Origin of the sequence: Kitasatospora sp. NPDC048296 (assembly GCF_043201815.1) — a bacterium.
Taxonomy (GTDB): Bacteria; Actinomycetota; Actinomycetes; order Streptomycetales; family Streptomycetaceae; genus Kitasatospora.
The window spans coordinates 37,340-93,387 of the sequence record NZ_JBICZB010000024.1 but is presented as its reverse complement, the minus strand read 5'-3'; the positions used below and the strand labels follow the sequence as shown (position 1 = coordinate 93,387).

Here is a 56,048-nt window from a genome sequence, read left to right as displayed (position 1 = left end):
TGGCCGCCGTCCTGCTGTACACGGAGGGCCAGTGGGAGAGCCGCTCGGGCGGGCTGATGCTGGTCGCCGACCTGCTCAACCGGCCGGAGCTGCTGCTCGGCGCGGCGCTGGCCGCGCTGATGGCGGCCGCCTGGCTGGGCGACCGGCGCACCGCCGTCCGGACGGCCACCCGCGCGGTCACGGTGACCGCCGCGGTGGTGTTCGTGCTCGGGGTGGTGGCCGCGCACAAGTCGTCGGCGGCCGAGACCCGCAGCCGGGAGGACGCCCCGGCCGGGGCGGAGCGGGCCCTGGTGGTGGTGCACCGCTCGTACGGCTCCGGGCCGCAGACCGGTGACCACTGGCAGGTGCTGCTGGAGAGCGGCGACGGCTGGTCGGCCCGGCGCTGGCTGCTCGCGGACGTCGGCGGCGGCCCGGACGACGCCCGGCTGGTGGACGCGAGCTGGACCGGGCGGGCGCAGGTGACTGTGGTGACCGACTCCTACCGACGGGTGTTCAACCTCGACCAGGACAGCGGCGAGCCGGTCGAGGCGCGTTGATCGGCGCTACGGCGGCCCGAGGGCGTGGGCGGCGAGGGCCGGAGGACGGCGGGGACGCCGAGGAAACCGTGCGGCACGGCGCCATCGTCCGCCGAACGGCCGCGGCCCCGCATGAGTACGGGTACTCGTGCGGGGCCGACGGCTCACCGGTGGCTCACTGGTCCCCGTCGTCCGGCGGGGTGGACGGGGCGGAGCGCCCGGTCGGGTTGGTGCTCGACGGTTTGGTGCCGCGCGGCCGGCCCGTCGCCGTGCCCGTCGAGCCCGGGTTGGGGGCGCCGGTGCAGGTGGCCGAGCCCGGCGTGGCGGTGGCGGTGCCGCAGCCCGGGTCGCGCTTGACCGGGTCCGGGATGTAGACGGTGGTGAACTCCTTGTCCGGCATGTTCCGGACGGCGTCGCTCATCGCCTGTTGCCAGATCGGCCCCGGGCCGGTCGCGCCGAACACCTCCGCCTGGTACTGGCCGCCGATCCGGATGTTGCGCATCGGCACCTTGGTGCCCGGGCTGCCCAGCCAGACCGAGGCGGCCAGGTTGCCGGTGTAGCCGGTGAACCAGGCCGACTTCTTCTCGTCGGTGGTACCGGTCTTGCCCGCGATCTGGCGGTCGTCGTCCAGCCGGAGGTCGCGCGCGGTGCCGCCCTTCTCGGTCACCCCGAGCAGCACGCTGTTGATCACGTCGGCGGTGTCGGTGGACATCACCTGGTCGCAGTGGACCGGGTTCACCGGGACGTCCTTGCCGTCCACCGTGGTGATCCGGTTGATCGCCAGCGGCGCGCAGTAGCTGCCCCGGGCGGCGAAGGTCGCGTAGACGTTCGCCATGGTCAGTGGGCTGACCTCCTGGGTGCCCAGGCCGAGCGCGGGCACCTCCTGCAGCGGATCGCCGCTCGCCTTGGCCGTCACACCCAGCTTGTTGGCCATCTGCTTGACGGCGCAGAGCCCGATCTCCTGCTCCATCTGCACGAAGTAGGTGTTGACCGAGAGGGCCATCGCCTCCTTGAGCTCGTACGGGCCGACCTCGCGCGTGCTCTCGTTGGGGATGGTGCCTTCCTTCTTGCCCTTGCTCAGGTTCTTCCAGGTGCCGTCGCAGGTCTTCATCGTCGGCCAGTCCATCCGGTTCGGCGAGTCGTACTGCTGGGTGGGCGGCAGTCCGGCCTCCAGGGCGGCGGCGGCCACGATCGGCTTGAAGTTGGATCCGGGCTGGAAGCCGATGCCGCCGCCCATCGCCGAGTCCACGTTGAGGTTGACGACGGTCTGGTTCTGCTCCTTCGCCAGGCCGTACGGGCGGGTCTGGGCCATCGCCAGGATCTTGCCGGTGCCGGGCTCGACCATGGTCATCGCCGCCGAGACCGGGTCGGTGACGTACACCTTGGTGGAGACGGCGTTCTGCGAGGCGGCCTGCTTGTCCGGGTCCAGCGTGGTGTAGATGTTCAGGCCGCCGGTGTCCCAGAGCTTCTTGCGCTCGGCGGCGCTCTTGCCGTACACCGGGTCCTGCTTGACCACGTGACGCACGTAGTCGCAGAAGAAGCCCATCCCCGCCCGGGCGGTGATGCAACCGTTCTGCGGGTCCTTGTAGTTGAGGCCGAGCGGGGCCGCCTTGGCTTCCTTCGCCTGGTCCGCGGTGATGTGCTTGTTCTCCACCATCTTGTCGATGACGGTGTCCCGACGCTTCTGGGCGGCCACCGGGTGCAGCTTCGGGTCGTACAGGGAGGGGTTCTGCACCAGCCCGGCGAGCATCGCCGCCTCGGGCAGGGTGAGCTCCTTGGCGGACTTGCTGAAGTAGCGCTGGGAGGCGGCCTCGATGCCGTACGCCTGGTGGCCGTAGAAGGTGATGTTCAGGTAGTTGGTGAGGATCTGCTCCTTGGTGAGGTCCTCCTCCAGCTTGATGGCGTACCGGAGTTCCTGGATCTTGCGGCCGAGCGTCTTGCGCTGCGCCTCGCGGACCGCCACCGGGTCGTCGCCGGCCATCTCGACGTTGACGTTCTTCACGTACTGCTGGGTCAGGGTGGAGGCGCCCTGGACGGCGGCGCCGCTCTCGGCGTTCTTGGTGACCGCCCGCAGGACGCCCTTGAGGTCCACCGCGCCGTGCTCGTAGAAGCGGGCGTCCTCGATGTCCACCTGGGCCTGGCGGACCAGCGGGGACATCTGCTCGGCCGTCAGCACCGTGCGGTCGCGCTCGTAGACCTTGGCGATCAGACCGCCCTTGGCGTCGAAGATCTGGGTCGCCTGGGTCAACGGCGGGGCCTTGAAGTCGTCGGGGATGCTCTCGAAGCTCTCGGCACCGCTCTTCGCACCCAGTCCGACCGCGCCGGCCGCCGGGAGGATCAGGCCCGCCAGCAGCACACCGCCGAGCACACAGGAGCCGAGGTAGGTGGCCGCATGGCGCAGGATTCCGAGCGGGGTCTGACGGCGCCTCGGGCGCGGCACCCAGGTGTCGCCCGGGTCCGGGGAAGGTATGCGGCTCTTCGGTGACATAGTTCGAACATTAAGGCCGTGAAACCCCCTCGTGGGCAGCCTGTTGGCGAACTATTGTCACAAAATCGCGACAGCTTCGACTCATTTTCGGGGGTCGTACGGGGGTTCACGCGGGAGCAAGGGCCGTTCGTTCACAGCCGGTTGCCCCCGCGGACGGTGTCGTCGAACCTCAGCTCGCCGGGCAGAACACGTCGTCGGCCGGACGGCGGCCGGTCACCAGGTAGTCCGTCACCACCGTGTCGCCGCAGGCGTTTCCGTTCGCCAGGTAGACGTCGTGGCCGCCGGAGTCCACGGTGACCATCCGGGCGCGGTCACCGAAGGCCTCCCGCAGCTTGAGCGCGCCCCGGTACGGGGTGTTGGGGTCGCGCAGGTTCTGCGCCAGCAGGACGTTCGCCGGGCCGCGGCCGGTCACCCGGACCGGCGGCTCGGCCGGGGCGAACGGCCAGAACGCGCAGGGCATCACGTTCACCGGCATGCCTGCGGTGAGCGGCCGGGCGGCGCGGTCGGCGGCGACGTCCTTGGTGTAGGCGGCCGGATCGGTGGGCCAGCTGACGTCGTTGCACAGGGTGCCGGCCGAAGCGGCGATGTGGTTCTGCAGCACCTCGTCGGGCGCCGTCACCGGGGCGGGCAGCGGGCGGCGGCCCTGGGCGGCCAGCATCAGCCGGGCGAGGTCGGGGAACCTGGCGTCCGCGGCCAGGCTCTGCAGCATGGCCGCGCGCAGCCCGTTGCCGTCCAGCTCGGCCGGGTTGGCGCCGGGCCAGGGCAGCGGGGTGCGGTCCAGGCGGGTGGCGAGGTCCAGGAACAGCGGGCGGACCTGCTCCGGGGTGTCCGCGACGCGGTCCGGATTGCCGGGCGCCGAGGCCCACTTGGCGAAGTCCGGGAAGCGGTCCTCGGCGCCCTGGCCGTAGGCGGCGAGCCAGCCGCGGCCGACCCGCGACGGGTCCGGGTCGTCGTTGCTGTCGAGCACGATCCGGTCGGTGTGCGAGGCGAACATGGTGGCGTAGACGGCGCCCGCGTAGGTGCCGTACGAGGTGCCCCAGGCGGAGAGGCGGCGCTCCCCCAGGGCACGTCGGATGCTGTCGATGTCGCGGGCCTCGTTGGCGGTGGAGATGCTGCGCAGCACCGGGCCGCCGTTGCGGGCGCAGGCCTCGGCGAAGTGGCGGGCGCCGGCGAGGTTGCCGTCGATCGAGCCGTCGGCGGCGGGCCAGGGGCGGAGTTTGACCATCGCCAGGTCGGAGTGGTCCAGGCCGCAGCTGACCGGGGTGGAGCGGCCGACACCGCGCGGGTCGAAACTCACCAGGTCGAAGCGGTCCAGCACGGACTGCGGCAGCCGCTGGACCACGCTGCCGGGGCGGTCCAGGCCGTTTTCGCCGGGGCCGCCGGGGATGATCATCAGCACACCGTGGCGCAGGCCGGGTTTGGCGGTGGCGATCCGGGAGACGGCGACCGTGATCTGTTGGCCGCCCGGGTCGTTGTAGTCCAGGGGGACGTGAGGTCGGCGCACTGCTGGCGGGGGTCGCTCTGGCCCCCGCAGGCGGACCAGGCGAGGCGGACCAGGCCGGTGCGCTCCGGATCGGCGGCGGCGGGCAGGGCGGTGAGCGCGGTGACGGCGATGGCTGCGGCGGCGGTGGCGGCGGCGGTGCGTCGGATGGTGTTCGTCATGACCAAGAGTCTGCTGGGGCAGGTGACTTGGGCCCATGCGGGCAGCTGGCCGGTCGGGGGTGGGGTAATCCCCCGGCGTCGGGTGGACCCCGCGCCCGGCCGCGCCCGCTCGCGGCGTGCCCGCGGCCTGCCGACGGCGCGCCCACGGTTCGCGCCCTGCGGGGCGACGGCGGGCAGGACCCCGATGATTCGGAGGTCGCGGCGGATTCGACGCGGCGGCCGGAGAACTGAGGAGGCGTGAGGTGGCGGCAGGGACACTGGAGGACGAACGCGCGGGCGGCGAAGGCGCGTCGGTGGGGCACTCGCACGCCCACGGGCCGGCCGTGCCGGTCTCCGCGCACCTGCGCAAGGTGATCGCGGCGGTGCTGATCCCGTTCGCGGTGGCCGTGCTGGTCGGGCTGGTGGTGCTCTGGCCGGGCGGGGTCCCGGCCCACCCGCACACCGGGGCGGGCCTCGACCAGCACCTGCGCTCCAGCCCGCTGGACGCCGAGCGACACCTGCCGATGGGCGTGCTGGCCGGGCTGTTCGCGGCGATCGTGGTGCTGGTCGGGCGCTGGCGCGGGGTGGCCGCGCTGGTCGCACTGGTGATCAGCTTCGCGGTGCTGTCGCTGTTCATCCTGCCCGCCGTCCTGCGCGGCGAGGACCCGCTGCTGGTGGCGATCGTCGGCGCCGGCGCCATCATGCTGATCGCGCTCTACCTGTGCCACGGGCTCTCCGCCCGAACCTCGGTGGCGGTGCTCGGAACCCTGGTGTCACTGGTGCTGATCGGGGTGCTGAGCCTGATGTTCGCCTCCTGGGCGCACCTGACCGGGAACACCTCGGCGGAGACCGGGCTGGTCCACGAGCTCTACCCCGGGATCGAGATCCGCGGCCTGCTGCTGGCCGGCTTCGTGATCGGCTCTTTGGGCGTGCTCTTCGACGTGACGGTCACCCAGACCTCGGCGGTCTGGGAACTGCACCAGGCCGACCCGACGATGGGCGCCGGCAAGCTCTACCGGACGGGCATGCGGATCGGTCGCGACCACATCGCCTCGACCGTCAACACCCTGGTGCTCGCCTACGCGGGCGCCGCGCTGCCCTTGCTGCTGCTGTTCTCGATCGCGCACCGGGACGTGGTGTCGGTGGCCACCAGCGAGCTGGTGGCGGAGGAGGTCGCGCGCGCCCTGGTCGGCAGCATCGGGCTGGTCGCCTCGGTGCCGGTCACCACCGGGCTGGCCGCCCTGATCGCCGCCGCCGACCATCCTCGGGCGGCGGCGGGTCTCGCCGGGCGGCACGGGCACGCTCGGTAGGTCCTGACGGGTGGACGGAGGCGGTGCTCAGAGGCCGAGCAGGCCCGGGTCGGAGGCCAGGACGCGCAGCGGCTCGCGCGGGTCCGGGACCAGGCGGCGCTCCGCCAGGTCGAGGATGCCGCCGACGCCGGTGATCTCGGCGGCGAGCACACCGTCCTCGCGGACCAGCCTCTGCACCACGTGGAAGGTCTTGCCGTCCCGCCAGGAGAAGGCGCAGCTGATGTCCACCGAGTCGCCGGCGCGCAGCTCGCGCAGGTACTTGATCGTGGTCTCCAGGACGACCGGGCCGGCGCCCTTGCCCACCAGATCGGCCTGTCGGATGCCGGCGGCCCGGAGGTACTCCCAGCGGGCGTGCTCGGCGTACTGGAGGTACACGGACTGGTTCAAGTGGCCCTGGGTGTCGGTCTCATAGCCGCGGACGGTGACCCGCGTGGTGAAGTCCTGGTCTGTCATGCCCCGCACAGTACTCCGGGCGGTCGGGCGGCACCGCGTGTCGTCCGTCACCTGCCGGTTTCACGGGAGGGTGAGGATGCGCGGTCCGTCCTCGGTGACGGCGACGGTGTGCTCGATGTGGGCGGCCCGGCTGCCGTCGTTCGTGCGCAGGGTCCAGCCGTCCGGGTCGGTGGCGTAGTCGTCCCGGCCGCCCGCGGTGAGCATCGGCTCGATGGCCAGCACCAGGCCCGGACGCAGCGGGTAACCCCGGCCCGGACGGCCCTCGTTGGGCACGTGCGGGTCCTCGTGCATCCGGCGGCCGATGCCGTGCCCGCCGTAGCCGTCGGGCATCCCGTAGCGCCCGGCGCGGGCCACCTTGCCGACGGCGTGGGCGATGTCGCCGATCCGGTTGCCGACCACGGCGGCGGCGATCCCGGCCTCCAGGGCGCGCCGGGTGGCCGCGATCAGCTCGGTGTCCTCGGGGCGGGCGGCACCGACGGTGAAGCTGATGGCGGAGTCGCCGCACCAGCCGTCCAGCACGGCGCCGCAGTCGATGCTCACCAGGTCGCCGTCGCGCAGCCGGTAGCCGTCGGGGATGCCGTGCACGACGGCGTCGTTCACGGAGGCGCAGATGACGGCGGGGAACGGGACGGGCGCGAAGGACGGCCGGTAGCCGAGGAACGGCGAGGTCGCCCCGGCGGCACCCAGCACGCCCCGCGCCACCTCGTCCAGTTCCAGCAGGCTGACGCCGACCGCCGCATCGTTGCGCACGGCCGCCAGCGCGTTGGCGACGACCCGCCCGGCCTCGCGCATCGCGGCGAGGGCGGCGTCCGACTTGAGTTCGACCATGGTGAACCACTCCCCTGGATCCAATTCTTATACCGGTATTTGTATCACGGTCGAGAGATGGCACGCCTCCTCCCGAACGGATCGCGCCGGCGGGTACCGGGGGCGGTGGGCTTGATCGGGCGGTCGGACGTCGCGGACCCGGCGAAGATCCGCCGGACAGGGCCTAGACTCGGCGCCATGGTGAGGACTCCGCTGACCCCGTGGGAGCGCGAGCGTGGGGAGCGCTTCGGGGCGCTGCTGCGTGAGGCGCGTGGTGAGCGCAGCATGGTCGAGGTGGCGGCGGTGGCCGGTGTCTCGGCGGAGACGCTGCGGAAGATCGAGACGGGTCGGGCGCCGACACCGTCCTTCTTCACCATCGCGGCGCTGGCCTACGCGCTGGACCTCTCACTGGACGAGCTGGCGGGCGCCTGCGCGCCGCCCGAGGACGGCGAGGCGATCTCCGCCTAGCGACTACGACGGCGGCGGCCCGCCGGGCGGGCCGCCGCCGAGAGGCCGGACCGGTCAGCCGACCGAGCTGTTGTAGCTCTCGATCGCGGGCTGGAGCTCCTTGGCCGCGTCCGCGAGCGCCTGCTGGGCGGTCTTGCCGCCGGCGATGGTCTGCTCGATGGCGGTCTCCACGCCCTTGCGGGCCTGCGGCATCACGCCGAGCAGGCAGCCGGCCGTGGCCGGGGTGGGCTTGGTGGCCTTGAGCTGGTCGACGGCGGTCTGGAACTGCGGGTACTTGGCCACCCACTCCTTGTCCTTGGGGTCGTCCAGGGACTTCGTGTTGACCGGGAAGTAGCCGGTGCCGGTGTGCCAGGCGGCCTGCTGCTCGGGGGCGGTCAGGAACTTCTCGAACTCCCAGGCGGCGCGCTTCTCGGCGTCCGAGTGGCCGGGTCCGCTGATCCACAGCGAGGCGCCGCCGATCACCGGACCGCCCTGGTCGGCGGCGGTGACCTTGGGGAAGGCCGCGGTGCCGACGCCGAACTTGGCGGCCTCGGTGTAGCCGCGCAGCACGCCGGTGGACTCCAGGTGCATCGCGACCGTACCGGCCTTGAAGGCGGCCTGGGCGTCGTCGGTGACCCGGCCGGTGTTGGCCGCGTAACCGCCCTTGACCAGGTCGGCCCACCACTGGACGATCTGCGCGCCCTGGGCGGAGTCGAACACGACCTTGCCCGCCTTGTCGCTGCGGCCGTTGTCGTGGTCGCAGTACATCGTGCCGGACTCGGCGAGCAGCTCCTCGACGAACCAGCCGTAGATCGCGGCGCCGAAGCCGTAGCGGACGGTCTTTCCGTCGGCGTCCTTCTTGGTCAGCTTCTTGGCCATGTCGGCCAGCTCGCCCAGGTCCTTGGGCGGCTGCGCCGGGTCGAGGCCGGCCTCCTTGAAGGCGTCGGTGTTCAGGTAGAGCAGCGGCATCGAGGAGTTGAACGGCATCGAGACCAGCTTGCCACCGGCCGAGTAGTAGTTGCGGATGTTGGGGTCGAGGTCGGCCAGCGAGTAGCCGTCCTTGTCCACGAAGGCCTGGGCGGGGACGGTCTGCTTGGAGTCGATCATGAAGCGGGTGCCGATGTCGTAGACCTGCACGAGGGCGGGGGTGCCCTTCTGCTGCACCGAGGCCTTGTACTTGGCGACCAGCTCGTCGTACTTGCCCTGGAACTCGGCCTTGACCTCGATCTTGCCCTGGTGGGCCGCGTTGAACTGGCTGACCAGCCCGTTCAGCACGTCGGCGTTCTTGCCGGTCATGGAGTGCCAGAACTCGACGGTGGTGACGCCCGAGGCCTGGTCGAGCGCCTGGGCGCCGGGGGCGGCGGCGTCGGAGGAGCCGCCCAATCCGGAGCCGGAGCCGGAGGAACTGCAGGCGGTCAGGGACAGGCCGGCCACCAGCAGGGCCGCGAGCGCGCGCGCACTCTTCTTCACGAGGGTTCTCTTTCTTTCCGGAAGCGGGACAAACGATCCAGCGGGCGGCGGGTCAGCGGACGGCGCCCGCGGTGAGGCCGCGGACGATGAAGCGCTGGCCGAAGACCACCAGGGCGAGGGTGGGCAGCAGGGAGAGCACGACACCGGCCAGGATCAGGCCCGGGTCGGCCATCTCGGAGTCGCGCAGCGAGGTGAGGCCGATCTGCAGGGTCTGCATGTTCGCCGTGCGGGTGATGATGAGCGGCCAGAAGTACTGGTTCCAGGCGGACAGGAAGACGTAGATCGACAGCGCCGCCAGGGCCGGCTTGTTGAGCGGGACGACGATCCGCCACAGGAAGCGCCAGTGCCCGGCGCCGTCGATCCGGGCTGCGTCGCGCAGTTCGCCGGGCAGCTGCCGGAAGGCCTGGCGCAGCATGAAGGTGCCGAAGCCGGAGGCGAGGAAGGGCAGCACCAGGCCGAAGTAGGTGTTGCCGAGGCCCCAGTCCGACAGCGTCAGGTAGTTGGGGATGATGATGGCCTCCCACGGGACCATCAGCGTGGCCAGGAACACCCCGAACACCGCGGCCCGTGCCTTGAGCGGCAGGAAGACGAAGGCGTACGCGGCCAGGATCGAGGTGAACAGCTGGGCGAGGGTGATGGCGGTGGCGACGATCGCCGAGTTGGCGTACTGGCGGGCCAGCGGGATCGTGTCCACGGCGCCGGAGAAGTTCCGCCCGGTGATCGAGTGCGGCACCAGCGCCGGCGGATAGGAGGAGAGTTCGGACGGGTCCATGAAGGCGCCGACGATCGCGTAGTACACCGGGAAGGCCACGGTGACCACGGCGACGGCGAGCAGCAGGTAGACGGCGGCCCGGCCGAGCAGGTCGCGCGGGGAGCGCCCGGCGAGCACCCGGGTGCGCGGGCGGGGCGCTTCGGTCTCACTGACGATGGTGGTCATGCGTAGTGCACCTTCCGCTCCAGGACGCCGAACTGGACGGCCGTGCAGGCGAGGACGACCACGAGCAGCACCACGGCCTGGGCGCTGGCCGTGCCGAAGTCGCTGGAGTTGTAGGCGAAGGCCTTCTCGTAGACGGAGTAGACGAGGGTCCGGGTCGCGCCGTCCGGCCCGCCCTTGGTGAGGATGTGGATCTGGCCGAAACTCTGCAGTGCGTGGACGGTGGAGACCACGGTCAGGAAGAACAGGTTCGGGCCGAGCATCGGGACGGTGATCGAGCGGGCCAGCCGCAGGCCGGAGGCGCCGTCGATGCGGGCCGCCTCGACGACCTCCCCGGGGATCGAGCCGATGCCGGCGGACAGCACCAGCACGTTGTAGCCGAGGTTCATCCAGATCGTGGTGACGGCCACCGAGACCAGCGCGTACCGGGAGTCGGTGAGCCAGCCGACCGGGCCGAGGCCGACGTGCGAGAGCAGGCCGTTGAGCACCCCGCTGGCGGGGTTGAAGAACACCGCGAAGACCACCGAGGCGCTGGCCACCGAGAAGGCGAAGGGCAACGCGAAGGCGGAGCGGAGCAGCCGTACACCGCGGATCCGGTTCTCCAGCAGCAGCACCAGCACCAGCGCGCCGAGCACTCCGGGCACCACGGTGAGCAGGGTGAACAGCGCCGTGGTGACCAGCGTCCGGCCGAAGTCGGCCGAGCCGAGCAGGTCGGTGTAGTGCTTCGTCCCGACGTAGCGGGAGGGCGCGCCGAAGAGGTCGTTGGCGTGCCCGCTCAGGTAGACGGTCCGGCCCAGCGGGTAGCCGATGAAGAGGATGAACACCACCAGGGAGGGCAGCAGGAAGGCCCAGGCGAGCCCGTGTTCGCCCCAGTGCCCTCCCCGATGTGGTCGTGGGCGGCGTCCCGGCAGGGGCGCGGTGTGCGGTGCGGTCGGCATCGGTTGCGCGTCCGCCTTTCGTGTGTCGGTTCCGGCCGAAACCGTGTCTTGCCCGAACGACGGCGCGGAAACCCCGCGGTGATCAGCGGGTGTCCCCGGACTTACGCGTTCGCGTCAAATTCGGCCGGTCGTGCGCTGACGAGGGTTCGGCCCCGGGGCGCTGTCAGCGGGATGTCGTACCGTGCGCGGGTGAACGACACGGATTTCGACATGCGGGCCGCGATGGCCGAAACCCTGCGCGGCCGCGAGGGCGCCTGGGCACTCGTCAGGGGCTTCGCCGCGCACTGGGGCGAGCCGCTGGCGGCGGCCGACGGTTACACCGACGCCGAACTCGACGCGGCCGAGCGGCGGCTCGGGGTGCGGCTGCCGGCGGCGCTGCGCGAGGCGTACCGGCTGTTCGGCCGCCGGGCCGATCTCACCAGCAGCCAGGACGTGCTGCTGACGCCGGACGAGCTGTACGTGCTGGACGGCGCGCTGGTGTACCGGGCGGAGAACCAGGGCTGCGCGCACTGGGGCGTGCTGCTGGGCGACCTGGAGCGGGAGGACCCGCCGACGGTGGTCCGGCCGGACCTGGCGGACAAGTCGCAGGAGAGGTGGGAGCCCTGGGAGGAGCGCTTCTCGACGGCGGCGGCGGTGATGGCGATGACGGAGAAGCTGCTGGAGGACCACGAGCTGACCGACTTCGTCGAGTCCGACAGTGAACTTCCCGACGATTTCCGGGAGTTGCCCGCACTCGGCCGGGGCTGCCGCTGGCACGAGGGGCCGGACGTGCTGATCGGGGTGGTCGAGGAGGCCTGGATGATGGCCCGGGCACGGACCCCGGAGGCGCTGGAAGCGCTCTACGAGGCCGTGCCCGGGGACTGGCGGAACAGCTGAGCCCGGCCGATCAGGCGCTGATGCCCCCGTCCAGCACCAGGTCGGCGCCGACGGTGTAGCCGGCCTCCGGCGAGGCGAGGTGCAGCACCGCGGCGGCGATCTCCGCCACCGAGCCGGAGCGGCCGACCGGCACCTCGGCCTTCATCCGCTCGGTCTTGTCGTCGGCGCTCTCGCCGGGCCGGCTGGACATCGGGGTGTCCACCGGGCCGGGGCTGACGGTGTTGATTCGCACGCCCTCGCCGATGTGGTCGCGGGCGGCGGCCCGGGTGAGCGCGGTGACGGCGGCCTTGCTGGCCGCGTAGGCCCCGACGCCCTCGATCCGCTTGTGGGCGCCCAGGTTGGAGGAGACGTTGACGATCGCGCCGCCGCCGTGGGCCCGCATGTGGCCGATCTGGTGCTTCATCGCGAGCAGGGTGCCGGTCACGTTGATCTCGAACACCCGCCGGAAGTCGGCCTCGTCGATCTCGGCGACCGGACCGGGCGCGCCGAACACCCCGGCGTTGTTGACGGCGACGTCCAGCCCGCCGAACTGCTCGACGGTCTCCCGGACCAGCCGGGCGGCGTCCTGACTGTCCGTCACATCGCCGGTCAGCGCGACGGCCTTGCCGCCGGCCCGCTCGATCAGCTCGACGGTCTCGGCCAGCGGCCCGGCGCTGCGCCCGGCGACGGCGACCCGGGCGCCCTCCTGGGCGAAGGCGAGCGCGATGCCCCGCCCGATACCGCTGCCGCCGCCGGTGATCAGGACGGACTTGTCGGCGAAACGCGTGGTCATGGTGTGAACTCCTTGATCCGAGTGGTGCGTTCTGATGCGGTGATGGTGGTTCGGGGCAGGCCGGCGACCGCCAGGGCGGTGAGTGCCAGCCCGGCGGCAGCGGCCGCGAAGGCCGCGGCGTAGCCGCCGACGACGCTCGGGCGGGTGGCGGCGAGGGCCATCAGGACGGCCAGGCCTGCGGTGGGGCCGAGTTCCATGGCGGTGTTGAAGACGCCCGCGGCCAGGCCGGTCCGTTCGGGGGCCACCCCGCCGGTGGCCAGGACGGCCGCTCCGGCGAAGGAGGCGGCGGCTCCGGCGGGCAGCAGGAGCAGTCCGGGCAACAGGGCGGTGGCGTAGTGGCTGCCGGGGGCCAGTCCGGCCAGCAGGCCGAGTCCGCCGGCCGCGGCGGCGAGGCCGCCGGCGGTCACCGGCACCGGTCCGTACCGCAGGACCAGCGGCCCGGCCAGGCGGCCGGCCAGCAGCAGGGCGGCCGCGTACGGCAGGAAGGCCGCGGAGGTGGCGGCGGCGCTCCAGCCGCGCAGCTGCTGGAGGTAGAGGGAGAGCAGGACGAAGGTCAGCGCGGTGCCGGCGGCGGTCGCCATGACGGCTGCCAGCGCGGTGGCGCGGCGCCGGTCGGCCAGGAAGCCGGGCGGCAGCAGCGGGTCGGCGGTGCGGCGTTCGACTCCGGTGAAGGCGAGCAGCAGGGCGAGTGCGGCGGCCAGCGGCGCGAGTACCTCGGGGGCCCGCCAGCCGTGCTCGGTGGACGCCACCAGGGCGTAACTGCCCGTGCAGACACCGGCGGTGGCGAGGACCGCGCCGCGCAGGTCCAGGGCCGGCCGGCGTCCGAGGGGTGCGGCGGCGGGCAGCGCGGCGGAGCGCACGAGGCCGAGGAGGGCGGCCAGGACGGGGACCGTGAACAGCCACCGCCAGGAGACCGCGGCGGCGACCGCCCCCGACACCACACTGCCGACCGTCGCGCCGAGCACCGAGAGGCCGCCCCAGGTGGCCATCGCCCGTCGGTAGGCGGCGGGTTCGGGGTGGAGCACCCGGACCAGCGCGACCGCCGCCGGGGCGGTGAGGGCGGCGCCGGCGCCCTGGACGAAGCGGCTCGCCAGCAGGACGGGGTAGTCGGGTGCGAGGGCGCAGGCGATCGAGGCGCCGCCGAACAGCAGCAGGCCGGTGCGGAGCGTCCGGCGGCCGCCGTGCCGGTCGGTCAGCCGTCCGCCGAGCAGCAGCAGGGAGCTGAAGGAGAGTCCGTAGGCGGCGCTCAGCAGCAGCAGGCCGGACGGGCCGAGCCCGAACTCCCGGGCCACCAGTGGCAGCGGCACGGTGAGGATCATGATCGTGAAGATCAGGACCGCCTGGACGACGCCGAGCAGCGCGAAGCCGGACCGGCCGACCGTGGCGACACTCATGAAACCCCCCGACAAATCTATAGAGACCGCTCGGTCCAGAATGAGGACAGCAGAAGACACCGAGGCCTGATGGGCCCGGCGTCAGTCCAGCAGCACCAGCGCCTGCTCGGCGGCGTCCCGCGCGCGGGTCCCGCCGTCGGCGGCCTTGCCGACGACCCGGATCCCCTGCATGAGCACCACCAGCATCCGGGCCAGCGCCCGCGGCTCCCGGTCGGCGGGCAGTTCGCCCTGCGCCCGGGCCCGCAGCAGGGCCGAGGTCAGCGCGGTCTCCAGGTGGTCGAGGCTGGCCTCGACCCTGCGGGCGGCCGCCGGGTCGTGCGGGGCGAGTTCGACCGCGGTGTTGGTGACGAAGCAGCCGCGTTTGCGGTCCTCCTCCCCCGCCTCCGCGTACCGGCGCACCAGGGCCCGTACGGCCGGCAGCACCGGGCCGGGCTGGGACAGGTCGTTCAGCCGGTCCGGGTCCTGCTGCTCGCTGTAGCGCTCCAGCGCGCGCAGGTACAGCTCGCGCTTGCTGCCGAAGGTGGCGTAGATGCTGGCCCGGGCGATGCCGAGCCCCTCGACCAGGTCAGCCATCGAGGTGGCCTCGTAGCCGCGCCGCCAGAACAGCTCCAGGGCCGCCTGCAGCGCCGCGTCCGGGTCGAATTCCTTGGTTCGCGCCATGGGAGGAACGCTAGACCTTTCCGGACCGAACGGTCAAGAAAGGCCACTGGCCGCTTCCTGCCGGGTACAGCCGGAGGCCCGGACGGCCGAACCGGCCGCCTGGTCGACCTCGACGGTCTGACGGTCAGCCCTCGGCGAGGTGCCGCTCGACCGAGGCGACCTTGGCGGTGAGGCCGTCGGTGACCCCGGCCCGGTCGTCGATCTTGATGACCGTACTCACCCGGTTGCTGTAGGGCTTCACCGCCTCGATCGCCGCCCTGATCACCGGCATCACCTCGTCCCACTCCCCCTCGATGCTGGTGAACATCGCGTCCGTGCGGTTCGGCAGCCCGCTCGCCCGGACCACCCGGACGGCGGCGGCCACCGCTTCCCCCACGTCCTCGCCCATCCCCAGCGGGGTCACCGAAAAGGCTGCGATCACGGCTCTGCGCTCCTTTGCACACCCGACTTGACGTCCGAACGTCCGACTTGACGCCCGACGGCACTGGTCGCGGCCCGGACCGGATCCGGGCCGCGACCAGGCTATCCGGGGCGCTGATCAGGCGACCGTCGGCAGCGGCGGTTCGACGGCCAGCGGCTCGCTGGAGCGGGCGCGGTGCTGGGCCGCCCAAGAGGCGAGGGCCAGCGTGCAGGCGTGGTCCAGGTGGCGCAGCCCGGACCAGTCCAGTTCCACCGGCCGGTCGTCCGGCAGCCGTTCCAGGGTGTCCAGCAGCCGGGGCAGCCGCAGGAAGGTGGCGTTGCCGCTGAGCCGCACCCGGTGCAGCGGCCGGCCGGTCGGCAGCACCAGTTCCTCCACGGCGATCTGCAGGTGCGAGGTCTGCCAGGCGGACTTGGCCACCGCCAGCCCGATGCCGATCAGCACCCCCTCGAACAGGTCGGTGGCGATGATCGCCGCCGCCGTCACCCCGAGCACCAGCGCCTCGCCCCAATGCCCGCGGCACAGCCCGGCGATCCGGCGCAGCGGCACCAGCTTGGCGCCCGCGTGGACGAGGACGGCGGCCAGCGCGGTGAGCGGGACCAGCCCGAGCACGCCGGGCAGCAGCGCGGTGAACAGCAGCAGCCAGAGCCCGTGCAGGAAGCGCGAGGCCTTGGTGCGGGCGCCCGCCTGGACGTTGGCCGCGCTGCGCACGATCACCGCGGTCATCGGCAGCGCGCCGAGCAGCCCGCAGACGGTGTTGCCGAGGCCCTGGGCGGTGAGCTCGCGGTCGTAGTCGGTGCGCGGGCCGTGGTGCATCCGGTCGACGGCGGCGGCGCTGAACAACGTCTCCGCGGAGGCGATCAGCGTGAAGGCGACGACGGTGCCGAGCCCGGCGGTGCCGGCCAGCGCGCCCAGCGAGTCGCGTTCGGGCAGGTGGACGACGTCGAGCAGGCCGGCGACCCGGACCCGGGCCACCGGCAGGTCGGCCGCGGCGGTGACGGCGGCGGCCAGGCCGACCGCGGCCAGCGGCGCGGGGACGGTACGGGCCGGCCGCCCGGGCAGGTGCTTCCAGGCGACGAGCACCAGCAGGGTGCCCAGGCCCAGGGCGACGGCGCTCGGATTGGCCGCGGCGGTGGCCGCGTCCGTCAGCAGGGCGGGCACCCCGGTGATCTTCTCCGGGCCGGTGGCGGGGGCACGGCGGTCGGCGAGCGCGTAGAGCTGGCCGAACAGCAGGGTCAGCCCGATGCCGGCCAGCATGCCGTGCACCACGGAGGCGGACATCGCCCGGAACCAGCGGCCGAGTCGCAGAGCGCCCATGGCCAGCTGGAGCAGGCCGGTGCCGAGTACCAGCAGGCCGAGCGCCCCGGCGCCGAAGCGCTGGACGGCGTCGGCGACCAGCACGGTCAGCCCGGCGGCGGGCCCGCTGACCTGGAGGCTGCTGCCGGGCAGCGCGCCGACGACCAGGCCGCCGACGATGCCGGTGACCAGGCCCAGTTCGGCCGGGACCCCGGAGGCGACGGCCACCCCGACGCAGAGCGGGAGGGCGACCAGGAACACCACCAGCGAGGCGGGCAGGTCCTGCCGCCAGGGGACGGCGCGCAGCGCGACGAGCGGGGGCCGGCGGCGGCCCGGCGGGGCGTTCTTCCGGGGGCGGCCCGGCGGGCTCTTGGGCCGGCGCGGCGGTCGGTTCACCCGGTCACCGCCGGGGGTCGGGCAGGGGTGCAGCGCATGGGGACGTTCCTTCCGCGCGCCCGCCGCTGCGGGCACGCCGTGACAGGGCCAGAAGTGGCAAGGGCCGGAAGTGGCAAGGCCGAGAGCAGAAGGGCAGGGAGCGGCACGGCCGGAACCGGCGAGGAGCGGCAAGGAGGAGACGGGGCGAAGAGACGGTGAGGACCGCACGGTGGGGGGCGACAGCGGTACGGCCGCGCGTCCGGACGGACCGGAGGGCGGCAGCGGGTGTCGGGTCGGTGCGGCCAGGGGGTGCGGTGCGTCCTCCGCTCGGGTGCGGCGGACCGGGCGCGCTGGTCCAGGAGGGGACCGCCGGCGGGTTCCCCTGCTCCCCGGCGCTCCCAAACCCCCCCCGCCGCGGCCTCAGTTGGACGTCACGGGCCCGGCGTGCCACCGACGGTACCCAGGTCGGCGGGACGGGCCGACCTCGGGCACCGTCCCTTCACCCGCCTTGCACACCGGGTGCGCTTTCCGGGCCGGAACGTCCGCCTCCCCGGGCACACCAGCGCGAACACAGCTCAGACGTACGAGCCCTCGCCGCTCGGCCACCCCCGCCCGGCACCCCACCCCACCCCACTTCCACATTCTGTTGAAATCCCCCTTGACGCTCCGACGGCCCGACCCTACCTTGTTTCCACATACAGAAACCGTTCTTCCGTATGGTGGAATTCAGGAGATGAGCCCTCCGAGCCACTGCGGGCCGACGCAGGAGAGACCCGATGCCTCGTATGACAGCCGCCCGCGCGGCCGTGGAGATCCTCAAGCTCGAAGGCGTTGAGGTCGCCTTCGGCGTGCCGGGCGCCGCCATCAACCCCTTCTACGCCGCCCTCAAGGCCTCGGGCGGGATCAAGCACACCCTGGCCCGGCACGTCGAGGGCGCCTCCCACATGGCCGAGGGCTACACCCGCGCCAAGGCCGGCAACATCGGCGTGTGCATCGGCACCTCGGGCCCGGCCGGCACCGACATGATCACCGGCCTGTACTCGGCGATCGCCGACTCCGTCCCGATCCTGTGCATCACCGGCCAGGCGCCCGTCGCCCGGCTGCACAAGGAGGACTTCCAGGCCGTCGACATCGCCTCGATCGCCAAGCCCGTCACCAAGGCCGCGACCACCGTCCTGGAGGCCGCCCAGGTCCCCGGCGTGTTCCAGCAGGCCTTCCACCTGATGCGCTCCGGCCGCCCGGGCCCGGTCCTGATCGACCTGCCGATCGACGTCCAGCTGACCGAGATCGACTTCGACCCGGAGGCCTACCAGCCGCTGCCGGTCTACCGGCCGACCGCCAACCGGATCCAGATCGAGAAGGCCATCGCGCTGCTCCAGGAGTCCGAGCGCCCGCTGATCGTGGCCGGCGGCGGCGTCATCAACGCCGACGCCTCCGAGCTGCTGCTGGAGTTCGCCGAGCTGACCGGCGTCCCGGTCGTCCCGACCCTGATGGGCTGGGGCATCGTCCCGGACGACCACGAGCTGAACGCCGGCATGGTCGGCCTGCAGACCTCGCACCGCTACGGCAACGAGAACTTCCTCGCCTCCGACTTCGTCCTCGGCATCGGCAACCGCTGGGCCAACCGCCACACCGGCGGCCTGGACGTCTACACCGCGGGCCGCAAGTTCGTCCACGTGGACGTCGAGCCGACCCAGATCGGCAAGATCTTCGCCCCCGAGCTCGGCATCGCCTCCGACGCCAAGGCCGCCCTGGAGCTGTTCGTCCAGGTCGCCGAGGAGCTCAAGGCCGCCGGCCGGCTCAAGGACCGCAGCGAGTGGGCCGCCTCCACCCAGGAGCGCAAGGCCAAGCTGCAGCGCCGCACCCACTTCGACAACGTGCCGCTCAAGCCGCAGCGCGTGTACGAGGAGATGAACAAGGCCTTCGGCCCGGAGACGCGCTACGTCACCACCATCGGCCTGTCGCAGATCGCCGGCGCCCAGATGCTGCACGTCTACAAGCCGCGCCACTGGATCAACTGCGGCCAGGCCGGCCCGCTCGGCTGGACCATCCCGGCCGCGCTCGGCGTCGCCACCGCCGACCCCGAGGGCCAGATCGTCGCGCTCTCCGGCGACTACGACTTCCAGTTCATGATCGAGGAGCTGGCGGTCGGCGCCCAGCACCGGATCCCGTACGTCCACGTCCTGGTGAACAACTCCTACCTGGGCCTGATCCGTCAGGCACAGCGCAACTTCGACATCGACTTCCAGGTCAAGCTGGAGTTCGAGAACATCAACGCCCCCGAGCTGGGCGTCTACGGCGTGGACCACGTCAAGGTCGCCGAGGGCCTGGGCTGCAAGGCGATCCGGGTCACCGAGCCCGAGGGTCTGCTGCCCGCGTTCGAGGAGGCCAAGAAGCTGGCCGCCGAGTTCCGCGTCCCGGTCGTGGTCGAGGCCATCCTGGAGCGGGTCACCAACATCTCGATGGCCGCCGCCGACATCGACAAGGTCAACGAGTTCGAGGAGCTCGCCACCCTCCCCGAGCACGCGCCGACCGCGATCAAGCCGCTGGCCCTCTGACCGGTCGGCACTCCGACCCCGTCGGGATGCGGGGGCGTACGAGCCGCTCCGTACGCCCCCGCGCAGGCGGAACACCGGCGGGGCCGCAACGGTTGAGCCGTCCGGGGCCGCTACCGTGTGCCCGGGCGACACCCCCTGCCAACCTGCCGAAAGGACCACCACCGTGAGCCTGTACGACATCCCGCTGCGCACCCTCGCCGGCGAGGCCGCATCCCTGGCCGACTACAAGGGCAAGGCGCTGCTGATCGTCAACGTCGCCTCCAAATGCGGCCTGACCCCGCAGTACACCGGCCTGGAGAACCTCCAGAAGCGCTACGCCGGGCGCGGGTTCACCGTGCTGGGCTTCCCGTGCAACCAGTTCGCCGGGCAGGAGCCGGGCAGCGCCGAGGAGATCCAGAGCTTCTGCTCCACCACCTACGGCGTGACCTTCCCGCTGTTCGAGAAGATCGACGTCAACGGTGCCGACCGGCACCCGCTGTACCAGCGGCTGACCGAGGTGGCCGACGCCGAGGGCCAGGCCGGGGACGTCGGCTGGAACTTCGAGAAGTTCCTGATCTCGCCGGACGGCACCGTCGTCGCGCGTCTGCGTCCGCGCGTCGAGCCGGAGTCGGACGAGCTGATCGCCGCGATCGAGGCCGTGCTGCCGGCCTGAGCACACGCGCGACGAAGGCCCGGGGCTCTCAGCTCCGGGCCTTCGCGCTCGCGCACGCTCGGAAACCCAGCCCGGGATCTCCTCGGGGCGGGGCTCCGCACCTAACCGAGCGCCGGAGGGTGCTCGGCCGGACGGCGTCCCCAGGCCGAGATCAGCGGCGCGAGTGTCAGGTCGAGTTCGCCCGCGTGGATGGCGGCCAGGTGCGCGTCGATCTCGGCGTCGTCGGTCAGGCCGGCCGCGAGCAGCTCGCCGCGCACGTGCCGGATGGTCGCCGCCTCCAGCCGGTCGCAGGCCGGCCCGCCGACCGGGAAAGTGCCCGCCGCGGCGACATCGACCAAGCCGGCCTCACGCAGTGCCCGCGGCAGGGTCCGGCCGTAGCGCAGGTCCGCGCCGCGTCGCTTCAGCAGCTCCCGGACCGCGTCGCGCAGCCGGTTGGCCCGCCGCTGCGCGGGGCCGCTGTCGTCCAGGCACGCCAGTGGCTGCAGAGCGGTGTCGGCGTCCTCGACCAGCAGCCAGCCGCCGGGCCGCAGCGCTGCCGCCATCGTGGCCAACGCGCGGGCCCGGTCGGGTACATGGACCAGCACGAGCCGGGCGTGCACCAGATCGAACGTCCCCGGCTCCGGGGGCGGATCAGCGGCGACGTCGTGCTGGCGCACCTCGTACCCGTCACCCGCCTTCAGCCACGACGGGTCGATGTCCGTGGCCAGCACGTACCCGGTCGGACCGACGGCCGCCGCGAGCGCCTCCGGGATACCGGGGCCACCGGCCCCCACTTCCCAGCAGCGCGAGCCGGCCCCGACCCCCAGTCGATCGACGTGCCCGCGCGTCACACCGTCGAACAGCTCGGCCAGCCAAACGAATCGCTCGCCCGCCTCGGCGCGCGCGTTGTCCAGCAGGTACCCGCGGGCGGGAGCGGACTCTCCGCCGAGCGCGGTGGTCCCGTCTGTCGGATCCGGTCGGCCACCGACGTGCGGCGGGCGGGGCGTGGAAGTCATGACTACATGGTCAACCTTCCCGGGTCACCAGCGCCACGACGACGGGAGAGGGATGTCTCACACAGCCGGCGAACCCCGCACGTCCTACAGGCTTCCCACCCGACAGACCGTCATGAACGCGACACCATCCGACTGCACCGAAGCTCTGGAAGGCCCACACAGGGAAGACGGTTTCCAGCGGTCGTTGCAGATCGAGGGCCCGGACCGCTCAGCGGTCCGGGCCCTCGTCGTCTCCTGGCCGCCGTTTTCCGTCAGCTGGACCGGCTCCACGTCGCCATCTGCTCCCGGAAGGTCGGGCAGCTGACGATGTCCGTCTTGCCGCACTGGAGGGCATGGGTCAGGAGCTGGTGGGCGTGGTCGAGGTCGACCATGCGCTGCTCGATCTCGGCGACCTTGGCGCGGATCACCGCCTGCCTGCGCGGCTGGTCCTGCTGGAACTCCCTGACCTCGGCCAGACTCAGCCCGGCTTGCTGGAACTTGCGTAGCAGCACGATCCGCTCTGCGGCCTGCGGCGGATAGCGTCGCTGCCCACTCTGACGTTCGGGCGCGGGCAGCAGACCGTGGCGTTCCCAGAACCGGATGGCCGACGCGGGAACGTTGGTGATCTCGGAAAGCTGGCCGATCGTCATGCGCATGCTCCGCCAATCCTCTTTCTCTCGTCGTTCGTCGTCTCTTCGCGCCAGCCTGACGCTTGACTTGAACCTTAGTTCAAGTCGCAGAGTGGCTGGCACGTGCAGCAGCGGCGAACCGGCCGCCGCTGACAGGGAATTGGGAGATGAAGAGATGACAGACGCACCAGAAGTGAAGAACCGGGCCCACCAGCTCGTCGAGGCTGCCCGGCAGCTCTTCGCAGCCGGGGTGATGTCACACTCCGGGCACGCCAACCTGAGCGTCCGGCTCGACGCCGACCGCTTCCTGTTGACCCCGGGGTTCGTCCGCGACCTGGAGCCCCACCACCTGGCGACCGTCGGTCTCGACGGGCAGGTCCTCGAAGGAGAACTGCGCTCCGTCAGCGCCGAGATCATCACCATGCACAGCGTCGTCTACCGCGCCCGCCCGCACGTGGGCGCGATCATCCACACCCACTCACCCGCCGCGACGGCCTTCGCGGTGGCCCACCGGCCGCTGCCGTGCCGCACCGAACCGATGCTCCGCTTCGGACAGCCCGAGGAGGTACCGGTGGTGCCCTGGGGCCCGCGTGGGTCGGACGTGTCGGTCCGGGGCGTCGCCGACGTCCTGGAACGACGCCCGACGACGTCCGCGGTCCTCCTGGCCAACCACGGGCTGCTGGTGTTCGGCCCGGACGCGTCGGCCGCCGCCCACCTCGTCGTGGCGATCGAGGAAAGCGCCGAGGCCGAGATCGCCGCTGCGGCCATCGGCGGGGCCGTGGACTTCCCCGATGGCGCCCTGGAGGCCGTCCGGGCCTCGATCGCACGGGTCTCGTCGTGACCGACCACACCTTCACCGAGCGTTCCGAAGTCCTGCGGGCTCGCTACCGCACGACGCTCGGAGCCGTCCCTCGCGCAGTGGAGGACCGTCTGCGGGTGGCCCAGGCCTTCGACCGGCTCCCCACGGAGGAGGCGTTCACGGCCCTGCGCCACATCGTGCTGGCCGACAGCCCACTCGGCGGCCGAGTGCAACAGCTTGTCCACTTCGGGCAGTTGCTGGCTCTCGGCCGGGCAGAACCGGCCCGGATCCACGCCCGGGGAGCACTCCACGCGGGCGCCGGCATCGCCGACCTCATCGGAGTCGCCGAGACCGCGCTCATCACCTCGGGCACGCCGGCCTACGCGCTCGGCATCGAGATCATCGTCGAACTCCTGCAGGACGACGACGGCCAGGTCGGCTGACCACCGAAACACGGGTGGCGCTTACGGGCATCGATCCGCCGACCCCGCCGGAACGAGCACGGACGCCGGCGGACAAGGTTCGGGAGAATTGGAAAGCGCGCTGGGGGCAACCCCTCGCGAGTTCGAATCTCGTGTCCGCCGCCATGGCTGACCAGCCATAACGACGGCCCGGACCGCTCAGCGGTCCGGGTCTTCGTCGTCTCCTGGTTGCGGTTGAACCCCGACCGATTCTCGGACTGCGGGACTGTCCTGAGTCAGGCAGCTACAGCCTGAAGGAGGTCCCGAACATCGCCACTGTCGGGACGAACGGGAGGGGGCCGCTCGTCCTGACCCCGAAGGCCCAGGCGACACTGCGTGACCTCGAGAGTGGAGCGTGACGGCGGACCCGGAAACCGCCCGGGCAACAACGCTCCGGAAGAGACCCGACGTCACGCGCGAAGCTCAGCCCCTGGATGCCGCTCGCCGGGCCGCCGTCGTGCCCCGCCACCGGGCGCGGTACGCGGTGGGGGTGAGCTGGACCCGGCGCAGCAGGTGCTGGCGCAGCGAGTCCGGGCTGCCCAGGCCGCTGCGTTCGGCGACCTGGTCGACGGGAAGAGCCGTGGTTTCCAGAAGCTCGCAGGCCCGGTCGACGCGCTGCTGCAACAGCCACTGCAGCGCGGTGAGGCCGGTTTCGGCCTGGAACCGGCGAGTCAGGGTCCGCACACTGGTGTGGGCGTGTTCGGCCAGCTCGGCAAGCGTGAGGGGCTCATCGAGGCGGTCCATCGCCCAGGCCCTCGTTTCGGCCAAGGAGAACGTGCGGGTCGAGGGAACCGGCGAGGTCACCGTCTGGGTCTGGTCTCCGATGCGGGTCGGGGCCAGCAGCGTCAGCCGGGCTGCGGCGTTGGCCACTGCAGCGCCGTAGTCCGAGCGGATCAGATGCAGGCAGAGGTCCATGCCCGCAGCCAGGCCCGCAGCGGTGAACACGTGCCCGTCCTCGACGAAGAGGACGTCGCCGACAACGTCCACCTCGGGAAAGCGGGCGGCGAGTTCCCCGGAGAACGGCCAGAAGGTCGTGGCTCGGCGACCGTCCAGCAGGCCGGCCTGCGCCAGCACGAAGGCGCCGGTGCAGATCGACGCGATCCGGCTGCCGGTCGCCGCTGCGCGGCGCACGGCGTCGAGCACGCGCGGATCGGCGTCGCCGCGCGCCCCCGTGCCGGTGACGATCACCGTGTCGGCCGTGTCCACGATGTCCAGCCCGTGGGGGATCGAGACCTGGAGGCTGCCCAGGGTTTCCACCAGGCCGGGCTCCGACGTGCCGACACGTACCTCGTAGCCCGGTGCATCGTCCACCTGCACCGCCCCGAAGACCAGTTCCGGGATGGACAGGTCGAAGGCCGCGGCCGGGGGGACGACCAGGACGGCGACTCGGTGCATGGTGGCCAGAACCTCCGGTTCGTTGTCCTCTTCCCTGGTGGCCGCGCCGCCACCGATGGCGGAGGCTGGACGGGCACGGCCGCTTGAGCTGCAACTCTTCACCGCGGCCTGGGCATTCCCTTGTCACTCACCAAGCCTTCCGGGGGTTTTCATGTCCCGCTATGTCGTCATGGGAGCCGGCGCCACCGGCCGCGCCGTCGCCGCGCTGCTCGTGGAGCGCGGTGTGCCGGTTCGTCAGATCACGCGTCGAGGCACCGGCTTGGAACACCCGTTGGTCGAGCGGGTCGCCGCCGACGCCCGTGATGTCGACCGCCTGGTCGGGCTCGTCGCGGGGGCCGAGGTGTTGATCAACTGCGCGATGCCTCCGTACGACCGTTGGATCACCGATGCGCCGCCTCTCGCGGCCGCGCTGCTGACCGCTGCGGAGCGTACGGGCGCACGCTACGTGATGCTCGGGAATCTCTACGGGTACGGGCACGTGGACGGGCCCATCACCGAGGACCTGCCGATGGCGCCCGTCTCGGCCAAGGGCCGGGTGCGCGCCCGGATGTGGCTGGACGCTCTGGCCGCCTACGAGGCGGGGCGCGTGGAGGTCACCGAGGTGCGCGCGGCAGCGTTCCTGGGCGAGGGGGTGCTGAGTACCTTCACGCTGTCGATCGCCCCACAGGTTCTGGCGGGCGAGGTGGCGTGCTATCCCGGACGTCTCGATGTACCGCAGTCCTGGTCGCACGTCGGGGACGTGGCCTCGACACTGGTGGCTGCCGCCCAGGACACCCGCTCCTGGGGACGGGCTTGGCACGTGCCGGCGACGAACATCCTCGTGCGTGAACTGACGGAACGCTTCGCGAAGCTGACAACCTCCCCCGATCCGCGCCTGGAGCGTCTCGACCGTGATGCGCTCCTCACCCTCGCGGAGCGGAACCCCCTCTTCGGCGAACTCGTCGAGATGCTGTACGCCACCGAGAACCCGCACGTCCTCGACTCGACCGACACGGAGCGCGCGCTCGGCGTCACCGCGACCGCCCTGGACGAGGTGTTGCTTGCCACAGCGCGAGGTCTGGCGAGGTAGGGGAAGCGAAGCGGCCTGGCCGAACCCGCACCCTCCTCCCGCGCCCCGCGCAGGCTCGGGAGGGGGATCACGGCAGCAGCAGCCGTGTGCCCGGCGGGAGTTCGCCGCTGCGGGCGGCGTCGTGCAGGTGGGCCAGCAGGGTGGTGTGCAGCGCCTCGGCGGCGCGGGTGAGCGGCACCTCGTGGCCGTGCGCGACCGCGATGGTGCGGCCCAGGCCCGGCCCGGCGAACGGGGTGACGGTCAGGCCCGAGCGGGCCGCCACCATGCCGGGCACCACGGCCGGTCCGAGCCCGGCCCGGACGAAGCCCAGCACCGCGTCCATCTCGCCGCCCTCCACCGCGAACTCCGGCTCGAACCCGGCCGCCCGGCAGGCCGCCAGGGTCGCCTCGCGCAGGTCGTAGCCCTCCCGGAACATCACCAGCGGCCGTCCCTTGAGCTCGGCCACCCGCACGGCGCTCCGGGAGCGCCCCGCGGCGGCGACCAACACCAGTTCCTCGTGCAGCAGTTCGGTGACCGCGAGGGCGGGGGCCGCCTCCCCGCTCGGCGGGGTGATGATCAGCGCGAGGTCCAGCTCCCCCGCCGCCAGCCAGCGCACCAGGTCGCGCGATCCGCCCTCGCGCACCCCCAGCGCCACGCCCGGGTAGCGGTCCCGGAACACGCGCAGCACGTCCGGCACCAGGCTGGTGCACAGGCTCGGGGGCGCCCCCAGCCGGACCCGGCCGCGGCGCAGCTGCACCGTCTCCTGGACGGCGAGGCGGGCGCTCTCGGCGTCCGCGACGATGCGCCGGGCCAGCGGCAGCAGGGCGTCGCCCGCGTCGGTGAGGGCGATGTTGCCCCGGGTCCGGTGGAACAGCTCGGCACCCAACTCCCGTTCCAGTGCCCGGATCTGCTGCGAAAGGGATGGTTGGGCCACGCGCACGGCCTCGGCCGCCCGGGTGAAATGGCAGGTATCTGCCACGGCCAGGAAGTAACGGAGCTGCTGGAGCTGCATCCACCCAGCGTACGGCGTCTCGATAGACACTGCCTATCGTCGCGAGCCACATCATGTCTTGGACACACCGTCCCACCGCTCCCTACGGTGGCCGACATGACAACCGCGACTCGGACGGCCAGGCATCCGTCCACCCTGCTGACCCTGTGGCGGTCGACCGTCGGCAAGAAGGCGGTCATGGCCGTCAGCGGACTGGTCATGCTGCTGTACCTGGTCGCGCACATGCTGGGGAACCTCAAGGTGTTCTTCGGCCCGGACGAGATCAACGGCTACGCGCACTGGCTGCGCACGCTCGGCGAGCCCTTCCTGCGCTACGAGTGGTTCCTGTGGATCGCCCGGGCCGGCCTGCTGGCCGCCGTCGTGCTGCACGGCGTGTCCGCGTACCAGCTCAGCCGCCGCGACCTGGCCGCCCGCCCGAACAAGTACGTGCACCAGCGCCGGCGCGCCAGCTACGCGACCCGGACCATGCGCTGGGGCGGGGTGATCCTGGGGCTGTTCATCGTCTGGCACATCCTCGACCTCACCACGCTCACGGTGAACCCGGTCGCCGAGCACGGGCACGTGTACCAGAACGTGGTGGGCACCTTCGGCCGCTGGTACAGCGACGTGATCTACATCGTCGCGATGCTGGCCCTGGGCTTCCACATCCGGCACGGGTTCTGGAGCGCCGCGCAGACCCTCGGCGCCAACAACGCCCGCCGCGACAAGGCGCTGAAGCTGGCCGCCAACGGCCTGGCGCTGGTGCTGACGGCCGGCTTCCTGTCCGTCCCCGTGGCCGTGATGTTCGGAGTGGTGAAATGAGCTACCTGGAGTACACCCTCGGCGAGCCGGTCGCCGACACCAAGGCCCCCGCCGGACCGATCGACCAGCGCTGGGACCAGCGGCGGTTCGACGCCAAGCTGGTCAACCCGGCCAACCGGCGCAAGCACACCGTGATCGTGGTCGGCACCGGCCTGGCCGGCGGCGCGGCCGGCGCCACCCTCGCCGAACAGGGCTACCACGTCGTCCAGTTCTGCTTCCAGGACTCCCCGCGGCGCGCCCACTCGATCGCCGCCCAGGGCGGCATCAACGCGGCCAAGAACTACCGCAACGACGGCGACTCGATCCGCCGGCTGTTCTACGACACCGTCAAGGGCGGCGACTTCCGCGCCCGCGAGTCCAACGTGCACCGGCTCGCCCAGGTGTCGGTGGAGATCATCGACCAGTGCGTGGCCCAGGGCGTGCCCTTCGCCCGCGAGTACGGCGGCCTGCTGGACACCCGCTCCTTCGGCGGCGTGCAGGTCTCCCGGACCTTCTACGCCCGCGGCCAGACGGGTCAGCAGCTGCTGCTCGGCGCTTACCAGGCGCTGTCCCGGCAGATCGCCGCCGGGAACGTGGAGCTCCACCCGCGCACCGAGATGCTCGACCTGCTGGTGGTCGACGGCCGGGCCCGCGGCATCGTCGCCCGCGACCTCGTCACCGGCGAGATCCGCAGCTACACCGCGGACGCCGTGGTGCTCGCCACCGGCGGCTACGGCAACGTCTTCTACCTCTCCACCAACGCCAAGAACTCCAACGCCACCGCGATCTGGCGCGCCCACCGGCGCGGCGCCTACTTCGCCAACCCGTGCTTCACCCAGATCCACCCGACCTGCATCCCGCGCTCCGGCGACCACCAGTCCAAGCTCACCCTGATGAGCGAGTCGCTGCGCAACGACGGCCGGATCTGGGTGCCCAAGGCCAAGGGCGACAACCGCCCGCCCGGGCAGATCCCGGAGGAGGAGCGGGACTACTACCTGGAGCGGATCTACCCCGCCTTCGGCAATCTGGTGCCGCGCGACATCGCCTCCCGGGCCGCCAAGAACGTCTGCGACGAGGGCCGCGGCGTCGGCCCCGGCGGGCAGGGCGTGTACCTGGACTTCGCGGACGCCATCCGCCGGATGGGCCGGGACGCGGTGGAGGCCAAGTACGGCAACCTCTTCGAGATGTACGAGCGGATCACCGCCGAGGACCCGTACCGGGTGCCGATGCGGATCTACCCGGCGATCCACTACACGATGGGCGGGCTCTGGGTCGACTACGACCTGCAGACCAGCATCCCGGGCCTGTTCGCGGTCGGCGAGGCCAACTTCTCCGACCACGGCGCCAACCGGCTCGGCGCCAGTGCGCTGATGCAGGGCCTCGCCGACGGCTACTTCGTGCTGCCGCCCACCCTCAACGACTACCTGGCCCGCAACCCGCTGGCCGCCGTACCCGCCGACCACCCGGTGCTCACCGAGGTCGAGGCGGAGGTCGAGGACCGGCTCAACCTGATCCTCTCCGTCAACGGCGACCGCACCCCGGACTCCTTCCACCGCGAACTCGGCGAACTGCTATGGAACGAGTGCGGGATGGCCCGCGACGAGGCCGGGCTGAAGCGGGCGCTGGAGCGGATCCCGCAGCTGCGCGAGGAGTTCTGGCGCCGGATCAAGGTGCCCGGCACCGGGCAGGAGCTCAACCAGTCGCTGGAGAAGGCCAACCGGCTGGTCGACTACTTCGAGCTGGCCGAGCTGATGTGCCTGGACGCGCTGCACCGGGCCGAGTCCTGCGGCGGCCACTTCCGCACCGAGAGCCAGACCCCCGAGGGCGAGGCCGCCCGGCGCGACGAGGAGTTCACCTACGCCGCCGCCTGGGAGTTCACCGGCACCGGCGAGGCACCCGTCCTCCACCGCGAGGCCCTCGACTTCGAGCACGTCCACCCCACCCAGCGGAGCTACGCATGAACCTCACCCTGCGCATCTGGCGCCAGGCGGGCCCGGACGCACCCGGGTCGATGACCACCTACCAGGTCAGCGGGATCAGCCCGGACATGTCCTTCCTGGAGATGCTCGACACCCTCAACGAGGAGCTGATCACCCGCGGCGACCTGCCGGTCGCCTTCGACCACGACTGCCGCGAGGGCATCTGCGGCGCCTGCGGCATGGTCATCAACGGCCAGGCGCACGGCCCCGAGCGGACCACCACCTGCCAGCTGCACATGCGGCACTTCAAGGACGGCGACACCATCGACGTCGAGCCCTGGCGGGCGGCGGCCTTCCCGGTGGTCAAGGACCTGGTGGTGGACCGCTCGGCCTTCGACCGGATCATCGGCTCCGGCGGCTACATCACCGCGCCCACCGGCAGCGCCCCCGAGGCGCACGCCACGCCCGTCCCCAAGGAGGCCGCCGACACCGCCTTCGAGCACGCCGAGTGCATCGGCTGCGGCGCCTGCGTGGCCGCCTGCCCGAACGGCTCGGCGATGCTGTTCACCTCCGCCAAGGTGGTGCACCTCAACGTGCTGCCGCAGGGCGCGCCCGAACGCGCCACCCGGGTAAGGAACATGGTCTCGGCGATGGACGCCGAGGGCTTCGGCGGCTGCACCAACACCGGCGAGTGCGCCACCGCCTGCCCCAAGGGCATCCCGCTGCCCAGCATCGCCGCGATGAACCGGGAGTTCCTGCGGGCCGCCCGTAGTTGACACCTCCCCATGATCGGTCGGCCCCTCGCACAGGTGCTCGTGCGGGGGGCCGACATCGTCTACGGCGGCGCGTACGGGGGCAGTTCACGCTCCCCGTACGGGTGGTGGATCGCCGACAGCGGTGCTGCGACGCGGGAAATCGCGCTACGGTGGACCTCCGCCACGGAAGGACGGCATATGCCCCAGGTTCAGTCCTGCTCCGGCTGCGGCGGGTCCGGGGGGACCCAGAAGACCGAGGCAACGGTCGAACTGGATGAGGAAGGAAGCATGGTGCCCATGATCCACACCTTCTGGTCGCCCTGCGGTCGGTGCCACGGATCCGGGACGGTGATCGTCGGATGAGGTTGGTCTTCGAATGCGTCGAGTGCGGTGGGCACTACCTGCCGCCGGAGGGCATGGTCTACCCGGACGGGCCGGCGTCGCCGCTCTGGTGCTCCTCCTGTCAGACCGTCAAGCGCACGGCGGGCGCGCCGGAGGATCCGCTGCTCGCCCGGATCGCGCTGGCCGCCGCCCGGGCCGCGCTCGCCCGGCGGGCCGCCGAGGGTGTCGAGCCGGCCGTCGGGCGCGCCGACGTCCGCCCGTCCCGGCCGCCGCTGTCGCGCCGGGCGCGCTCGGGGCCGGGCGGGGTGCGCAGCAGGCTGGGCTGAACCGGGGGGTGGCCCGGCCCGGCGGCCGAACGAGGCATTGCGCGATCTTCTGACGATCCGTCAAAGTTCGTTCACGGCACCAAACTTGTGCATGGCTCAAACATGCTGGTTTATTGTCGTACCTCGTTTGCGAGCCTTGGGGGGCGCCATGCAGCCGACCGAACCGGCTGGCTCGACCTGGGCCGGACACACCGGCCCCACTCCGTTCATCCCACCGCCACCGCCGCCGCCTCCACCAGCGGCCGCACCGATGCCGCCACCGGTGTTCTCACCCACCCGGCGCACCATCCGGGTGGCCGTGACCAAGCGCATCCTCTGGGTCGGGGAAGCGGCGTACCCGCTGGCGACCGTCGCCCGGGCGAGCATCACGATCATCGTGCCGGACAAGTTCGGCGCGATCGGACGTCTCTTCAAGTTCGCGGGGACGGTCCTCACGGCCGCGTTCCTGCTCAATGCTGCCAACAGCGCCGCCGCCGGCGCACTGGGCGGCGGCCAGCCGGGCTCCGACTCGGGGTGGCCCGTGGTGCTGGCGCTGGTCGCCGTGGTGCTCTACTTCGCGTTCGTCACCCTTCCGGTCCTGCGCCAGAACCGCCTGTACGCGCTGACCGTCGACACGGCGGGACCGCCGACCGCGCTGCTGGCCTGGGAATCGCCAGGGCCCGCGTACGAACTGCAGGCCGCCGTCGCGCGGGCGATCGAGAACCCGCAGATCGAGTTCCAGCAGTTCGTCAGCAGCATCATCGTCGACCTGCGGCACTACCAGTTCGGCGACAGCGTCAACATCTACGGCGGCAACGGCAACACGGGAGTCAGCAAATGAGCGGCAGCAACCCGCAGTTCCACATAGGTGACAGCGTCACCATCCACGGCGGCCACCACAACGTCGGCGTCCAGCACAACAACGGCCAGGCCAGCGAGGCCCTGCCGCCCGAGATCGCCGCGGTGTTCGCCCAGCTCGCCGCCGTGGTGGCCGAATTGGCGCGCGACTCGCGGGTGCACGAGGAGGACCGGCAGAGCCTGACCGAAGCCCTCCCCGTACTGCGCGACCCTGCCTCCGAGGAGCGGCGCGGCTGGCGCAACACCCTCCTCCTGCTGGCCGGCGTGACGCAGAGCATCGGCGAGGCGGCCGCGCCCGCGCTGGGCCTGGCGAACCAGCTCCTGGCCCTGATCAGCGGCTGACCGACCGGCGCCCGACCGGCCTGACCGGGCCGGTCGGGCGGTGTCCGCGAGGAGGCAGGTCACCAGGCCCTACTCAGAACAACGCCTCCTGGGTGTCCGGCTCCGGCGGACGGACCCGCTCCTCCAGGCCCAGGCCCTCGGAGCCGCGGCCGGTGACCGGAGTGAGCGTCCAGCCGGTGAGCCGCCGGGTGTCCAGCAGCAGCGGGCCGGAGCCGTCCGGCTGGTCGAGGAACAGGTGCCGCCCGACCGGCGGGCGCAGCGTGCCCGCGACCACCGCCCCGGCGGCCAGCCCGGTGATCTCGCGGTAGGCCTCGGGAGCGCCCGCGCCCAGGCCGTAGCGCTCGACGTGGTCCACCACCGGGCGGTCGGCGAACAGCTCCAGGGCGTGGCCGTCCAGCAGTCGGTGCGCCCGGGCGCGGGCCTCGGTGAGCACGGTACGGCGGTACGGGGCGTCGCCGTGCGCCCACCAGTGGTCGGTCTTCAGTCGGGACTTGAAGCGCTCGCGGGCCATCCCCGAGGCGGCGACGGTGAGTTCGGCGCGGCGGATCGCGGGCAGGCTGCCGCGCGCGGTGAACGCGTAGGCCAGCGCGCCCTGTTCGAGCAGTCGGCTGTCGCCGCGCTGCTCGGCGGTCAGGCCGACCTTCAGCAGGCCCTCGCCGAACCAGGCGAGGTAGAGCAGGTAGGTGCGGCCGTCGTCCAGGATCTGGTCCCGGGCCAGGGCCAGGCCGCGGTCCACGCTCTGGCAGGCCGGGCACTGCGTCGCGCTGCCGCCGGGGTCGATCGCCGCGTGGTGCGGGCAGGGCGTGCGCTCCGTCGCGCCGGCCAGCCAGGCCCCGACGCAGCGGCGCGGGCCGCCGAGCAGCCAGCCGACCTCGGCACCCGGTGCGACGGCGCGCTCGTGCACCCGGGCGCCGCGCACGGCGCCGAGCAGGGCCCGGCCGTCGTGCCAGCTCAGGCCGGTGGAGACCCAGCCGGCGGGCCGGTCCGGGTGCTGCGGTGCGGGGACCGTCACGGGCATCCCTCCCTGGAGGTCTTCGATCCGGTGAGGCTACCCGGCGCCACTGACAGCGGTGACTTCACCCCGGCAATGCCCACCCACGCCACCAGCTACTGGGCCACCAACGCCATCGGCACCTCGATCCGGTACTACGCCAACGCCAACCGCCACCCGTGGACGCCCTCGCACGAGCGCCGCCCGGGCCGAAGCCCCGCAGGTCGTAGGCGCTTGGCCGGGTGGGCTGTCCACGTTCTATTGTGGCGGGCGCGGTCGGCGGTGTTGCCGGGAGGTGGCGTGGGCGGCCGGGTCGGTGCGGAGCGCGAAGGGGTGGATGGTGGCGGGGCGGCGGAACAGCGGGGTGCTGGCGGTCTGGGCGGAGGAGCAGCGGCAGCAGCAGCGTCGGGAGGAGGCCCGTTGGCGCGCCGAAGCGGCGGAGTTGCGGCGGCACGAGCGTGCGCAGCGCGAGGCTCAGCGGGCGGCCGCCCGTGACGAGCGGGAGGCGCAGCGCGCCTACCAGCAGTCGCGGGAGGCGGAGGCGGCCCGGCAGACGGCCGAACTGGACGCCCGGGTCGAGGAGTTGCGCGGGCTGCTGGCGGCCGGGCTGGCCGCGCCGGGGTTCGGGCCGCAGGCGTTGCTGGCGCCGCGTCCGGTGCCGCCGTTCGATCCGGGCCCGCTGGGTGAGCCGGTGCCGATGCCCGACCAGACCTCCGCCGCGTACCACGTGCCGCCGCCGGACGCGGCGCAGGCCCGCAATGCCGGGGTGCGCCGGCAGTACGAGCAGTACGTCGCCCAGGCCCGGGCCCGGTTCGAGCAGGACTGGTACGCCGCGCAGGCGCGGGAGGCGGACCGGCAGCGCCGGCTGGCCGCGTACCACCAGGAGTACCTGGCCTGGGCGGAGCGCTTCCGCCGTGAGGAGGAGGCGCGCGGGGCCGGGACCGAGGAGTTGCTGCGGCGGCTGCGGGCGGGTGAGCCGGAGGCGGTGCAGGAGTACTTCACGGCCGGCCTGTACGCCTCGGCGGCCTGGCCGGAGGGCTTCCCGCACCGGCTGGCGGCGGCCTGGGAGGCGACGAGTCGTCAGCTGGTGGTGAACTGGGAGCTGCCCGGTCCGGACGTGGTGCCGGCCGCCTCCCGGGTGCGCTACGTGAAGGCGGACGACCGCGAGGCCGAGGTGGCCCGCCCGGCGACCGAGCGCAAGGCGCTGTACCGGGAGGTGCTGGCGCAGTCGGCGCTGCGGGTGGCGGTGGAGCTGTTCCGGGCGGACCGGGACGGGATGCTGGACTCGGTGGTGCTGAACGGTTTCGTCCTCGGCATCGACCCGGCGACCGGCCGGGAGGCGGAACGCTTCCTGTCCACGCTGACCGCGACCCGGGCCGAGTTCGCCGGGCTGGCGCTGGACCGGGTGGCGCCGGTGGAGTGCTTCCAGGGCCTGGGCGGCAAGCTGTCCGCCCGCCCGGAGCGGCTGGACGAGGTGAAGCCGGACCGCCTGCCGGAGACGGTCGGCGGCAGTCTGGCCGGGCACGGCGGCGAGGACGAGCCGGACCTGTTCGAGATGGACCCGATCGAGTTCGAGGAGCTGATCGCCGAGCTGTTCCGGCTGCGCGGTTTCCGGGTGATGACCACGGCCCGCAGCGGTGACGTCGGGGTGGACGTGATCGCCGAGGACCTGGACCCGGTGACCGGTGGCAAGATCGTGATCCAGGCCAAGCGCTACAAGAAGACCGTCCCGCCGACGGCCGTGCGCGACCTGGAGTCCACCGTCCGCCACCACGGCGCGATCAAGGGCATCCTGGTCACCACCGCGGGCTTCGGCCGCGGTTCGTACAGCTACATCGAGGGCAAGCCGCTGACCCTGCTGAGCGGCCCGGAGCTGGTCGAGCTGCTGGCCGAGCAGGGGCTGCGCGGCCGCCTCGGCGGCGGGAGCGCCCCGGCCCCGGAGAAGCCCCGGGAGGAGCGGACCCGCGAGGAGCAGGCCGCCGCCGGGAGCACCCTCACGGTCAGCTGGCAGAGCCGCACCGCCGGCGGGGACGCGGTGGAGCTGGACGTGACCGCCTTCCTCTGCGCCAAGGGCCGGGTGCTGAGCGACGAGCACTTCGTGTTCTTCAACAACCCGCAGGACCCGGACGGCGCCGTCCGGCTGCATCCGACCCGCTCGGTGCCGGGCGAGCCGACCCGCGCGGCCCGGCTGAGCGTGGACCTGCACCGGCTGCCGGCGGCCGTCGACGAGGTGGTGGTCGCCGTCTCCACCGAGGAGGAGGAGCCCCCGGCGCTGCCGCTCGGCTACGTGTACGGGCTCGCCGTCGCCGCCTCGTACGGGCCGGGTGCGGCCGGGCCGGCCAAGTGGCCGGGCGCCAACGGCGGCATCCCGGACTCGGCGATGCTCCTCGGCTCTTTCCAACGGGCCGACGGTGGCTGGCAGTTCGCCCCCTCGGGCCACCCGGTGACGAACGGTCTGGCCGGGCTGGCCACCGCTTTCGGCGTCGCGGTGGAGTAGCGCGGACGCCACGACGGGGGCTTCGGCCCTCGGGGAGAGGCGTCATACCTGAGGAGGAGACGGCCCCCGCCGCACCACCGGAGCGGCGGGGGTCGGTCGCCTCCCGGGCATACGTATCGCATTCGAACGGCTTGGGACGATGGAACGGAGGAATTTCCGATTCATCCCCAGGAGTCCACGTGACGTTCCCCGCAACCGCCGTCCTCACCGGTCGGGCGGCCGCCCGCGCCACCGGCCTGAACAAGGTCTACGGGGAGGGGGAGACCCGCGTCGTCGCCCTCGACAACGTCAGCGTCGCGTTCCCCCAGGGCGAGTTCACCGCCATCATGGGCCCCTCCGGCTCCGGCAAGTCGACCCTGATGCACTGCATGGCCGGCCTCGACACCGTCTCCTCCGGCTCCACCACCATCGGCGACACCGAACTCGTCGGCCTCAAGGACAAGCAGCTCACCCAGCTGCGCCGCGACCACATCGGCTTCATCTTCCAGGCCTTCAACCTCCTCCCCACCCTGACCGCCCTGGAGAACATCACCCTCCCGATGGACATCGCCGGCCGCAAGGTCGACAAGTCCTGGCTCGACCGCGTCGTCGACACCGTCGGCCTGTCCGGCCGCCTCAGCCACCGCCCCTCCCAGCTCTCCGGCGGCCAGCAGCAGCGCGTCGCCTGCGCCCGCGCCCTCGCCGGGAAGCCCGACATCATCTTCGCCGACGAACCCACCGGCAACCTCGACTCCCGCTCCGGCGCCGAGATCCTCTCCTTCCTGCGCAACTCCGTACGCGAACTCGGCCAGACCGTCGTCATGGTCACCCACGACCCCGTCGCCGCCTCCTACGCCGACCGCGTCGTCTTCCTCGCCGACGGCCGGATCGTCGACGAACTGCACGCCCCCACCGCCGACACCGTCCTGGACCGCATGCGCCGCTTCGACGCCAAGGGCCGAACCAGCTGACCTCGCTCGAAACCCCGACGCCACCGAACCACGAGCACCCCCAGGACTGACACACCCCCATGTTCCGCACCGCTCTGCGCAATGTGCTGGCCCACAAGGGCCGACTGCTGATGACGATGCTCGCCGTCATGCTCGGCACCGCCTTCGTCGCCGGCACGCTCGTCTTCACAGACACCATGGGCCACGCGCTCAGGACCCAGAACTCCAAGAACTACTCCGACATCGCCGTCACGGTCAGCGACCGCGAGGCCGTCGGCCGCGGCTACGACCACGGCGGCAAGACCACCACCGGCCCGACCCTCACCGAGGAGACCCGCAGGAAGGTCGCCGCGCTGCCAGGCACCGCCGACGCGCGCGGCGTGGTCAGCGGCTTCGCCGGCATCGCCGACCGCAAGGGCGCGCTGATCGGCAACGGCTTCTCCACCACCGGCACCAACTACGTGCCGGGCGCCGACGGCACCGACCCGCGCTACCCGCTGGTCGAGGGCCGCGGCCCGAAGGACGCCACCGAGATCGCGCTGGACACCAGGACCGCCGACAAGGGCGGCTTCAAGGTCGGCGACACCGTCCGGGTGGCAGTCAACGGCCCGGTGATGCAGCTCAAGCTCACCGGCACCCTGCGCACCAACGACCCGCGCGTGGTGGCCGGCGGCTCGCTGGCCGCCTTCGACACCGCCACCGCCCAGCAGCTCTACCTGAGCCCGGGCCGCTACGCCGAACTGGACGTCAAGGCCGCGCCGGGCACCGACGACACCGCGCTGCTCACCGCCGTCCGGCAGGCCGTCCCGCAGAGCGACTCGATCGAGGCCAGGACCGGCCGCGAGCTGGCCGCCGAGCAGGACCGGATGATCAAGCAGGGCACCAAGGCCCTGAGCACCTTCCTGATGGGCTTCGCGGGCATCGCGCTGTTCGTCGGCATCTTCATCATCGCCAACACCTTCACCATGCTGGTCGCCCAGCGCACCAGGGAGCTGGCCCTGCTACGTGCCGTCGGCGCCACCCGCCGGCAGATCACCCGCTCGGTGAAGGTCGAAGCGGTGCTGGTCGGCCTGACCGCGTCGGTCGCCGGCCTGCTGGCCGGCATCGGGATCGCTATCGGGCTCAAGGCGCTGCTCAACGGCCCGATGGACGCCAACCTGCCGGACGGCCCGCTGGTGATCGCCCCGACCACCGTCGTCGCCGCGATCGCGGTCGGCACGCTGGTGACGCTGCTGGCCGCCTGGCTGCCCGCCCGCCGGGCCTCCCGGATCGCGCCGGTGGCCGCGATGAGCTCGGCCGAGCAGCCCGCCACCCAGAAGAGCCTGCGGCTGCGCAACACCATCGGGCTGCTGTTCTCGCTGTCCGGTGCGGGCGCGCTGGCCGCCGGTGCGGGCAGCAAGGAGGTCAAGCTGGTCGGCCTGGGCGCGGGCGCGCTGCTGATCGGCGTGTTCGTGCTGACCCCGCTGCTGTCCCGGCCGCTGATCGCGCTGTTCGCCCCGCTGCTGCGCGCCGTGTACGGCACCCCGGGCAAGCTGGCCCAGGAGAACGCGGTCCGCAACCCGCGCCGCACCGCCGCCACCGCCTCGGCGCTGACCATCGGCGTCACCCTGATCACCTCGCTGACCGTGGTCGGCGCCTCGGTGAACAAGGCCGTCGACGACTCCACGTCGAGCGACCTCAAGGCCGACTACACGGTCGCCATGCAGAACTTCTCGATGCTCTCCCCCGAGGTCGCCCCCCAGATCGCCAAGGCACCCGGAGTCAGCGCGATGAGCACGGTGCGCACCGTCCCGGTCCAGACCGCCGGCGGCGGCCACGACCGCGAGTGGCTGACGGCGGTGGACGCCGCGACCATCGACCAGCTGGCCACCGTCAAGGTCAAGGAGGGCTCGGCGGACGCCCTCAAGCAGGGCAAGCTGCTGGTCAGCTCGGGCACCGCCGGGCGCAGCTACTTCAAGCTCGGCGACACCCTCGCCGTCACCTACCCCGACGGCACCAAGGGCTCGCTCACCGTCGGCGGCGTCCTGGAGGCCAACACCGCGCTAGCCGGCGTCGTGGCCCCGGAGAACGTGGTCGGCCCGCACGCGCTGCCCGGCACCGGGCTGGACAAGGTGCTGGTGAAGGGCGCGCACGGCCCGACCGAGGAGCTGAAGCAGGCGCTGCGCGACGCGACCGGCGGCAACCCGCTGATCGCGGTCAAGAGCGAGAAGGACGTCAAGGCGGAGAGCCGCCAGATGGTCACCGGGATCCTGAACATGATGTACGGACTGCTCGGCATGTCCGTGGTGATCGCGGTGCTCGGTGTGGTCAACACCATGGCGATGTCGGTGTTCGAGCGCCGCCGGGAGATCGGCATGCTGCGGGCGATCGGCCTGGACCGGCTGGGCATCCGCCGGATGGTCCGGCTGGAGTCCCTGCTGATCGCGCTGTTCGGCGGGCTGGTCGGGATCGGCCTCGGCATCCTGGTCGCCTGGGCGGGTGTCCGCACGCTGGCGGACAGCCTCAAGGACATCACCACTGTGGTGCCACCGGTGCAGATCCTCGCCTTCCTGCTCGCGGCCGCCGCGATCGGCCTGCTGGCCGCACTCTGGCCGGCCCACCGGGCGGCGAAGCTGGACATCCTGGGCGCGATCAAGAGCGAGTAGCAACCACCTCGCGAAAAGCAGCCCCCGGCCGGAACGGCCGGGGGCTGCTTCGCGTCACGGCCCGGCGAACACCACGCTCTGGCTGACGGGTTGCAGCGAGCCGGTGGTCAGCCCGGCGGCGGAGACCAGGAGTTGGGTGACCGGCTGGGCGTTGACGCCGTCCACCTGGGCGACCAGCGGCGTGGTCTCGTCCGGCGGGGTGACCTGAAGGCCGGCGAGGATGTGGCAGGTCGGGTCGGACTTCGCGCAGTCGGACCACTTGAGGCCGGCGAAGGCGGTCACACCCGGCTTGAGGGTGATCGACTCCGGCGGCCCGGGGTGGGGTTCCCGCTTGGTCGCCACCACGAGCGGGCCGTTGTCGTACCCCAGACCGCCGTAGCCGGGGTAGCCGAAGAGGGTGCAACTGCGGCTCCCCTTGTTGCTGAGCATCAGCATGGCGGAGCCGGGGCCCTGGATCTGCACGTCGGCCTTCAGCTCGTCGCTCGTGCAGCGGGCGCTCGCCGGCTGGGTGGCCGCCGGGCCGGTCGGCGTGGCGTGGGTGGGCGTGGCACCGGTGGGCGCCGCCTTCGTGGGCGTGACGCCCGGGACGGTGACCTTACCCGGCGCGGTCGGCTGCGCGTCCGTGCCCGCGTCGTCGTTGCACGCGGTGAGCAGGACGGTGGCGGCGAGCGCGGCGACACCGGCGGCCAGTAACCGGGACGGTCGGCGGACGTTCATGTTCCCCCCATAAGTGCGCGGTTGAGCGAGGCTGTCCATCCTCAGCACGACAACGGCGCGTGAATCGGTTCCCTCCTGAGTCAGCGGAAATGGATCCGCCCCGCGCGGCGGGTGCCGGGCGGGGCGGTGCGGAGGGAGACGGAGCCGGTCAGGCAGCCGACTTGGCGGCGACGGGCTTCACCTTGCTCCCGAACAGGTTGAAGAAGACGGCCAGGGTCGGCAGCAGGTAGAGCAGCCAGACCACCAGCTGCAGCACGGTCGGGTCCGGCTGGAAGTTGAACACGCCCTTCAGCAGGGTGCCGTACCAGCTGTCCTTGGGGATGGTGCTGGAGATGTCGAAGGCCAGGCTGTGCAGGCCGGGCAGCCAGCCGGCCTCCTGCAGGTCGTGCACGCCGTAGGCGAGCACGCCGGCCGCGACCACGACCAGCATCGCGCCGGTCCAGGTGAAGAACTTCGCCAGGTTGATCTTCAGCGCGCCGCGGTAGAACAGCCAGCCGAGCACCACCGAGGTGAGCAGGCCGAGCGCGGCGCCGGCCAGCGGATTCCAGCCGTCGTCGGTGGCCTGCACCGCCGACCAGATGAACAGCGCGGTCTCCAGGCCCTCGCGGCCGACCGCCAGGAAGGAGGTGACCACCAGGGCCGTCGTGCCCATCGCGATCGCCGCGTCCAGCTTGCCGTGCAGCTCCGTCTTCAGGTGCCGGGCGGTGCGCCGCATCCAGAACACCATCCAGGTCACCAGCCCGACCGAGATGATCGACAGCGAACCGCCGAGCGCCTCCTGGGCCTCGAAGGTCAGCTGCGAGGAGCCGAACTGCAGCACCGCGCCGAAGACCATCGAGAGCACCACGGCCGAGCCGACGCCGAGCCACACCGGCGGCAGCTTGTCCCGGCGGTCGGTCTTGACCAGGTAAGCGATCAGGATGCAGACGACCAGGCTGGCTTCGAGGCCTTCGCGCAGGCCGATCAGGTAGTTGCCGAACACGGCTGACTCCTCAGGGTGGTAGGGGCGGGTGACATCAGCCGAACAGGGCCTGGCCCCACCACTCCCCCGGCTTGCGCACGCCCGCCGGGCAGGCGAAGTGGGCGGAGCCGACGTGCTGGATGTACTCGTTGAGCTTGTCCGAGCCCGCGAGCCGCTGCTGCAGCGGCACGAAGGCCTTGCGGGTGTCCCGCTGGTAGGCGAGGAAGAACAGCCCGGCGTCCAGACGGCCGAGGCCGTCGGTGCCGTCGGTGAAGGAGAAGCCGCGGCGCAGGATCATCAGGCCGTTGTTGGCGTCCGGGTGGGCCAGGGCGACGTGCGAGGTCGCGGGCATCGCCTTGAGGTCGGGGGCGTCGTGCTCCTTGGCCCTGCCGTAGGGGGCGCCCTCGCCCTTGGTGCGGCCGAAGGTGTCCTCCTGCTCCTTGAGCGAGGTGCGGTCCCAGGTCTCGATGTGCATCCGGATCCGCCTGGCGACCAGGTAGGAGCCGCCGGTCATCCACTCCGGGCCGTCGCCGGGGGCGGCCCAGACGTGCTCGGAGAGCTTTGCGGTGTCGGTGCCCGCGATGTTGTGGGTGCCGTCCTTGAACCCCATCAGGTTGCGCGGGGTCCGCGCGTCCGGGGTGGTGGAGGAGGTCTTGCCGAAGCCCAGCTGGGACCAGCGGATGCTGACGGTGCCCATGCCGATCCGGGCGAGGTTGCGGATCGCGTGCACGGCGACCTGCGGGTCGTCGGCGCAGGCCTGGACGCAGATGTCGCCGCCGCTGCGCAGCGGGTCGAGCTTGTCGCCCTTGAAGTTCGGCAGGTCGATCAGGGCCTCGGGGCGCTGGGCCTTGAGGCCGAAGCGGTCGGTGCCGTCCTTCTCGAACAGGCTGGGCCCGAAGCCGACGGTGAGGGTGAGCCGGGAGGCGGGCAGGCCCATGGCCTCGCCGGTGTCGTCCGGCGGCGCCTCGGGCAGACCGCTCGCCGCGCCGGTCCCGACCTCGCGGCCGCCGGTCATCGCGGCGGCCGCCTTGGTCCACTCCTTGAGCAGCTTGACCAGGGATTCCCGGGTGGCCGTCGCGGAGACGTCGAAGGCCGCGAAGTGCAGCCGGTCCTGGACCGGGGTGGCGATGCCCGACTGGTGGTCGCCGTAGAACGGCACCTCGGCGCCGGTGGCCGCGCCCGGAGCGGGGGCCGGGTCGTCGTCCTGGCGGCCGGCGGCGGCGACCGAGCCGACGGCGGCGGCGCCGAGCGCGACACCCGCGCCGGCCCAGCCGATGACGGCGCGTCGGCTGACCGCGCCCCGGTTGTCGGTGGCGGCAGCGGCCGGCGTGCCGTTCCGCTTCTCGTTCTCGGCGTCCATCGGCGGGCTGGCCCTTCTCACTCTTGCTGAACTGCGTTGTCGCTGGATCACCGGGGCCAGGGCCCCGGCGCGGGGGAACTGCTACCGCTGACCGGTCACTTGACGACCACGGCGGCGGCCAGCTTCGACAGCGGCTCGCCCAGCGAGTTGACCGCGTCGGAGAAGGTCTTGCGCTCGGCGTCGGTGACCTTGTCGTAGGGGGTGAAGGTGCCGTCGGCCTGCTTGTACTTGGCGAGCAGGGTGTTGATGGCGGCGAACTCGGAGTCGAGGGTCTTGGCCAGCTCCGGGTCCTTCTCGGCGGCGACCGGCTTCAGCAGCTCGTAGGCCTTCTGGGCGCCCTCGACGTTGGCGTGGAAGTCGGCCAGGTCGGTGTGGCTGTAGCGGTCCTCCTCGCCGGTGATCTTGTTGGTGGCGACCTCGTCCAGCAGTTCCTTGGCACCGTTGGCCATGCTGGTCGCGGTGATCTCGGCGGAGGGGATCTTCTTCTGCCAGTCCCTGAGGTCGTCGACCAGCTGGTCGGCGAGCTTCTTCTCGTCGTCGCCGATCCTGGCGTCGGCCCACAGGGCCTTCTCCAGCCGGTGCCAGCCGGTCCACTGCTGGCCCTGCTCCAGCTTGTCCTCGCGGGTGTCGGTCTTGGGGTCGACGTCCCCGAAGCTCTCGGCGACCGGCTCGGTGCGCTCCCAGCCGGTGCGCGAGGGCGCGTACAGCGACTTGGCCTTCTCCAGGTCGCCGGCCTTGATCGCGTCGGCGAAGGCCTGGACGGCCGGGACGGTGGCGTCGGCCTGCTCCTGGGCGTACGTGCGGTAGGCGTCGACGGCGGCGGCCAGGCGCGGGTCGGCCGGGGCGGAGCTGCCGCCCTCGCCGGTCACGGTGATCTTCTGCCGGATGCCGTCGCCGACCATGCCGGGCTTGCAGGCGACCTCGTAGGAGCCGGCCTTGATCTCGGCGTTGATGGTGGCCTTGGTGCCGGGGCCGATGTTCTCGCGCTCGGTGACGATCTTGTCGCCGGCGGCGTAGACGTAGACCTCGGTGGTCTTGGAGCCCTTGTTGCTGATGTCCAGGACCACGTGGCCGGCCGGGAAGCTGGTCCTGGAGACCTCGCAGGCGGTGTCGGTGGCGTTCACCTTGACCGCGTCCGCGCCGCCCGCCTTGTCGTCCTTCTTCGACGCGCAGCCGGCCAGGGCGGCGGTCGCCACGGCGAGGGTGAGCAGCGCGGCTGCGGTGGAACGGCGACGGGCGGGCATGGGGGCTCCAACGGAAAAGGGCATGGGGGTGCCAAGGCCGGGTAAAGCGCCGACCAGGCCGGCGCCTCCTTTTTAGCTAAGGCATACCTTACGTAAGAAGTCTTTACCGTTGATACCCGCCCCCTCGAACCCCGCTCGAAGCGTTACCTCCCCGGGGTGCGGCGGGCGGCGGCGCGGGCCGTCCAGCGGCCCTCGTGACGGGAGATCCGGATCGGGTGGCCGAAGGTCTCGCTGATCAGCCCGGTGGTCATCACCTCGTCCACCGGCCCGGCCGCCAGGCACTCCCCGGCGCGCAGCAGCAGGGCGTGGGTAGTGCTCTCCGGCAGTTCCTCCAGGTGGTGGGTGACCAGCACGCTGGCCAGCTCGGGGTGCTGGTGGCGCAGCAGGTCCAGGCTGTCCAGCAGCAGTTCGCGGGCGGTCAGGTCCAGCCCGGTGGCGGGTTCGTCGAGCAGCAGCAGCCGGGGGCTGGGCATCAGGGCGCGGGCGATCAGGGCCCGGCCGCGCTCGCCCTGGGAGAGGGTGGTCCACGGGGCCTCGGCCATCGCGGTCATGCCGAGCGTCTCGATCAGCTGCTCGGCCCGCTGCACCGCCTCGGGGGCGGGCTTGCGGTGCCACTCCGGCTCGATGGTGTTGGTGTGCCCGGTGAGCACCACCTCGCGCACGGTCAGCGGCGAGCGCAGCGGGTGGCGCGGGTTGACGTGCCCGAGGTGGGCGCGCAGTTCGCGGATGTCCACCCGGCCGAGCCGGCGGCCGAGCACGTCCACCGTGCCCCGGGTGGGGTGGGAGACCGCGCCGAGCAGGGCGAGCAGGGTGGACTTGCCCGCGCCGTTGGGGCCGAGCAGCGCCCAGTGCTCGCCGGGCTGGATCTCCAGGGTGATCCCGCGCAGCAGGTGGCGGCCGTCGCGCACGACGTCCACGTCGTGGGTGCGCAGCAGCGGGCCGTCGAAGGACGCGCTCATGTTCCAGATCTCCGATCGAGGTGCCGGGCAGGTACGGGCGGGGGCGCCGCACCGGACGGGCCGGCGCCGACCGTCCGTGTGCACCGTACCGCCGTCGGCCGGACCGGACCCCGGCCGTCCGAGCCGTGGACGCGCCAGAACCCTCTTGCGCAAGGGGAGTTGGGAGGAGGATTGTGCTTTTCCTTGGGGGAGGAAGGAAAGACTCGATGACCACGGACGACTCGATGACCACGGACACCGACCGGGCGGCCACCACGCTGCACGGACTGTTCGAGCACCAGGCGCGCCGGGCGCCGGAGGCGGTGGCGGTGCGCTGCGGCGACGCCGAGCTGACGTACGGGGAGCTGGACGCGCGGGCCGAGCGGCTGGCCGCCCACCTGGCACGGAGCGGGCTGACCCCGGGCGGCCGGGCGGCGGTCGCGCTGGACCGGGGCACCGAGGTGTACGTCGCGATGCTGGCGGTGCTGAAGGCGGGCGCCGCGTTCGTGCCGCTGGAGCCGACCGCGCCCGACACGCTGCTGCGGCACGTACTGGCCGACGCCGCGCCCGAGTTGGTGCTGACCGAGGAGCGGCACCGGGTCCGGCTGGCGGACGCGGGCGGGGCGCAGCCGGTCTGCGTCGACACCCTCGCGTCACCGGACGGGGAGTTCCGGTGTCCCGAGGTCGCCCCGGGCGACCTCGCCTGCGTCCTCTACACCTCCGGCTCCACCGGCCTGCCCACCGGCGCGCTGGTCGAGCACCGCAACCTGCTTGCCGCGTACGCGGGTTGGCGCGAGGTGTACGGGCTCACGCCCGAGGACCGGGTCCTGCAGACGGCGAGCCTGGAGTTCGACGTCTTCACCGCCGACTGGGTCCGCGCACTGGGCACCGGCGCAACCCTGGTGGTCACCCCGTTCAACCTGACCCTCGACCGCACCGCCGACCTCGCCGCCCTGCCCGCCCTGGTGGCGGAGGAGCGGATCACCGTCATGGAGCTGAACGTCCGCACCGCCCGCCGCCTCACCGCCCTGCTGAGCGCGACCGGCGGATCGCTGCCCGGGGTGCGGCTGCTCACCGTGGGCGCCGAGAAGTGGTACCTGGACGAGCAGTTGGGACTGCAGCGGCTGCTCGGCGACGGCACCCGGGTGCTGAACGTCTACGGCCTGGCCGAGGCCACCGTGGACAGCACCTACTTCGACGTCCGGGGCGCGGCCGCCGCCGAGGGCGCCGAGCGGGTCTCACTGGTCGGCCGCCCCTTCCCCGGCACCCGGATATACGTGCTGGGGCCGCACGCCACCCCGGTGGCGCCCGGCCGGGTCGGCGAGATCGCGATCGCGGGCTCCGGCCTGGGCCGCGGCTACCTCAACCGGCCGGCGGACACCGCCCGCCGCTTCGTCCGGGCCGACTTCGACCCGGACGGGCGGGTGCTGCTGACCGGGGACCTCGGGCTGCTCCGGGCGGACGGCGTGCTGGAGTTCGTCGGCCGGGCGTCGACCGTGGTCGGGCGGCTCGGCGCGGAGCGGGCCACCTCGGTGGCCACCCGGGTCAAGGCGGCCGCCCGCGCGGAGGGCGCGCTGCGGGCGCACCCGGCGGTGCAGGAGGCGGCCGTCGTCGAGGTGGAGCCGTCGCCCGGGCAGCGGCTGATGGTCGGCTACGCGGTGCCCGTGCAGGGGCCGCCGGACGCGGTGGACGGCTGGTCACTCACCCAGTACCTGCTGACGGAGCTCAGGGGCTACTCGACACCCGCCGCCGTGATAACCGTCCCTGAGCTGCCGCGTACCCGGGCCGGGAAGCTGGACCGCACCAAGCTGCCGCTGCCGGCCCCACCGAAGCACACCGCGCCACGGTCGGCCAAGTCGGGCGGCAGCAGGAAGGGCGGCGGCAAGGCCGGGGGCGGGGCGAACAACACGAACGGGGTGACGGGCTGCCTGGCGCTCTTCATCACGGTGGTCAGCACCATCCTCACCCGGGCCCTCACCGACAACTTCTTCCCCGGTTCGACGGACCTCTCGGCGGTGCCCCCCGAGTACCACTTCTGGTTCGGACTGCTCTACTTCTGCGAATGCGCCGCCTTCGGCACCGGGTTGGCGTTCCTCTTCCTCGGCCTGCCCGCGGTGCTGCGGCAGGGCCGCTCGCTCCGGCTGTCGCTGCTCACCCACTTCTCGGTGTTCTGGCTGGTCGCCTCCTGGTGGCCGCAGGACAACCTCTACCGGCTGGCCAAGCCCACGGACTGGCCGCGCCAGACCGCACTGGTCTACGTCTTCAACATCCCGCTGATGCTGGCCGCGGTCGTGGTCGTGATCTTCCTGCTGCAGAAGCCGAAGACCACGAAGAAGTAGCCAGGGTTCAGCGCAGCGCTTCGAACATCCCGGTCAGCGCGTGGTTGGCGGCCGTGAGCAGCGCCTGCGCGGCGTCCAGCGCCTCGGCGTCCGGCCCGGCCAGGGCGAGGCCGACGGCGGGCTCCGGGTCGTGGCCCGCCGTCGGGATCAGCGGCAGCAGGGTGACGCCGAGGCGGGCGCAGCGCGGGCGCAGCCGGTCGAGGTGGTCGTACAGCGCCTCGGGGGCGAGCCGGGCTCCGAGCGGCATCGCGTCCAGGGTGCGGACCAGGTGGCCGGGGCCGCGCACCCGGTCGAGGCGTTCGCGCAGCATGAAGGCGATCGCGGGGCCGGTGAGCCGCAGGTTGATCTCGGTGGGGGCGAGCCGGCGCTGCCGGTCGGTGACGAAGTCGACGTCGTACCAGCCGCGGTAGCCGTCGGCGGCCAGCCGCTCCCCCACCGCGAGGGCGAAGCCGCGGGCCGTCTCGGCGGCGGCCCGGGGCACCGCGCCGGGGCCGACGGTGGCGCCCTGGTAGCGGGTGCCGGCCACCTCCATGGTGCCCGCGCCGACCGGGTGGACGGTGCCGTCCGGGCCGATCACGGCGTCGTAGGTGAGGTCGCGCAGCCGGGCGGCCGGGCCCGCGTCGACGTACTCCTCCAACAGCAACTCGCCCTGGGGCGGCAGGATTTCGGAGCGGACCAGGCGGCGCAGCAGGGCGCCTCCGCCGCCGGCGGCGAAGAGCTCGGCGGGTTCGACCACGATCGTGCCGTAGCCGCCGACGCCGTGCGGGCTCTTCAGCACGGTGGTCAGGCCCCGCGCGGCGCGGACGGTCAGCCGACGGGCGGCCCGGCGGCGGCCGCCCGGGCGTTCCTGCGCCGGGACGGTGATCCCGGGGTGCCCGGGCGCGAGGGCGGCAAACAGCTCATGGGCGGCGGCCTTGGACTCGTACCGGCGGACCGCGGCCAGCTCGGGCCCGTCGCCCTGCGCGGCCGTCCGGCCCCAACTGACCGCCGGGTGACCGGAGTCGGCGATCCGCGCGACCAGGGCAGGACGGTCGGCGAGCGCCTCGGCCACCGTCCGGCCGACCGCCACCCCGCTGTGCAGTTCGACCGGGCCCCAGGCCAACTCCCGGGCCAGCCAGTCGATCCACTCCCGGTCCACCTCGGCGGGCAGCACCAGCAGCGCCGGTTCCGGGCTGTAGCAGGCGGCCAGGCAGGCGTAGTGGTGCGCCTGCCGCAGCCGCCGGGCGCGCTGGGCCGCGTCCATGCCGGGCGCGAAGAACTGCGCGTTGAAGTCCGCGACGTTGCCGATGTGAACCGCCGCCCGCTCGCCGGTCCAGGCCCCCACCCATCCGTCCATGGAGTGAGAGCTTAGAGCTTCAGAGTGCCAACAGCCCCGCGTCGGTGGGCCGTAGACCGCACCCGTCGAGGTAGAAGGCACGCAGGTGCGGCTCGAAGTCGACGTGCAGCCAGGCGCAGCCCGCCGCGCGGGCGCCGTCGGCGGCCTCGGCCACCAGGCGGGTGGCGACGCCCTGCCGCTGGGCCTGCGGTGCGACGACGGTGTCCAGCAGGAAGGCGTGGGCGCCGCCGTCCCAGGCGAGGTTGACGAAGCCGACCAGGGCGGCGTCGGCGCCCCGGCGGGCGGTGACCCAGCCGAGGCTGTGCCGCTTCGACAAGCCCTCTCCACCACCTACAAGGGCGCCCGCGCCGCCTCGCTCAACGCCGCCCGCGACCTGTACGGCGCCGGCAGCGCCGAGTACGGCGCGGTCGCCGCGGCCTGGAGCGCGGTCAACGTCACCTGAGGCCCCGCACTCAGCTGTCGAACCCCACGTGGACGTGGTCGTGGTGGGTGTCGTCGGTGAAGAACTGGTTACCGACCCCCTCGATCGCCACCGGCCCGCCCACGTTGTACGAACCGGCGGCGGCCGCGTCCCGCATGAAGGACTCGACCAGCTGCCGGGGCGTGGCCGGGTCCACCACCGCCCGGCCGTCGATCCGCCACACGTCGAAGGCCCGGCCCAGCGGATGGTCGCTGGGCCGGGTCGTCCCGAAGACGTCCAGCGGATGGCCGCTGCGCACCACGCTCACCGAGAGCGAGTACGGGCCGGCCAGCCGCAGCACCGCCGCGAGCACGCTGTCGTGGACGGCGCCGCTGCGCAGGTCGGCCGCCGCCGCGGGCGGCAGCTCGATCCTCGGCTCGGCGAGCACCCTGGCCACCGCCGGGGCGGGCGAGGCGGCCGCCGGGCCCGGCTCCCCCGGGTGCAGCGCGGTGACGGCCCAGCGCGGCTCGGCCCGGCTCAGCCGCACGTCCACGGTGGTACCGCCCCCGACCACCGAACCGTCGGCGGCCCTGGTCCACTGGCGGCAGACCACCAGCACGCTCGCCGAGTCGGCCAGGATCCCGCCGTACTGGGCGTCGATCACCTCCAGGCTCGCCTCGGCCGCCGCCGGGGCGAGCGGCCCGGCCTGGTCCGCCAGCCCGGGCGGCAGCCCCAGCGCCGCCACCCGGGCCCGGGCCGCCTCCGCGCCCTGCCCTCCGGGCGGCCAGGCCCCGAGCACGACCACCAGCTCGACGGCGCGGCGCTTGACGTCGGGCTGGATCTCGCCGGGGCCGGGCTGCCAGAGCGGCGGGTTGGGCAGCAGGGCCGGGGTCGGGGTCGGCGTCCCGGCCACGCTCGGCATGGGCGCCTTCGTCGCCGCCGTACCCGAACTCGCCGCCGGAACCTGCGGTTTGCCCCCGCTCGCACACCCCGTCGCACCCAGCAGCACCGCCGCCGCACCCGCCCGCAGCACCTCGCGCCGCCCAGTGCCCCGGCCACCGTCTCCGCACGTCATGCGGTCAGTATGCGACCGGAGACCCAGCAGCAGGTGTTCGACGGGCAGCGGCTCGATGTCGAAGACGTCCACCGCGGCGCCCGCGATCCGGCCCTCGGTGAGCGCGGCGAGCAGTGCGTCCTGGTCGACGATCGCCGCCCGGGAGGTGTTGACCAGGTAGGCCTCGGGCTTCATCAGGGCGAGTTCGGCGGCGCCGATCAGCCCCCGGGTGTCCTCGTTCGAGGAGAGGTGGAGGGAGACGAAGTCACCCTCGCGCAGCAACTGCTCCTTGTCGACCGGCCGGCGCACGCCGGCCTCGGGCGCCCTTCGCGAGGATCACGTACGGGTCCGTGCACTCCCGAGCCCAGCTCGATCAGGCCGCGCAGCAGCTTGGCGTCGGCGTGGGTGAGTCGGGCCTCGCGGCCGTCCACGGTGGCCGGCCGGGTGTCCAGGTCGAGGACGAGCCAGCCGTCGAAGGCGGTCAGCGAGCCCTGCGGTTCCAGGACGAGGTTCGCCCAGTCGATCCCGCGGCTCATCCCGTCCCCTCCCGTTCGTCGGGGCCGTCCCGCTCCTGCGGGCGCAGCCTAGCGGGCGCCGCCGAACTGCGCCCGGGCCTCGTTCCAACCCACCAGCTCCGCGGGCCGGTTGGTGATGACGCCGTCCACCCCGGCGGCCTCCAGTGCCTTCCAGCGGGCCGGCTGGTCGACCGTCCAGACGTTGACCGCCACTCCGGCGGCGTGCAGGTCCTTGACCACCCCGGGGCGGGTGGCCAGTGCCTCGTCCGCCGGGTTGTAGGCGCTCAGGCCGAGGTCGCGGGCGGTGGCGACCGGGTCCGGGTCGAGGGTGGAGCGCAGCAGGCCGAGCGGCAGTTCGGGGGCCAGCTCGCGGGTGTGACGCAGCGCCTCCTCCTGGAAGCTCTGGACGAAGACCCGGTCGGTCATGCCGTGCTCGCGCACGACCTGGACGATCCGGGCGACCTCGTCCCTGGTGTGCGGGCCCTTGATCTCCAGCAGCAGCCTGCCGCCCCGGATGCGCAGGTCGTCCAACTGGGCGGCGAGCGTGGGCAGGCGGGTGCCGACGTAGGAGGGTGCGAACCAGGAGCCGGCGTCCAGCGCGTCGAGCTGGGCGGCGGTCAGGTCGCGGACCCGGCCGGTGCCGTCGGTGGTGCGGTTCACGGTGTCGTCGTGCAGCACGTACGGGACGCCGTCCCTGCTCGGCTGGACGTCGTCCTCGATCCACTCGGCCCCGCCACGACGGGCCACCTCGTCCGAGACCAGGGTGTTCTCGGGGGCGGCGGAGGCGGCGCCGCGGTGGCCGAAGACGGTCATCGGCGTGCCCGCCGGGCGGATCCAGCGGGCGCCGGGCGTCACGGTGGGCGTCATGGCGGGCGCTCCGGTCACGGAGAGGCCGCCGAGGCCGGCCGCGAGCAGCGCGGCGGCCAGGCCGGTCGGACGGCGACGGCGGTGGCGGTGGCGGTGGCGCTGACTGGATGTCATGTCCGGCACACTACGGGCCGTGAGCGGACCTTCCCCGGCGGAACCGGGAACCGGCGGTGACGTTTCGCGGGTGAAGCAGCCATTCGGAGCCAGCGGACCCGGCGGTGCCTACGGACCTGGCGGTGCCGGCGGAGCCTACGGGCCCAGCGGCGCCAACAGCGCCTCCGCCGAGGCCGTCCGGGCGTACAGCACCCAGCGCCCAGCGCGGTGGGCGCTCACCAGGCGCGCGTCCCGCAGCGCCGTCAAGTACTGCGACACCGCCGAGGGCGACAGCCCCGTCCGCCGGGCCAGCTCGGTGGTCGAGGCCGGGGCGGCGAGCTCGGACAGCAGCAGGGCGCGGGAGCGGCCGAGCACCGCCGCCAGCGCCTCGGTGCCGGGCGCCGACGCGGCGGCCGCCCAGAGACCGCCGATCCCCCGCGCCGGATAGGCGAGCTGCGGCGGGTCCTGCGAGCCTGACGGGTCCCGCCGACCTGACGGGTCCTGCGAGCCTGACGGGTCCTGTCGGCCGAGGCGGGTGTACAGGCCCGGGCCGGTGAAGGCGGACGGGATCAGCAGCAGGCCCGCTCCGGCCGCGCGCCGGGGCAGCGGACGGGTGCGGTGGCGCAGCCGCAGGGTGTCCTCCGTCCAGCGCAGCTCCGCGTGCAGGTCGTTCAGCACCCGCTCGGCCCCGTACTCGGCGGCCTGCCGGGCCCGGTGGAGCACGTCCGCGTCCAGCACCGCGCGGATCCTCGCCCAGTACGGCGCGAGCGCCAGCTCCCAGTACGCCTCGACCGCCTCGGTCACTTGGGCCAGCCCGGCCGCCGGATCGGCGTGCAGCGCCCGCAGCCGGGTCCCGAGCCGGCCCTGTTCCGCCGCCAGCCGGTCCAGGTCGCGCCGGACCTGCCCGGCGGGGGTGGCCCGGATCGCGGCGAGCTCCTCGGCCAGGGTGGGCGCGGGCCCGGCCGGGGCCGGGTTGATGAAGTCGGGGACGTAGCCGGTCGGCGGGACGAGCTCGGCGAGCAGCCCGGACGCCGGGCCGAGCGCCGCCAGCCGGGGCCGCACCTGCTCCGCCCAGGGCCGGTGGACGGCGTGCGGGAGGCCGGAGCCCAGCAGCCGCAGGCTCGGGCCGACCTCCCACATCGGCGATACCGCGAAGCGCATCCGCGCCAGGTCCCCCGCCGTGAACAGCAGCTCCGCCGCCAACACCCACCCCCGTGGATTCACACATGCTCGAATCAGTGGCGATCAGGCTAGTGCAGTCCCGATCATGACGGGCATGACTTCCGACACCACCGTGACTGCCACCGCCTCCGGCACCTGGACCCTCGGCGACCGCGTCGTCCACCGGATCGGCTTCGGCTCGATGCGCCTGCCGCAGACCGGCCCCGCGCTCGTGCCCGATGCCGCACCGCGCGACCGTGAGCAGGCCCTGCGGGTGCTGCGCCGCGCGGTCGAGCTGGGCGTCAACCACATCGACACCGCCGCCTTCTACTTCTCCCCGCTGCGCTCCGCCAACGAGCTGATCAACCGGGCGCTCGCGCCCTACTCCGACGACCTTGTGATCGCCACCAAGGTCGGCCCCGCCCGCGGCATCGACGGCGAGTGGGCCGAGCACGCCCGCACCCCCGAGCGGCTGCGCACCCAGGTCGAGCAGAACCTGCGCCAACTCGGTCGCGACCACCTCGACCTGGTCAACCTGCGCATCGTCGGCACCGACTCGGTCGCCGAACGCTTCGGTGCGCTCGCCGAGTTGCGCGAGGCCGGGCTGATCCGCCACCTCGGACTGTCCAACGTCCACCCGCACCAACTCACTGAGGCCCAGGCCATCGCCCCCGTGGTCTGCGTCCAGAACCCGTACGGCATCGGCGCCTCAGCCGAGCAGGACGCGCTGCTGCGACTCTGCGGCGACCAGGGCATCGCCTTCGTCCCCTTCTACGCCATCGCCGGCACCGGGCGGCAGTACGGCGCCGGCGAGACCGAACCCGCCCAGGTCCAGGAGGTGGCCCGGGCCCGCGGCATCAGCACCGCGCAGCTCCGCCTCGCCTGGACGCTGCACCGCGGGCCGCACGTCCTCGCCATCCCCGGCACCGGCGACGTGGCCCACCTGGAGGACAACATCGCCGCCGGCGCCGTCCAGCTGACGGCGGAGGAACTGGCCCTGCTGGACCAGGCCCACACCGGCTGACCGGAACCATCGCCGGACCGTCTGCGTCGCTCCGTCACATCACCCGTCTTCGAGGAGCCCCGCAGCATGCCCGACACCGCCACCCGCTACCTCTACCTCGCCCGCCACGGCGAGGCCGCCCCGGACGGCAGCGGCCTCACCGCCGCCGGCCGCCGCCAGGCCGTCCTCCTCGGCCGCCGACTGGCCGACCGGCCCATCACCGCGGTGCACCACGGCCCGCTGCCCCGGGCCGCGCAGACCGCACGGCTGATCGGCGAGCAACTGGGCGGCGGGGTGGCGGTGTCGGTCTGCGCGGAGGCCGACGACTACGTCCCGCACCTGCCTCCGCGCAGTGAACTACCGGAGGACAGTGCCGAGTTCATGCTGCGCTTCCTCGCCGACACCACGGCCGAGGAGGCCGCGCACGGCCGGGCCCTGGCTCTCCGGGCCGCCGCCCGGTTCACCGGGCCGGTCGAGGGGGCGCAGGACCGGCACGAACTGGTCGTCACCCACGCCTTCCTGATCGGCTGGCTCGTCCGCCACACCCTCGACGCCCCCGCCTGGCGCTGGCTCGGCCTCAACGCGGCCAACGCCGCCCTCACCGTCCTCCGCTTCGCCCCCGGCCGCCCCTCCTCAGTGCTCGTGCTCAACGACCAGGCCCACCTGCCGGAGGAGCTTCGCTGGACGGGCTTCCCCCCTGAGCTGCGGATCTGAGGGCCCGAGGTCTGTGCGCCTGAGGTCTGGGCGTCCGACCTCCGAAGGGAGGGTCGACAAAAATATGCAGACCGGTCTACAGTCTCCGCCATGGGAGCCAAGGGCGAGGAGACCCGGGCCCGGCTGATCGCCGGCACCCGGGAGCTGATCGAGGAGCAGGGCTACTTCGGCACGGGCCTCAACCAGGTCCTGGCCGCCACCGGCGCACCACGCGGCTCGCTCTACTTCCACTTCCCCGGCGGCAAGGACCAGTTGGTCGCCGCCGCGCTCGTCCAGTCCGGCCAGGAGGTCGCGGACCTGCTGACGACACTGGCCGCCGAGGGAGCCGACGCCGCCGCGCTCACCGAGCGCCTGACCGAAGTGTTCGCCGAGCGCCTGGCTCGCTCCGACTACACCAAGGGCTGCCCGATCGCGACCGTCGCCCTCGAAGTCGCCGGCACCAATGAGCCCCTGCGCGCCGTCTGTGCCGAGGTGTACGAGAGCTGGCAGCACATCCTGGCCGAGCAGTTGGCGGCCGGGGGTTTCCGACCGGCCGAGGCCTCGACCGCCGCCGGCCAGGCACTGGCCCTGATGGAGGGCGCGGTCCTGCTGGCGTCGGTCAGGCGAAGTCGCGAGCCGCTGGACGATGCCCGGCACGCCGTCCTCCACCTCATCGGCGCGGAGAAGTCCCGCCGTCCGTAGGTTCGGGCATGCCGCCGTTCGGTGGCCGCTTGCCCATGCCCATGTTTAAAAAATATGCAGACCGGTCTACAGATAGAGAGAGTCGATGCCGCCCACCCCTCCACCTCCGCGCACCCTCGTCCTGGGTGCCACCGGCTTCCTCGGCCGCTGGCTGCTCCTCGAACTCCTCGGCCGAGGCGGGGCCGTGGCCGCCGCCGTCCGCGACGCCGGACGCGACACCGCCCTGCGCGCATGGCTGCGCGAGCACGGCGCCGACACCACCGCACTGACCACCGCCACCGCCGACCTCACCCGTCCCGGCCTCGGCCTGTCCCCGGACGACGACGCCCGTCTCAGCGAGGTCCGCGACGTCCACAACCTCGCTGCCCACTACCAGTTCGGCCTCACCCGCGCCGAGGCCGAACCCACGAACGTCCGCGGCGCACTGCACGCGCTGCGCTGGTCCGCGACCCGGCCCCGGCTGCGGCGCCTGGTCCACCTCTCCGGCTACCGGGTCGGCCGCGACCCCCACCCCAGGTACCCGCTCGACCCCGGCACCACCGCCGCCCTCTACAGCCGCCTCGGCGCGTACGAGGCGTCCAAACAACTCGGCGACGCCGCCGTCCGCGTCACCGCGCCCGAGCTCGGCGTCCCCCTCACCACCGTCAACCCGAGCAGCGTCATCGGTCACTCAGCGACCGGCGAAGCGGGCCAGTACCTCGGCCTCGCCCAGCTGGTGCGCCAACTCCACCGCGGCCGCCTCCCCCTGCTGCCCGGCACCCGGCGCACCTTCCTGCCGGTTGTCACCGTCGACCACCTCGCCCGGCTCCTCGCCGCCGTCCCCGGACACGACCGCGACCCCGTCGCCGCCCACACCGTCCTGGACCCCACCACCCCGGACCTCCCAGACCTGATCGCCCTCCTCGCCGCCCACCTCGGCGTCCGCCCACCCCGCGGTCTGATCCCCGTACCCCTCGTCCGCCGCCTCCCACGCTTCCTCACGGGCGCCGACCCGGAGACCCTCACCTTCCTCTCCGAGGACCGCTACGACACCACCTCCGCCGACCGTCTGGCCACCGCGGCCGGCCTCGCCCATCCACCCGTCGTCCCCGCCCTCCAGCGCTGGTCCACCCGCCTCGTCGCCGAGGACTTCGGCGACGACTGAAGCCGCGTATCACCGCTGACGCCCGGAACGCGCCGGCCGCTCGACGGGAAGTGACGGCTCCCCACCTCGCGCCGATACGACGGTGTCCGGCGCCGAAACCCACTTGACCGGCCGTGGACGATGGAACGGTGATCACCGAGAAGCGCGCCGTCGAGCTGGTCGAATCGCTGCTGGCGCAGGAGCGGCTGACCTGGACGTGGCACGGCCCGATCCCGGACCTGGTCGCGTACCACGTGGACGAGCACGCCCTCGGCTGGATCGTCTCCTGGAACACGGCCGAGTTCGCCCGCACTCGCGATCTGAACGACTGCCTCGTCGGAAGCGGCCCCTACCTGGTGGACCGGCAGGACGGGAGCATCCACCACATCCCCGTCACCACCTGGGTCACCGGCGACTGGGAAGCGCTCTACCTCCGCCAGGTCAAAGGCGTCAGAGCGCCTGACCCCCTGGCAGCGGCCATCCGTGAACTCGCCCGATCCGCCGGGCCGGTCGCCGCGATGGCCTACCTGCGCCGGAAGGCACCACGCCTGAGCCTGCGGCAGGCAAGGGCGTACGTCCTCGCCGTACGAGACGGGGCCGAACCACCCGAGGGGTTGGCCGACCTGACCGAGGAGCAGGTCAGCTGCCCCCCGCTGCCCATAGAGACCCTCCGGCAGGCCCCGGACGCAGAAGGCGACTCACATCGCCCACCAGATTGATCCGGCCCGCCGCTCCACGAAACGCCGCTGCCGAGCGCGGGGGGGGGGGGGGGGGGGGGCGGGGCGGCGGGCGCCCCCGCCCGCCCGGGCTGGGGCGGGGGGGGGGGTTGGGGGGCCCCCGCCCCGAGCGCGCCCGCG

At 72.8% G+C, this 56,048-nt stretch carries 48 protein-coding genes, 1 tRNA gene and 4 pseudogenes (1 of these 53 cut by a window edge); 26 read left to right on the top strand and 27 right to left on the bottom strand.

The genetic code is table 11. The features are described 5' to 3' along the window. A protein-coding gene (locus ACGF12_RS16915; RefSeq protein ID WP_393029884.1) for a hypothetical protein crosses the window boundary here: on the top strand, positions 1-536 show its 3' portion. Its footprint begins 61 nt before the window's first position; only the last 536 of its 597 coding nucleotides appear in the window; the start codon falls outside the window, past its left edge; the stop codon is at positions 534-536. Between the two features lie 154 nt (positions 537-690). Here the strand turns inward: ACGF12_RS16915 and ACGF12_RS16910 are convergent, their stop codons facing one another. Both ACGF12_RS16910 and ACGF12_RS16905 read right to left on the bottom strand, forming a co-directional pair. Continuing rightward, a complete protein-coding gene (locus tag ACGF12_RS16910; RefSeq protein ID WP_393029881.1) occupies positions 691-3,003 on the bottom strand; it encodes a transglycosylase domain-containing protein in 2,313 nt (770 codons plus the stop codon). A gap of 169 nt (positions 3,004-3,172) precedes the next feature. Then, a pseudogene (locus ACGF12_RS16905) lies at positions 3,173-4,665 on the bottom strand (alpha/beta hydrolase). A gap of 242 nt (positions 4,666-4,907) precedes the next feature. Here ACGF12_RS16905 and ACGF12_RS16900 point away from each other — a divergent pair. Beyond that, on the top strand, positions 4,908-5,954 hold the full coding sequence (locus tag ACGF12_RS16900; protein ID WP_393029878.1) for a YibE/F family protein: 1,047 nt from the start codon (positions 4,908-4,910) through the stop codon (positions 5,952-5,954). Positions 5,955-5,981: 27 nt separating this feature from the next. Here the strand turns inward: ACGF12_RS16900 and ACGF12_RS16895 are convergent, their stop codons facing one another. Both ACGF12_RS16895 and map read right to left on the bottom strand, forming a co-directional pair. Beyond that, positions 5,982-6,407 carry an acyl-CoA thioesterase gene (locus ACGF12_RS16895; RefSeq protein ID WP_393029875.1) on the bottom strand — a complete coding sequence of 142 codons (426 nt, stop codon included), beginning with the start codon at positions 6,405-6,407 and terminating at the stop codon, positions 5,982-5,984. Between the two features lie 60 nt (positions 6,408-6,467). Further along, positions 6,468-7,235, bottom strand: coding sequence for a type I methionyl aminopeptidase (gene map / locus ACGF12_RS16890; protein ID WP_393029872.1), 768 nt, complete (start codon positions 7,233-7,235; stop codon positions 6,468-6,470). A 177-nt stretch (positions 7,236-7,412) separates the two neighbouring features. Here map and ACGF12_RS16885 point away from each other — a divergent pair, with 177 nt between their 5' ends. Next, a complete protein-coding gene (locus tag ACGF12_RS16885) occupies positions 7,413-7,682 on the top strand; it encodes a helix-turn-helix domain-containing protein (protein ID WP_393029869.1) in 270 nt (89 codons plus the stop codon). A 54-nt stretch (positions 7,683-7,736) separates the two neighbouring features. Here the strand turns inward: ACGF12_RS16885 and ACGF12_RS16880 are convergent, their stop codons facing one another. Genes ACGF12_RS16880 through ACGF12_RS16870 form a run of 3 tightly spaced genes read right to left on the bottom strand, consistent with a single transcriptional unit; the run spans position 7,737 to position 11,003 of the window. After that, positions 7,737-9,131, bottom strand: coding sequence for an ABC transporter substrate-binding protein (locus ACGF12_RS16880; RefSeq protein ID WP_393029866.1), 1,395 nt, complete (start codon positions 9,129-9,131; stop codon positions 7,737-7,739). Between the two features lie 52 nt (positions 9,132-9,183). Then, entirely contained in the window at positions 9,184-10,068 is an 885-nt protein-coding gene (locus ACGF12_RS16875) for a carbohydrate ABC transporter permease (protein WP_387631129.1), read from the bottom strand. Beyond that, on the bottom strand, positions 10,065-11,003 hold the full coding sequence (locus ACGF12_RS16870; protein WP_393029863.1) for a carbohydrate ABC transporter permease: 939 nt from the start codon (positions 11,001-11,003) through the stop codon (positions 10,065-10,067). The genes ACGF12_RS16875 and ACGF12_RS16870 overlap by 4 nt, the downstream gene beginning before the upstream one ends. A 189-nt stretch (positions 11,004-11,192) precedes the next feature. Here ACGF12_RS16870 and ACGF12_RS16865 point away from each other — a divergent pair, with 189 nt between their 5' ends. Beyond that, positions 11,193-11,879 carry an SMI1/KNR4 family protein gene (locus ACGF12_RS16865; RefSeq protein ID WP_393029860.1) on the top strand — a complete coding sequence of 229 codons (687 nt, stop codon included), beginning with the start codon at positions 11,193-11,195 and terminating at the stop codon, positions 11,877-11,879. Between the two features lie 10 nt (positions 11,880-11,889). Here the strand turns inward: ACGF12_RS16865 and ACGF12_RS16860 are convergent, their stop codons facing one another. The 5 genes from ACGF12_RS16860 to ACGF12_RS16840 form a co-directional block, all read right to left on the bottom strand. Continuing rightward, on the bottom strand, positions 11,890-12,651 hold the full coding sequence (locus ACGF12_RS16860; RefSeq protein ID WP_393029857.1) for an SDR family NAD(P)-dependent oxidoreductase: 762 nt from the start codon (positions 12,649-12,651) through the stop codon (positions 11,890-11,892). Beyond that, complete coding sequence (locus ACGF12_RS16855) at positions 12,648-14,045, bottom strand: MFS transporter (protein WP_393029854.1); 1,398 nt, start codon at positions 14,043-14,045, stop codon at positions 12,648-12,650. The genes ACGF12_RS16860 and ACGF12_RS16855 overlap by 4 nt, the downstream gene beginning before the upstream one ends. An 81-nt stretch (positions 14,046-14,126) precedes the next feature. Then, the gene (locus tag ACGF12_RS16850; protein WP_393029851.1) at positions 14,127-14,705 is read right to left on the bottom strand and encodes a TetR/AcrR family transcriptional regulator; all 579 of its coding nucleotides are present in this window, start codon (positions 14,703-14,705) and stop codon (positions 14,127-14,129) included. A gap of 124 nt (positions 14,706-14,829) precedes the next feature. Beyond that, positions 14,830-15,126, bottom strand: a complete 297-nt coding sequence (locus ACGF12_RS16845) for an MTH1187 family thiamine-binding protein (RefSeq protein ID WP_393029848.1) — start codon at positions 15,124-15,126, stop codon at positions 14,830-14,832. Between the two features lie 117 nt (positions 15,127-15,243). Continuing rightward, positions 15,244-16,815: a SulP family inorganic anion transporter gene (locus ACGF12_RS16840; RefSeq protein ID WP_393029845.1), complete on the bottom strand. Its 1,572-nt coding sequence runs from the start codon at positions 16,813-16,815 to the stop codon at positions 15,244-15,246. Between the two features lie 755 nt (positions 16,816-17,570). On the opposite strand from ACGF12_RS16840, the gene gcl reads away from it, so the two are divergent. Further along, positions 17,571-19,352 carry a glyoxylate carboligase gene (gene gcl, locus ACGF12_RS16835; protein ID WP_393029842.1) on the top strand — a complete coding sequence of 594 codons (1,782 nt, stop codon included), beginning with the start codon at positions 17,571-17,573 and terminating at the stop codon, positions 19,350-19,352. Positions 19,353-19,515: 163 nt separating this feature from the next. Beyond that, a complete protein-coding gene (locus ACGF12_RS16830; RefSeq protein WP_393029839.1) occupies positions 19,516-20,004 on the top strand; it encodes a glutathione peroxidase in 489 nt (162 codons plus the stop codon). A gap of 101 nt (positions 20,005-20,105) precedes the next feature. Here ACGF12_RS16830 and ACGF12_RS16825 read toward each other — a convergent pair whose 3' ends face one another. Together ACGF12_RS16825 and ACGF12_RS16820 are read right to left on the bottom strand one after the other, a co-directional pair. Beyond that, complete coding sequence (locus ACGF12_RS16825) at positions 20,106-20,999, bottom strand: methyltransferase domain-containing protein (protein WP_393029836.1); 894 nt, start codon at positions 20,997-20,999, stop codon at positions 20,106-20,108. Between the two features lie 251 nt (positions 21,000-21,250). After that, complete coding sequence (locus ACGF12_RS16820) at positions 21,251-21,634, bottom strand: MerR family transcriptional regulator (RefSeq protein ID WP_393029833.1); 384 nt, start codon at positions 21,632-21,634, stop codon at positions 21,251-21,253. Between the two features lie 148 nt (positions 21,635-21,782). Between ACGF12_RS16820 and ACGF12_RS16815 the strand changes: the two genes are divergently transcribed. From ACGF12_RS16815 to ACGF12_RS16805, 3 genes are all read left to right on the top strand, one after another. Continuing rightward, positions 21,783-22,448 carry a class II aldolase/adducin family protein gene (locus tag ACGF12_RS16815; protein WP_393029830.1) on the top strand — a complete coding sequence of 222 codons (666 nt, stop codon included), beginning with the start codon at positions 21,783-21,785 and terminating at the stop codon, positions 22,446-22,448. Next, entirely contained in the window at positions 22,445-22,849 is a 405-nt protein-coding gene (locus tag ACGF12_RS16810) for a carboxymuconolactone decarboxylase family protein (RefSeq protein ID WP_393029827.1), read from the top strand. The genes ACGF12_RS16815 and ACGF12_RS16810 overlap by 4 nt, the downstream gene beginning before the upstream one ends. Positions 22,850-22,916: 67 nt before the next feature. Next, positions 22,917-22,993 (top strand) — tRNA-OTHER (locus ACGF12_RS16805). 297 nt (positions 22,994-23,290) lie between these two features. Here ACGF12_RS16805 and ACGF12_RS16800 read toward each other — a convergent pair. Further along, positions 23,291-24,262 carry a GlxA family transcriptional regulator gene (locus ACGF12_RS16800; protein ID WP_393029824.1) on the bottom strand — a complete coding sequence of 324 codons (972 nt, stop codon included), beginning with the start codon at positions 24,260-24,262 and terminating at the stop codon, positions 23,291-23,293. 151 nt (positions 24,263-24,413) lie between these two features. Here ACGF12_RS16800 and ACGF12_RS16795 point away from each other — a divergent pair, with 151 nt between their 5' ends. Then, positions 24,414-25,331, top strand: coding sequence for an NAD-dependent epimerase/dehydratase family protein (locus tag ACGF12_RS16795; RefSeq protein ID WP_393029821.1), 918 nt, complete (start codon positions 24,414-24,416; stop codon positions 25,329-25,331). Between the two features lie 67 nt (positions 25,332-25,398). Here the strand turns inward: ACGF12_RS16795 and ACGF12_RS16790 are convergent, their stop codons facing one another. Continuing rightward, entirely contained in the window at positions 25,399-26,322 is a 924-nt protein-coding gene (locus tag ACGF12_RS16790) for a LysR family transcriptional regulator (RefSeq protein WP_393029818.1), read from the bottom strand. 96 nt (positions 26,323-26,418) lie between these two features. On the opposite strand from ACGF12_RS16790, the gene ACGF12_RS16785 reads away from it, so the two are divergent. From ACGF12_RS16785 to ACGF12_RS16760, 6 genes are all read left to right on the top strand, one after another. After that, on the top strand, positions 26,419-27,123 hold the full coding sequence (locus ACGF12_RS16785) for a succinate dehydrogenase cytochrome b subunit (protein WP_393029815.1): 705 nt from the start codon (positions 26,419-26,421) through the stop codon (positions 27,121-27,123). Further along, complete coding sequence (locus ACGF12_RS16780) at positions 27,120-29,063, top strand: fumarate reductase/succinate dehydrogenase flavoprotein subunit (RefSeq protein WP_393029812.1); 1,944 nt, start codon at positions 27,120-27,122, stop codon at positions 29,061-29,063. The genes ACGF12_RS16785 and ACGF12_RS16780 overlap by 4 nt, the downstream gene beginning before the upstream one ends. Further along, positions 29,060-29,797 (top strand): succinate dehydrogenase/fumarate reductase iron-sulfur subunit, encoded by a 738-nt coding sequence (locus ACGF12_RS16775; protein ID WP_393029809.1) that lies wholly within the window; start codon positions 29,060-29,062, stop codon positions 29,795-29,797. The genes ACGF12_RS16780 and ACGF12_RS16775 overlap by 4 nt, the downstream gene beginning before the upstream one ends. Before the next feature lie 338 nt (positions 29,798-30,135). After that, the gene (locus ACGF12_RS16770) at positions 30,136-30,444 is read left to right on the top strand and encodes a hypothetical protein (protein WP_393029806.1); all 309 of its coding nucleotides are present in this window, start codon (positions 30,136-30,138) and stop codon (positions 30,442-30,444) included. A 298-nt stretch (positions 30,445-30,742) separates the two neighbouring features. Further along, positions 30,743-31,264 carry a DUF6232 family protein gene (locus ACGF12_RS16765; protein ID WP_393029803.1) on the top strand — a complete coding sequence of 174 codons (522 nt, stop codon included), beginning with the start codon at positions 30,743-30,745 and terminating at the stop codon, positions 31,262-31,264. Then, positions 31,261-31,623, top strand: a complete 363-nt coding sequence (locus ACGF12_RS16760; protein WP_393029800.1) for a hypothetical protein — start codon at positions 31,261-31,263, stop codon at positions 31,621-31,623. Before ACGF12_RS16765 ends, ACGF12_RS16760 begins: the two co-directional genes overlap by 4 nt. A 73-nt stretch (positions 31,624-31,696) precedes the next feature. Here the strand turns inward: ACGF12_RS16760 and ACGF12_RS16755 are convergent, their stop codons facing one another. Then, positions 31,697-32,635 carry a DUF2797 domain-containing protein gene (locus ACGF12_RS16755; protein ID WP_393029797.1) on the bottom strand — a complete coding sequence of 313 codons (939 nt, stop codon included), beginning with the start codon at positions 32,633-32,635 and terminating at the stop codon, positions 31,697-31,699. 319 nt (positions 32,636-32,954) lie between these two features. Here ACGF12_RS16755 and ACGF12_RS16750 point away from each other — a divergent pair, with 319 nt between their 5' ends. The 3 genes from ACGF12_RS16750 to ACGF12_RS16740 all read left to right on the top strand — a co-directional run bounded on the left by ACGF12_RS16750 (position 32,955) and on the right by ACGF12_RS16740 (position 38,685). Continuing rightward, positions 32,955-35,111, top strand: a complete 2,157-nt coding sequence (locus ACGF12_RS16750) for a restriction endonuclease (RefSeq protein ID WP_393029794.1) — start codon at positions 32,955-32,957, stop codon at positions 35,109-35,111. Positions 35,112-35,290: 179 nt separating this feature from the next. Then, complete coding sequence (locus ACGF12_RS16745; RefSeq protein ID WP_393029791.1) at positions 35,291-36,061, top strand: ABC transporter ATP-binding protein; 771 nt, start codon at positions 35,291-35,293, stop codon at positions 36,059-36,061. A 59-nt stretch (positions 36,062-36,120) separates the two neighbouring features. Beyond that, entirely contained in the window at positions 36,121-38,685 is a 2,565-nt protein-coding gene (locus tag ACGF12_RS16740) for an ABC transporter permease (protein ID WP_393029788.1), read from the top strand. A 54-nt stretch (positions 38,686-38,739) separates the two neighbouring features. Here the strand turns inward: ACGF12_RS16740 and ACGF12_RS16735 are convergent, their stop codons facing one another. From ACGF12_RS16735 to ACGF12_RS16715, 5 genes are all read right to left on the bottom strand, one after another. Continuing rightward, the gene (locus ACGF12_RS16735) at positions 38,740-39,402 is read right to left on the bottom strand and encodes a DUF4232 domain-containing protein (protein WP_393029785.1); all 663 of its coding nucleotides are present in this window, start codon (positions 39,400-39,402) and stop codon (positions 38,740-38,742) included. A 148-nt stretch (positions 39,403-39,550) separates the two neighbouring features. After that, positions 39,551-40,384 carry an iron uptake transporter permease EfeU gene (gene efeU / locus ACGF12_RS16730; protein WP_393029782.1) on the bottom strand — a complete coding sequence of 278 codons (834 nt, stop codon included), beginning with the start codon at positions 40,382-40,384 and terminating at the stop codon, positions 39,551-39,553. A 34-nt stretch (positions 40,385-40,418) separates the two neighbouring features. Continuing rightward, positions 40,419-41,723 carry an iron uptake transporter deferrochelatase/peroxidase subunit gene (efeB, locus tag ACGF12_RS16725; RefSeq protein ID WP_393029779.1) on the bottom strand — a complete coding sequence of 435 codons (1,305 nt, stop codon included), beginning with the start codon at positions 41,721-41,723 and terminating at the stop codon, positions 40,419-40,421. A gap of 95 nt (positions 41,724-41,818) precedes the next feature. Continuing rightward, on the bottom strand, positions 41,819-42,967 hold the full coding sequence (efeO, locus tag ACGF12_RS16720; protein WP_393029776.1) for an iron uptake system protein EfeO: 1,149 nt from the start codon (positions 42,965-42,967) through the stop codon (positions 41,819-41,821). Between the two features lie 143 nt (positions 42,968-43,110). After that, entirely contained in the window at positions 43,111-43,926 is an 816-nt protein-coding gene (locus tag ACGF12_RS16715) for an ABC transporter ATP-binding protein (RefSeq protein WP_393029773.1), read from the bottom strand. A 206-nt stretch (positions 43,927-44,132) separates the two neighbouring features. Here ACGF12_RS16715 and ACGF12_RS16710 point away from each other — a divergent pair, with 206 nt between their 5' ends. Further along, entirely contained in the window at positions 44,133-46,244 is a 2,112-nt protein-coding gene (locus tag ACGF12_RS16710; protein WP_393029770.1) for an amino acid adenylation domain-containing protein, read from the top strand. A gap of 7 nt (positions 46,245-46,251) precedes the next feature. Here the strand turns inward: ACGF12_RS16710 and ACGF12_RS16705 are convergent, their stop codons facing one another. Continuing rightward, positions 46,252-47,580 (bottom strand): hypothetical protein, encoded by a 1,329-nt coding sequence (locus ACGF12_RS16705; RefSeq protein ID WP_393029767.1) that lies wholly within the window; start codon positions 47,578-47,580, stop codon positions 46,252-46,254. Between the two features lie 19 nt (positions 47,581-47,599). Beyond that, a pseudogene (locus tag ACGF12_RS16700) lies at positions 47,600-47,887 on the bottom strand (GNAT family N-acetyltransferase); the annotation flags it as partial. 15 nt (positions 47,888-47,902) lie between these two features. Between ACGF12_RS16700 and ACGF12_RS16695 the strand changes: the two are divergent. After that, positions 47,903-48,022: pseudogene (locus ACGF12_RS16695) on the top strand (M4 family metallopeptidase); the annotation flags it as partial. 1,060 nt (positions 48,023-49,082) lie between these two features. On the opposite strand, the pseudogene ACGF12_RS16690 reads toward ACGF12_RS16695, so the two are convergent. From ACGF12_RS16690 to ACGF12_RS16680, 3 genes and pseudogenes are all read right to left on the bottom strand, one after another. Beyond that, positions 49,083-49,370, bottom strand: a pseudogene (locus tag ACGF12_RS16690) (NAD(P)-dependent oxidoreductase); the annotation flags it as partial. A 248-nt stretch (positions 49,371-49,618) separates the two neighbouring features. Beyond that, positions 49,619-50,530 (bottom strand): glycerophosphodiester phosphodiesterase, encoded by a 912-nt coding sequence (locus ACGF12_RS16685; RefSeq protein ID WP_393029764.1) that lies wholly within the window; start codon positions 50,528-50,530, stop codon positions 49,619-49,621. A gap of 135 nt (positions 50,531-50,665) precedes the next feature. After that, positions 50,666-51,712 carry an ArsR family transcriptional regulator gene (locus tag ACGF12_RS16680; RefSeq protein WP_393029761.1) on the bottom strand — a complete coding sequence of 349 codons (1,047 nt, stop codon included), beginning with the start codon at positions 51,710-51,712 and terminating at the stop codon, positions 50,666-50,668. Between the two features lie 73 nt (positions 51,713-51,785). Between ACGF12_RS16680 and ACGF12_RS16675 the strand changes: the two genes are divergently transcribed. The 5 genes from ACGF12_RS16675 to ACGF12_RS16655 all read left to right on the top strand — a co-directional run bounded on the left by ACGF12_RS16675 (position 51,786) and on the right by ACGF12_RS16655 (position 55,910). After that, positions 51,786-52,694 (top strand): aldo/keto reductase, encoded by a 909-nt coding sequence (locus ACGF12_RS16675; protein WP_393029758.1) that lies wholly within the window; start codon positions 51,786-51,788, stop codon positions 52,692-52,694. 66 nt (positions 52,695-52,760) lie between these two features. After that, complete coding sequence (locus ACGF12_RS16670; RefSeq protein WP_393029755.1) at positions 52,761-53,387, top strand: histidine phosphatase family protein; 627 nt, start codon at positions 52,761-52,763, stop codon at positions 53,385-53,387. A gap of 90 nt (positions 53,388-53,477) precedes the next feature. Next, positions 53,478-54,068, top strand: coding sequence for a TetR/AcrR family transcriptional regulator (locus ACGF12_RS16665; RefSeq protein WP_393029752.1), 591 nt, complete (start codon positions 53,478-53,480; stop codon positions 54,066-54,068). Positions 54,069-54,153: 85 nt separating this feature from the next. Further along, positions 54,154-55,212 carry an SDR family oxidoreductase gene (locus ACGF12_RS16660; protein ID WP_393029749.1) on the top strand — a complete coding sequence of 353 codons (1,059 nt, stop codon included), beginning with the start codon at positions 54,154-54,156 and terminating at the stop codon, positions 55,210-55,212. 128 nt (positions 55,213-55,340) lie between these two features. Beyond that, entirely contained in the window at positions 55,341-55,910 is a 570-nt protein-coding gene (locus tag ACGF12_RS16655; RefSeq protein WP_393029746.1) for a YrhB domain-containing protein, read from the top strand. Positions 55,911-56,048: the final 138 nt, after the last annotated feature.

Coding starts and splice junctions, on each gene's coding strand:
- ACGF12_RS16910 (WP_393029881.1), bottom strand. CDS start 3,003: ATGTCACCGAAGAGCCGCATACCTTCCCCGGACCCGGGCGACACCTGG.
- ACGF12_RS16895 (WP_393029875.1), bottom strand. CDS start 6,407: ATGACAGACCAGGACTTCACCACGCGGGTCACCGTCCGCGGCTATGAG.
- map (WP_393029872.1), bottom strand. CDS start 7,235: ATGGTCGAACTCAAGTCGGACGCCGCCCTCGCCGCGATGCGCGAGGCC.
- ACGF12_RS16885 (WP_393029869.1), top strand. CDS start 7,413: ATGGTGAGGACTCCGCTGACCCCGTGGGAGCGCGAGCGTGGGGAGCGC.
- ACGF12_RS16875 (WP_387631129.1), bottom strand. CDS start 10,068: ATGACCACCATCGTCAGTGAGACCGAAGCGCCCCGCCCGCGCACCCGG.
- ACGF12_RS16870 (WP_393029863.1), bottom strand. CDS start 11,003: ATGCCGACCGCACCGCACACCGCGCCCCTGCCGGGACGCCGCCCACGA.
- ACGF12_RS16860 (WP_393029857.1), bottom strand. CDS start 12,651: ATGACCACGCGTTTCGCCGACAAGTCCGTCCTGATCACCGGCGGCGGC.
- ACGF12_RS16855 (WP_393029854.1), bottom strand. CDS start 14,045: ATGAGTGTCGCCACGGTCGGCCGGTCCGGCTTCGCGCTGCTCGGCGTC.
- ACGF12_RS16850 (WP_393029851.1), bottom strand. CDS start 14,705: ATGGCGCGAACCAAGGAATTCGACCCGGACGCGGCGCTGCAGGCGGCC.
- gcl (WP_393029842.1), top strand. CDS start 17,571: ATGCCTCGTATGACAGCCGCCCGCGCGGCCGTGGAGATCCTCAAGCTC.
- ACGF12_RS16825 (WP_393029836.1), bottom strand. CDS start 20,999: ATGACTTCCACGCCCCGCCCGCCGCACGTCGGTGGCCGACCGGATCCG.
- ACGF12_RS16820 (WP_393029833.1), bottom strand. CDS start 21,634: ATGCGCATGACGATCGGCCAGCTTTCCGAGATCACCAACGTTCCCGCG.
- ACGF12_RS16815 (WP_393029830.1), top strand. CDS start 21,783: ATGACAGACGCACCAGAAGTGAAGAACCGGGCCCACCAGCTCGTCGAG.
- ACGF12_RS16800 (WP_393029824.1), bottom strand. CDS start 24,262: ATGCACCGAGTCGCCGTCCTGGTCGTCCCCCCGGCCGCGGCCTTCGAC.
- ACGF12_RS16795 (WP_393029821.1), top strand. CDS start 24,414: ATGTCCCGCTATGTCGTCATGGGAGCCGGCGCCACCGGCCGCGCCGTC.
- ACGF12_RS16790 (WP_393029818.1), bottom strand. CDS start 26,322: ATGCAGCTCCAGCAGCTCCGTTACTTCCTGGCCGTGGCAGATACCTGC.
- ACGF12_RS16785 (WP_393029815.1), top strand. CDS start 26,419: ATGACAACCGCGACTCGGACGGCCAGGCATCCGTCCACCCTGCTGACC.
- ACGF12_RS16780 (WP_393029812.1), top strand. CDS start 27,120: ATGAGCTACCTGGAGTACACCCTCGGCGAGCCGGTCGCCGACACCAAG.
- ACGF12_RS16775 (WP_393029809.1), top strand. CDS start 29,060: ATGAACCTCACCCTGCGCATCTGGCGCCAGGCGGGCCCGGACGCACCC.
- ACGF12_RS16770 (WP_393029806.1), top strand. CDS start 30,136: ATGAGGTTGGTCTTCGAATGCGTCGAGTGCGGTGGGCACTACCTGCCG.
- ACGF12_RS16760 (WP_393029800.1), top strand. CDS start 31,261: ATGAGCGGCAGCAACCCGCAGTTCCACATAGGTGACAGCGTCACCATC.
- ACGF12_RS16740 (WP_393029788.1), top strand. CDS start 36,121: ATGTTCCGCACCGCTCTGCGCAATGTGCTGGCCCACAAGGGCCGACTG.
- ACGF12_RS16735 (WP_393029785.1), bottom strand. CDS start 39,402: ATGAACGTCCGCCGACCGTCCCGGTTACTGGCCGCCGGTGTCGCCGCG.
- efeB (WP_393029779.1), bottom strand. CDS start 41,723: ATGGACGCCGAGAACGAGAAGCGGAACGGCACGCCGGCCGCTGCCGCC.
- efeO (WP_393029776.1), bottom strand. CDS start 42,967: ATGCCCGCCCGTCGCCGTTCCACCGCAGCCGCGCTGCTCACCCTCGCC.
- ACGF12_RS16715 (WP_393029773.1), bottom strand. CDS start 43,926: ATGAGCGCGTCCTTCGACGGCCCGCTGCTGCGCACCCACGACGTGGAC.
- ACGF12_RS16710 (WP_393029770.1), top strand. CDS start 44,133: ATGACCACGGACGACTCGATGACCACGGACACCGACCGGGCGGCCACC.
- ACGF12_RS16705 (WP_393029767.1), bottom strand. CDS start 47,580: ATGGACGGATGGGTGGGGGCCTGGACCGGCGAGCGGGCGGCGGTTCAC.
- ACGF12_RS16685 (WP_393029764.1), bottom strand. CDS start 50,530: ATGACATCCAGTCAGCGCCACCGCCACCGCCACCGCCGTCGCCGTCCG.
- ACGF12_RS16675 (WP_393029758.1), top strand. CDS start 51,786: ATGACTTCCGACACCACCGTGACTGCCACCGCCTCCGGCACCTGGACC.
- ACGF12_RS16670 (WP_393029755.1), top strand. CDS start 52,761: ATGCCCGACACCGCCACCCGCTACCTCTACCTCGCCCGCCACGGCGAG.
- ACGF12_RS16665 (WP_393029752.1), top strand. CDS start 53,478: ATGGGAGCCAAGGGCGAGGAGACCCGGGCCCGGCTGATCGCCGGCACC.
- ACGF12_RS16660 (WP_393029749.1), top strand. CDS start 54,154: ATGCCGCCCACCCCTCCACCTCCGCGCACCCTCGTCCTGGGTGCCACC.